Origin of the sequence: Serratia sp. L9 (assembly GCF_050632285.1) — a bacterium.
Classification (GTDB): domain Bacteria; phylum Pseudomonadota; class Gammaproteobacteria; order Enterobacterales; family Enterobacteriaceae; genus Chania.
This window is the reverse complement of sequence record NZ_CP192591.1, coordinates 2,648,544-2,705,733: the sequence shown is the minus strand read 5'-3', so window position 1 is coordinate 2,705,733 and position 57,190 is coordinate 2,648,544. Positions and strand designations below refer to the sequence as shown.

Sequence of the window (57,190 nt, the reverse complement as noted above, 5' to 3'; positions counted from 1 at the left end):
ACCGCGCTGACCCTGCAACTTGCAGGGTGAAAAGGGTATACTTGCCGCCCTGTCCACTTACCCGTTGCGAATGATCCGTATGAGTTCACCCACCCTAGCTGCCGTAAAATCCTTCCTGCTGGAATTGCAGGATCACATCTGTCAGCAGTTGGCACTGGCCGACGGCGGAGCCGGTTTTAATGAAGACCGCTGGACGCGTGAGGAAGGAGGCGGTGGCCGCAGCCGGGTACTGACCAACGGGGCGGTATTCGAGCAGGCCGGGGTTAACTTCTCCCATGTTTCTGGCGCGACATTACCGGCCTCTGCCACGGCGCACCGCCCCGAACTGGCCGGGCGCAGTTTCCAGGCAATGGGTGTTTCGCTGGTGATCCACCCACTCAACCCTTACGTTCCCACCAGCCATGCCAATGTGCGCTTCTTTATCGCAGAAAAACCGGGTGAAGAGCCGGTCTGGTGGTTTGGTGGCGGGTTCGACCTGACCCCTTTTTATGGGTTTGAAGAAGATGCCGTCCACTGGCATCGCACCGCTCAACAGCTCTGCTCTCCGTTCGGCGACGACGTTTATCCGAAATATAAAAAGTGGTGCGACGACTATTTCTTTATCAAACACCGTAACGAGGCACGCGGCATCGGGGGCCTGTTCTTCGACGATCTCAATACCCCAGATTTCGACAGTTGCTTTGCCTTTACCCGTGCAGTGGGCGAAGGGTTCCTGGCCGCCTATCTGCCGATAGTGGCAAGGCGGCGGGCATTGCCCTGGGGGGACAACGAACGCCAGTTCCAGTTATACCGCCGTGGCCGTTACGTAGAGTTTAATCTGGTGTGGGATCGCGGGACATTATTTGGCCTGCAAACCGGTGGCCGTACCGAGTCGATCCTCATGTCGATGCCGCCATTGGTACGTTGGGAGTACAACTACCAACCGGACGCCAATAGCCAGGAGGCCGCGCTATACCGTGATTTCCTGCCGGTGCGCGACTGGTTACAGGAGCAGAAATAATGCAGATTTGGGTTGATGCAGATGCCTGTCCGAACGTGATTAAAGACGTGTTATTCCGTGCCGCCGAGCGCACGGCGATGCCGGTAACCCTGGTGGCCAATCAGCCCCTGCGCACACCGCCGTCTAAATTTATCCGCACTTTACAGGTCGCCGCAGGTTTTGATGTCGCAGACAATGAGATCGTGCGCCGCTGTGAACCGGGGGATCTGGTGATCACCGCCGATATTCCGCTGGCTGCCGAAGTGATAGAAAAAGGGGCCATTGCCCTGAACCCACGCGGTGAGCGTTATACGCCAGACACCATTCGCGAACGCCTGAATATGCGGGATTTTATGGATACCTTGCGCTCCAGCGGTATTCAGACCGGGGGCCGAACACCCTCAACCAGCGCGATCGTCAACAGTTCGCTAATGAGCTGGACAAGTGGCTACAGCAGGTCAGGCGAAGCAACTGAGACCCTCTCCCGAAGGAGAGGGAACCCAGCAGGCTCACCAGGTTACAGAGGCTGAGTCTGCGCTTCTACTACGGCCAGGGCCACCATATTGACGATACGGCGTACCGAAGCGATCGGCGTCAGGATGTGTACCGGTTTGGACACGCCCATCAATACCGGCCCCACCGTCACCCCTTCCGAAGACGAAACACGCAGCAGGTTGTAACTGATACGTGCCGATTCCATGTTTGGCATGATCAGGATGTTCGCAGAACCTTTCAGCGGGCTATCCGGCATCAGATCCTGACGGATGCTTTCCACCAGCGCGGCGTCGCCGTGCATCTCCCCGTCGATCTCCAGTTCGGGAGCCATCTGATTCACCAGTTCCAGCGTTTTGCGCATTTTGCGCGCCGCCGGGCTTTCGGAAGAACCAAAACTGGAATGGGATAACAACGCCACTTTAGGCTCAATGCCGAAACGACGTACCGTGTCTGCCGCCATCAGGGTGATTTCCGCCAGCTGTTCCGCCGTCGGGTCGTCGTTAACGTAGGTATCGGCGATAAAGGTGTTACCACTCGGCAGCAACAAGGCGTTCATCGCCCCAGCCACATGGACACCTTCGCGGAAACCAAACACTTTTTCTACCACGTCATAATGCTCATGATAGCTGCCGATGGTGCCACAAATCATGGCGTCGGCTTCCCCACGGTGCAGCATGATGGCCGCGATCAGCGTCGGGTTGCCGATCACCGCGCGGCGTGCCTGCTCCTGCGAAACGCCACGGCGCTTCATGATCTGGTAATACTCACCCCAGTATTCATTGAAACGAGGATCGGATTCGTTATTCACTACCTCAAAATCTTTGCCCGGCGTCAATTGCAGGCCCAGTTTCTGCAGGCGCATTTCGATCACGCTTGGGCGGCCAACCAGGATCGGGTGAGCCAACCCTTGTGAAACCATTTCCTGGGTAGCGTGCAGTACGCGCTCCTCTTCCCCTTCCGCCAGCACCACGCGTTTCATTTCTTTCTTCGCCTGGGAGAAGATTGGCTTCATAAACAGGTTGGTTTTGTAGACGAACTCGGTCAACTTCTCGACGTAAGCATCAAAGTCTTCGATTGGGCGCATCGCCACGCCGGAGTCCATAGCAGCCTTGGCTACCGCTGGCGCAATTTTGACAATCAAACGTGGATCGAACGGTTTCGGAATGATGTATTCCGGGCCGAAGGAGAGATCCTGATCGCCATAGGCGGAAGCCACTACGTCGCTCTGTTCCGCCAGCGCCAGATCGGCAATGGCATGCACACAGGCCAGCTTCATCTCTTCGTTGATGGTGGTTGCACCTACATCCAATGCGCCACGGAAAATGAACGGGAAGCACAGAACGTTGTTCACCTGGTTCGGATAGTCGGAACGCCCTGTACAGATGATGGCATCTGGCCGCACAGCTTTGGCCAACGGCGGCAGAATTTCTGGTTCAGGGTTGGCCAAGGCCATGATCAGCGGATCTCGGGCCATGGTTTTCACCATGTCTTGCGTCAATACGCCAGGACCGGAGCAGCCCAGGAAAATATCGGCATCCGGAATGGCATCCCCCAGCGTACGCTGGCCGTTATCTTCAATGGCATACGCCGCCTTGGTTTCTTCCATTTTGGCGTCGCGGCCTTTATAGATCACCCCTTTGGAATCACAAACGGTAATGTTACGTTTGCTCAACCCAAGCGCAACCAGCAGGTTCAGGCAGGCAATAGAGGCAGCCCCCGCTCCTGATACCACCAGACGCACATCGGAAATATTCTTCTTCACGACCCGCAGGCCGTTCAGCACGGCGGCGGTGGTAATGATGGCGGTACCATGCTGATCGTCATGAAACACGGGGATCTTCATGCGCTCGCGCAGTTTTTTCTCGATATAGAAGCATTCTGGCGCTTTAATGTCTTCCAGGTTGATACCACCGAAGGTCGGCTCCAGCGCAGCAATGACGTCAATCAGCTTATCAGGATCGAGTTCATCGACTTCGATATCGAACACGTCAATACCGGAAAACTTCTTAAACAGAACGCCTTTCCCTTCCATTACCGGCTTACCGGCCAGCGCACCGATATTACCTAGCCCCAACACCGCCGTACCGTTGGAGATCACCGCCACCAGGTTACCCTTGGCGGTGTATTTATAGGCTGCCAGCGGATCGGCAGCAATTTCCAGGCAAGGCGCAGCTACGCCCGGCGAATAAGCCAGAGCCAGATCGCGCTGCGTTGCCAGCGGTTTGGTCGGGGATACCTGTATCTTCCCTGGGACAGGAAACTGATGGAAATCAAGGGCACTTTGTTTGAGCTGTTCGTCCATTATGGGTTCCTTTGCTTTCTACTTTTATGTGAGGTAAGGCTTTCAAAACATTTAGACTCGACCAGTATAGTGAGAGAAACGTCACAAACTTTGAAGCGTGCCATAACCTTGGTCGAAACTTGCAAATTTAAGTTAAAAAGAAGTTACAAAGGACGAAAAACAACCCACTTTCATAACGGTAACAAACCTGCACGCCAGGCATTGAGCGTGGCAACCTGCCCGGCGCAAAGCTGTAATGCATTTTGCAGCGCCAACGTATAACTTACCGCATCCCCCCAGGTCTTGCCCTGCAGCTGTGGCCGTTCGCAAGGGGTAAACACCGTTTCAGGGGGCAACAGGATTAGCGATGGAGGAACCGGTTGTGTTGGCTGGCTGCAGGAGCTCAAACACAGCATCAGGCAAAGGCTGCCCAGCACAGGTATCATTTTTAATCGCATCACGGTATTTCCTCTGATAATCACTGTATTGCTGGCGTAATTGCTGCTCCTGTTGCCATTGAGCGGTCATCAGCACGCGGTTTTGAGCGTCCTGGGTTTGCAACGTGGCGATTAATCCTGCCTGTTGCGCCAGAGATCTTCGTTGCTCATGCAATTGCCGTTGCGCCGCCTCCAGCCTCTGCGCCAGCAGCGAGCTGTATCCCCCCAGGCAGATCGCCACCACTAACAGCAGCAGCAATCCTCCCTGTGTCAGTTTCTGCAGCCAGGCGCTCATGCCGGGTAGTCCTTGAACGTCAATTGGAAGTGCGGACCGTCCTTCAGCGTTTTCCATTCCCCTCCCCATTCGACGTTAATACCGCACTCCCGCGCCGCACGCCTTACCGCCACCGCGATCTGGGCATAGTAATCCCATTCCCATGAAACGACTCCGGCAGGCATGGCCACCACATCCAGCGCATGGCCGGTAAGATGGCGGCTTCTCAGCGTTTGGCTTTTACCCTCACGCAGCAGCTCCCGCTGGCGGGTCATGGAGCGCAGCCCTTCGGTAATAGAAAACGGCACCAGCGAATAGTGCAGCGCCAGGCGTATTACCTTTACCAGATCGGGGTGTACCCCAAGCAGATTTTTTCGCTGCGTGCGGTGAATTGAACTTCCGGTATTTCACTTATCATTTTTAAACCCCGTTTTTTTACCAATAAACATTTTAATTAAACCGCTAAGGTAATCCGCACCGAGAAAACCAATTAATATGCTGGCGATATTAGCCCACCGTAATTCCCACCCCATCAGAAACAATAAATCACGCACGGTTAATGCCAATAATGCGCAGATACCCGCGTTTAATAAACGCCGTCGTAACCCTATATTTCTGTATGCGCCATTCAATAACGCCATGGTGCCCGCCAAAATGGCATTCATCATCGGTTGAAGATATTCACACACTCGCTGGATGATTACGCCAACAGCGTCTGGCTCTAAGCTGGACATAGCTCCTCTCCTGTTTTTTGTTTTATTAGCCGCCTGCATTCGCTCGATCTCAATGGGCGACAAGTAGAATCTAGTGAAATACCTCATCATTAGGCAAACGAATTTAATTTTGGTATATCGTCAAAAGAATTCACATTACTTAAATAACTAAAGGAACCATTATTTTATATACCTCATGAATTTTGAGTTGGCCGCTTAAGCGCCTCCGTGCGTCTGCGGCATTTATACCTCCCTGCACAGCCCAGTCGCTCGTCCCCGGTTACTGACTTAAATAAATGACCGGGGTGAAAAAACCGCCGGGCCCCATCGGCCAGGTCCACGGAGGGATCGGGTAAGTGAGTACCGGTAACGGCGCTGCTGCCTGAAAGGCGACGCTATTTTCCATACAACTGATTATACCAATCCCCATAATCCCTTCTTTTTATTGCTGATGTTCAATCCCCCACAGGACAATATCTTAATCGGGCAAAATAAAAACCCCGTGGCTCTCGCTACGGGGTTCTATGGAGTTAGACGTTTAATTTTCGCATTCCTTCGCTTAAGTTATTGGTCAACGGTTACACCAAGGGTAGCCTCCTTCGCGTACCACTTCACGGCCCATCAGGTTGAACACGTCACTTTTACGGGTCAGGCGTTCATGCCACCAGTTGAAGCCATTTCCTTTGCTGGCGGGGTGCCAGGCCAGCCAGATCATTTCATCTCCCTTTTGCGTGTCCACCGGCACCGTGACCAATTCCCCACGGCTCAACTCTTGCTTAATCAGTGCCGGGGGCAGGAAACCGTGGCCAATACCCCGTTTGAGCAACGCCAACTCGCTTTCCACGTCACAAACCACCAGTTGGCGCTGTAACGGCAAAATGCCAGTGCAACGCTTGGGCAATTCATGGCTGCTGTCAGCGATCGCCACCACAATGTCGTTGATCCTTTGATTCTTACTGACTGCCTGTTTCTGTGCGGCGAAAGGATGCGAAGGCGATACGCAGAGTACAAACTCCAGCTTGCCAAGCATCAGCGTCTTTGCCTGCACGCTATCGGGGATCTGACCAATGGCAATAACCAAATCCGCCCGGTTGTTCTTCAATGCATCCCAGGTCCCATTCAGCGCCTCCCGCTGTACTGAAATGTTGGCGTTGGGGTTGTGACCAATATAGTCACGAATGTCCTGAGTCAGCGTCTCCAGGGGGAAAAACTTATCCACCACAATACGGATATTATTATCGAGCTTGGGAATATTGCGTACCCGGCTTTCCAGATCCTCCACGGCATTTAATATCCAGGCCCCCTCCTGCAACAGAAACTCCCCTTCATCCGTTAAAGTGATCATAGGACCATTCCGATGAAATAATTTCACACAAAGTTTGTTTTCGATATTTGAGACACGATAGGAAATCGCAGAAGGGGTTTTATGCAGCGCCTCTGCCGCCATAGAAAAAGAACCGGTGCTTTTAATCGTGCTGATAACTCTAATCGCATCTAGGGACAATCTAGACATACAAATTCCTCTTTAATGAAAAGTAAGAAAATTGACACTAAATTCCCCAGCATATTGGCGTACAAAAATCGTTCAAATGGGACAAAATAAACCAAGTCACAGCAATATACTCCAATAGCATGAGTATCATTTTAAAGATACTTCACAATAGCTTTACATCATTTTCATCATAAGCGTCTCTGGCCATTTTAAAACCTGACAGGCATTCAGCTTACCAGGCAAATAAAATCATTATAACAATTTTAGTTAATAGCAGATAAAACATTGCGCAGTACGCAACTTTGAAAATGATAAAAATATAACAAGCCGATCCGTTAATCATTTTATTCGCAGAAGGCTGGTCGGTGAAAAACAAATCGTAACCTATCATTTCCAAACAGGAGTTATTATGAACAAAACTTTCAACACGCTGCTGTCATTAAGCCTGTTAAGCGCAGCCATATTCAGCGTTTCACAACAAGCCAGTGCTCATGGCTACGTCGAATCTCCGGCCAGCCGTTCCTATCAGTGCAAATTACAGCTCAACACCCAATGCGGCAGCGTGCAATATGAACCTCAAAGCGTTGAAGGGCCAAAAGGTTTCCCAGAGAGCGGCCCACCGGATGGCCATATTGCCAGCGCCAATAAATCCACCTTCTTTGAGCTGGACCAGCAGTCACCAACTCGCTGGAATAAACTCAGCCTGAAAACAGGGGCTAACGCCTTTACCTGGAACCTGACCGCCCGCCACAGCACCACCAGCTGGCGTTATTTCATCACCAAGCAGGGCTGGGACGCTTCACAACCATTGAGCCGCGCCTCCTTCGACCTGACACCGTTCTGCCAATATAACGATGGTGGCGCTATCCCGGCAGCCAAGGTCACTCACCAATGCAATATACCTGCGGATCGTAGCGGTTCGCACGTCATCCTTGCCGTGTGGGATGTGGCAGACACCGGTAACGCCTTCTATCAGGCCATTGACGTGAATCTGAGTAATTAATACGAAGGGAGTGATCCTAAAAGGGTTCAACTACAGATGGTTGAACCCTTTTATTTTATTGCGACATATTAAGGATGGTGCGGATATTGAGGGCGCTGGTGGCGATAATGTCAATCGCTCCGGTACGCAGTGCGCCAAGGATGGCCAGCGCTTTGGTGTTCTCAGAGGCAATGGCGATAACACAGGGGATTTTGCGCAGTTCCTCAATGCTCAGGCCGATGACACGATCGTTCATCACCGTATCCACATGCATACCCTGCGCATTGAAAAAGTCGTAACCGGCAATATCACCGATCACCCCCTGGTTGAGGCTGGCATCGATAATCTCGTGGGGAGTGAACCAACCCAACTTCACCATATAGCTGTTTTCATTCATATCGCCGATACCCACCAACGCCACGTCGGCTTTGCGCGCCCGATCCAGGGTTTCCTTGATAGTACCGTTTTGCATAAAAGCGTCTTTCAGCGCCCGGTTTTCGACATAGGCCGGGGCATACAGCGTTTCACTGCTGCCGCCAAATCTCTTCGCCAGGCGACGGCTGATATGGTCAGCATTGATGGCGTCGCCGGGTCGATGTGTACCGCCGATGCCACAGATAAATTTACAGCTTTTTTGTGCCACGCTGCCAACATGATCGGCTATCGCGGCGACATTACGCCCTTGCCCAACCGCCAGCACCATATCATCTTTCAGCGACATGGCCAGATAGCCGGAAACCAGTGCCGCCACCTGGCGCCGCTGCTCTTCTTCATCCTGGTGATCCAGCGCGATTAACGCACGGCTGATGGGGAAGCGCTCCAACATCTGTTGCTCCAACCGGGTGCTGAATACCGGGTGATAGCGAACGGTGATCTCGACAATGCCTTCCTCTTTGGCGCGCTTGAGTAAACGCCCAACCTTGATGCGCGAGATACCGAACTTTTTTGCGATCTCTTCCTGTGTGATTTCGTCCTGATAATAAGCTACGGCAATCTCGGTCAGCAGTTCGTTATCCTGGGATCCTGTTTTTTTCCATCCGTTACACGTTTCCCCACGGCAGATTGGTCTTTATCAATAGCAGATGGGTTCAGCATGCCGGACCCATCTTATTTATATCAGAGTGACACCCTTCTTACTTGGAGTTGCAGCGTTGCTGGCTGCAACTCCAATGACGTTGGATATATACCCTTCTTACTTCAAGTTGCCGGTAACAGCGCTACAGCTTGAAAGACGACGGGGACAGTATAACCTGTTCACGCAGCAACAGTATTCAAGCGTTGTTCTACTGCATCCGCCAGTTGGCACAATAATAAACAACAGGAAACTGCACCGGCATCCAGCACGCCGCGCGAACGTTCCCCCAGCCGACTGGCGCGCCCAATCTTCGCGACCAGATCGACAGTGGAATCACGGCCAGCAACGGCGGCCTGTTTCAACTGCGCCAGCGCATCACTGAAGCTATCATCCCGCTGCACAGCCTGTTCAAAACGGGCGATTGCCGGGAGCAGCGTATCCATCAGGCACTTATCCCCTACCCCTGCACTGCTGATATCCTGCAACTCATTGAGGCCATTTTGCAGCATGGCCAGAAATGCCTGTTTATTCAGCACCGCTCTGTCTCGCACGCTGTCAGCCATCCCCATAAACAGGCTGCCATACAGCGGCCCCATTGAGCCGCCGATCCCTTCCATCAGCGCATCTGATACCGCGTCGAACGCCTGTGCCAGAGTCAGGTTTTTACCCTTGATGGCTTCACCACACAGCGTGAAACCTTTCGCCATATTAATCCCGTGGTCTCCGTCACCAATCGCACCATCAATTTCGCTGAGGTACTCGCGGTTGCCGACGATCACGGCGATCAGCGCCGCCACAATCTCATTGCCATACTCTGTTGAAATCTGTTCGGTCATGGTTCACTCCACCTGGGTCAAACCTAATGAATGAGCGGGCATATCAAGCAGCGTTTTAAGCTGTTCATCGAGCTTCATCAACGTCAGCGTCACCCCCATCATTTCGAGCGAAGTAAAATAGTTGCCAACATAGCGACGATGCACTTTGATACCCCGCTCAGTCAGGCGCTTTTCGATCTCGGCATAATAGATATAGAGCTCCATCACCGGCGTGGCACCCAAACCGGAAATCAACAACGCCACCTCCTGGCCTGGTGCCAATGGCATATCATTGAGCACAAAATCGAGCATGGTGCTGGCCATTGCGCTGGCGGATTGAATCGGTGATACCTCAATGCCCGGCTCCCCATGGTGGCCGATACCAATCTCCATTTTGCCATCGGCAATATGGAAGTTGGGCTTACCTACAGCTGGAATGGTGCATGAGCTGAGCCCAACGCCAATCGAGCGGCAGTTGCCAATGGCCTTTTGCGCGGCGGCGATCACCGCGTCCAGATCGTAGCCAAGAGCAGCGGCAGCAGCCCCCACTTTCCACATCAGGATTTCACCGGCTACGCCACGGCGTTTTTCGATCTCACTGGCAGGCGCAGAGGCGACGTCGTCATTCGCCACCACGGTTTTGACCGCAATACCCGCAGCGGTAGCCTTTTTCATCGCCATTTTGACGTTCATATTGTCGCCAGCATAGTTGCCATACAGGCAAGCGACACCTGCCCCGCTGTCGGCTGCCTTGAAAGCATCCAAAAATGCCCCTGCCGTTGGCGACGAGAAAATCTCACCAATGGCCACCGCATCAAGCATATTCTTGCCGATATACCCCAGGAAGGCGGGTTCATGCCCAGAGCCACCACCGGTGACAATCCCTACCTTGCCTTTGATCGGCGCTGGCGGGTATTTCAGCACCCGCGCATTATCGGTAGCGCTGAAATATTCCGGGTGTGCCTGCAAATAGCCCTGTATGGCATCTTCCACGACGTGATCGGGATCGTTAATGATTCGGTTCATTATTGTCTCTCTTGCGTCTGAATGTAGGATTATTGAATAGTGTAACCGCCATCAACCACCAGGTTGGTGCCGGTAATCATGCTTGCTGCATCGCTCGCCAGGAATAGCGCACTGGCGGCAATATCCTGCGGTTCAGCAAAGCGCCGCAGCGGGATTTTCTGTTTCATCTGTTCCGCAACCTCACCCGACCAGGCTTTACGCCCCAATTCGGTCAGCACCACCGTGGGGGAAATGGCGTTAATACGCACGTTGTGCTGCCCCCATTCCAGCGCCAGTACCTGGGTCAAACCAATCACACCTGCTTTGCTGGCGCAATAGGCCAGGTGATTAGGTAAGGCGACCACACCGGCTTGAGAAGCCAGATTGATAATGCTGCCACTGCCCTGGCGGATAAAATGTTGCCCCACGGCCTGACTGGTGAGGAATACCCCTTTCAGGTTGACCGCGATAGTTTTGTCCCAGGCGTCTTCGGGCAATTCTTGTGCGGGGTATAGCGCAACAATACCAGCGCTATTGACCAGCACGTCCAACCGCCCGAAATGAAGCTTTGCATGAGCGACCGCCTGCTCCACCGAGGCTTTGTCGGTAACGTCCACAACAATGCCCAGCGCCCGCTGCTCGTCCAACTGCCCGGCAATCTGCACCACCTGCGCAGAGCGGTCCAACAGCACCACCCGGGCCCCGTGTTGCAGATAACACTCGGCAATCGCCAAGCCAATCCCGGCAGCCCCGCCGGTGATCAACGCCACCTTGCCTTGTAAGGCACCTTCGTTTTTACCCGTAAACATAATGAACGCCTCTCTATATTGATTACGCCAGGCTGTGTTGGTTATCTTCCGCTACTGCAACGGCGGCTTTAGGCAAGGTCACAAACTTCATCAATACGCCGCTGAACAGATACAGGCCTGTGAAAATCCAGATCACACCGCTGCTGCCCAGGCTACCGATAAACAGCCCAACGACTGCCGGGCCAACGAACGTGCTCAGGCCAGCACCGAGATTCAGGATCGACATGGCGGCCCCTTTATTCTCCGGGGCCAGCGTTGGCATAATCGCCGAAAGCGGGACGAAGGCAGCCAGACAAGCTCCGAATAATCCGGCCGCCGTCACAGTCAGCAGATAGTTAGGGCCAAAGAAGTAGGGAGCGTAATAGAACATCAGGGTAGTGGCTGCACAGCCGACACAGCCAAACCACATGACGACGTTACGCCAGCCCAGCCCATCGCTGATCACACCAAAGATCAGGTTGAAGATGATATTGACCGTCCACAGCGCTGCGTACATCTGCAACCAGTCGGTGCGGGAAAACCCCATATCCATCATGTACATCGGCATAAACACCACGAAGCCATACGCCGCCGAGGTATTGATGGTGCGGACAATGCCACCCAGGCCGATTTTCGGGTTTTCAAACGCGATGGTGATGCCTTTCAGAACATAGCTGAGTGAGGCTTTGTCTTTATTCCCCACCTCGGCATGACCTGGCGTGCGGTTAAGCATCAGCGCGATCATTGCCCCCAGCACCACAAAGATTAACGCGCTCCATAACGTGTGGATCTCCCCCAGATACGGCAGCATGATGCTGGAATAGAGCACACCCAATACACTCAGGCCACCGCTGTAGACAAACCAGAAAATCCCCACCGCCGATCCCAGTCTTTCAGGCGGTGCTTCATACGCCACCCAGACCAGAAAACCATAGGCGAACAGGGGATACCCCAGCCCGCGCAGGGCGTAGGTCGGTATCATTATCGTCAGGTTATTACTCGGCAACCCCCAGATCAGAAAACAAACCGAGCCCAGTAAGAACAGTAACAACCCGGCCAACATCACCCGGCGTGCGGTAAAGATTTCCGCCAGCACGCCAGAAAACCAGGCGGCAATTGCCGCAGCAAAGCCATAAACGCTGAACAGCAGCGCGGACTCCTGAATGGTCAGGCCCTTGCCGATCAGATAGGGTGAGAGCCAGCCTTGCTCCAGCCCCTCCCCCATCATAAAGACCAGTACCCCGGCATAACCGAGCATTAATTTTGGCGAAAGACCAATGCGATGAATCAGTCCATGAAACATAGAACACCCCAGCACATTTGATTATGGAGGTGCAGGTTCACCCGCACCCGAAGAAGGATGCAGGCATTACAGATTTGGGTTGAGTACCACTTTGATCGAACCGACGCCGCGCTTCATCATTTCGAAACCTTCGGCAAACTGCTCAAGCGGCAACGTTTGGGTGACCACACCTTCGGTGGGCAGATCGCCATTACGGATGCCTTCGATGACCAGCGGGTAACAATAAGGCCCGAGGTGTGAGCCCAGCACATCCAGCTCTTTACGATCGCTGATAATGCTCCAGTCAACGGTCACCGGGTCTTTAAATACCGAGAACTCAACAAAGGTGCCCAATTTGCGGATCAGCATCAGACCCTGCTCGACAGATTTCTGCGCGCCGGTCGCTTCAATATAGATATCGCAGCCGTAGCCTTCGGTCATGTCTTTGACGATCGCCATCACGTCATCGCGCAGCGGATTGAGCACGATGTCTGCCCCAAACTTTTTCGCCAACGCCAGGCGCTCGTCAGAGAGATCGAGCACCACCAGCTTTGACGGGCCAGATTTTTTGATCGCGCCAATCATGCCCAGGCCCAGCGTACCCGCCCCGGCCAGAACCACCACGTCGCCCAGTTTGATGTTGGCGCGCTGCACCGCATGGAACGAACAGGCGTAAGGTTCGATCAGAATGGCATCTTCGATCGGCATATCTGCCGGTACGTGATAATTGATAGCCTCTTTGGTGAACTTCATGTATTCCGCCATGCCGCCATTGACGTTTTTCTGGAAACCATACAGATCGTGTTTCTCACACATCCAATATTGGCCCCGGTTACAGAAACGGCATTCCCAGCACGGGACAATCTGTTCGGAAATAACCCGGTCACCCAGATTGAAGCCTTCAACTCCTTCGCCATAGCCCACCACATGGCCAATAAATTCGTGTCCAGGTATCATCGGTGCCTTGATGTAAGCCGGTTGTTTCTCATCACCCCAGAAGCTGGCTGCCCCTTCAAATGCTTTAACATCCCCAGCGCAGATCCCACAGGCTTCAACCTTCACCAGGATCTCTTTCGGGCCGATTTGCGGTACTGCCACTTGTTCCAAGCGGTAATCATGTGGGGCGTAAGCCACCACCGCTTTCATGGTTTCAGGGATTCCGGACGCCATTTTTGCCGGTGTTACGCAGTTCTGACACATAGCTCTATCCTCTCGTAGGTTTCATTTTTATGATCATAAACACACAACAAGAACAAATGAACACTACATATTCTCGCCATGATTTCCCACTACCAACTTTTAAAAGTGTGAAGTTGCTCAATAAGCCCTCAAGAAGTGCTATAAAGACCGCAAAATGGAACAAAGCGTGATGACAGTCACCTTTAATGAGTCTATAGCTTAATTTAAAACAAAAACAAAAGAACAGTGATTGAACATTTGATGGTTCGTGGTTATGGTAATACACATGACGCGCCGCCGGGGATCGTCAGCCTTACCCTTATCAGCCAGGAGATCTTTATGCTGCCTATTGCTATTGGCGCCGATGATGCCGCCATTGAACTCAAGAATCTGATCGTTGCTTTTCTGCAACAGCGTGAGATACCGGTTACCGATTACGCATCGGGAGATGATCCGGCGCAAACCGGTTATCCGGATATTGCTTTTCAGGTAGCAAAAGCCATAAAAGAGGGGAAACACCAGCGCGGTATTTTGCTATGTGGTACCGGGATTGGGATGAGTATTGTGGCCAACAAGGTCCCAGGGATCCGGGCGGCACAATGCCATGATACCTATTCGGCACAGCGGGCCCGCAAGAGTAACGATGCGCAGATCATCACCCTTGGCGCACGCGTCATTGGTCCGGAGCTGGCAAAATCGATCGTCGAAACCTGGTTGCTCTCAGAATTTGAAGGGGGGATCGGCCCCCAAAGTGGCAAAGATTGGCTATTACGAGCAGGTGGCTGGCCAACGCTGAAGCCGCTATCTGCAGATGGCCGATGCCTGGAGAACTACGGCCGTCGGCGTTTGTTCGGGGCTCATCGTTCCTATCCATCATAGCAATCAGAAAAAGCGTATTTCATTCACTGTCTAAATGATGCAGTGTTCCTCCACGAGGAAAATAATTCTCATTTACCTATACCCTGAAAAACGACGGGTAAAGCACGGAGCTTATAAATGAACCAACTAGACGCACTCAAACAACTGACCGTGGTGGTCGCTGACAGCGGCGATATCGAGTCAATCCGCCAGTTTGAACCTCAGGATGCCACAACCAATCCTTCGCTAATCCTTAAAGCTGCAGTGCTGCCTCAATATAAGCCACTGATCACCGATGCACTGAACTACGCCCGTACTCAGGGCGGCAACAGAGAAACCCAGGTGATTAACGCCTGTGACAAACTGGCAGTGAATATCGGCGTAGAGATCCTGAAAAGCGTTCCTGGCCGCATTTCGACCGAAGTGGATGCCCGCCTTTCTTTTGATCGCGGTATGTGCGTGGCCAAAGCGCGCAAGCTGATTGGCATGTATCAGGAGCAGGGGATCGACAAATCCCGCATTCTGATCAAACTGGCCTCCACCTGGGAAGGCATCAAGGCAGCGGAAGAGCTGGAAAGAGAAGGGATCAATACCAACCTGACACTGTTATTCTCTTTTGCCCAGGCCCGCGCCTGCGCAGAGGCTGGAGTGTTTCTGATTTCACCGTTCGTTGGCCGTATCTATGACTGGTATCAGGCAAAACAGCCCCTGGCCGACTACGACGCCGACCAGGATCCCGGTGTGAAATCGGTACGTGCCATTTATGAATATTATAAACAGCATCGTTATCAGACCGTGATTATGGGGGCCAGCTTCCGCAAGGTTGAGCAGATCCTGGCGCTGGCAGGCTGCGACCGTTTGACTATTGCGCCAAACCTGTTGGAACAACTCAAGCAGAGCAGCCAACCGGTTGAACGTAAATTGGCACCATCGCATGAAGGCTTCCATCAGCCAGCGCCACTGGCCGAAGCCGAATTCCGTTGGTTACATAACCAGGATGCCATGGCGGTAGAAAAACTGGCCGAAGGTATCCGTCTGTTCGCCGTAGACCAGCAGAAGCTGGAAGATATGTTGGCCGCAGAGTTGTAACGCTTGATTAAACCTATGATTTAGAGCTGGCCGCTCAAACGCATCCGTGCGCCTGCGGCATTTGTACCTCCCTGCACGGCTCACTCATCCCCTGGCACTGACTAAAATCGAGTGGCTGGGGTGAATCAGTGCAGGGAGTGGCAGGGATAGGCCAGGTCCCCCTGGCCGGCGTTCATCGGGGTTATTCCATCACCCGATGGATCTGCAGATATTGCAGCAGCATAATGGTTTTACCATCCCGGAGACGGCCATCCGCGATCATCGCAATGGCCTCGCTGAAGGGTAGCTCCACCACTTCAATATCTTCATCCTCAATGCCGCCACCCGCAGTATGACGTTCGTTATCCTGATACTCGGCGATGAAGAAATGGATCAGCTCCGTGACGCCCCCCGGTGACATATAGGCCTCAAAGACCTTCTTAACTTCCGATACCTGAAAACCGGTTTCCTCTATCGCTTCGCGGCGGGCACACTGCTCGGGCAAATCATCATCCAGCAGCCCGGCGCAGGCTTCCAGCAACATACCGCTGCTATTGCCGTTAACGTAGGTTGGCATACGAAACTGGTTGGTCAGCACTACGCTGCCCTTGGTGCGGTTGTAGAGCAAAATGGTCGCCCCATTACCCCGGTCATAGACCTCGCGGACCTGCTCAACGCAGCCGCCATTCTTGCGTTTTAAATCAAAGGTGTATTTATTCAGAACATACCAGTTGTCCGATAACAGCTCTTTTCTGATATTTCCAACTCTTGATGACATGAACCACTCTCCCGTTAGCCAACGTGCCTCAATCATAAGCCGATAGCAAAGCTCAGCAGTGGATGATTTGCAACAAAAAACCCCGCAGGCTTCGCAGCGCTACGGGGTTTTTATCGGCCTGAATTTAGAAGGCGCTAGGTACTGCGTGCATATCTGGCAATTTATGCGCAATCCCTTTATGGCAATCAATACAGGTTTTGCCTTCGGTGATCGCCTTGTCATGCATTTTAGCCGCCACGGTTTTCTGTGCGGTGAAATCCATATACTCGAAGTTGTGGCAGTTACGGCATTCCTGCGAGTTGTTGGCCTTCATACGCGCCCATTCGCTGGTGGCCATCGTCAGACGGTGATCTTCAAACTTCTGCGGCGTGTCGATCAGACCAATCGCTTTGGCATACAGCTCCTTACTCGCCTTGATCTTACGCAGCATCTTCGGCCCCCACTCGTGCGGTACGTGGCAATCCGGGCAGGTTGCTCGCACACCGCTACGGTTGTTGTAGTGCACCGTCTCCATATATTCTTCGTAAACGTTTTCGCGCATTTCGTGGCAACTGATACAGAACTGTTCGGTGTTGGCCGCTTCCATACCGGTGTTAAAACCGCCCCAGAAGATGATCCCACTGACAAAACCGATCAGCAGCAGCGTTCCCAAAGCCAGGCGACTTGGCTTACGCCACCAACGCCATAGACGAAGGATCGGCCCGGCCTTTTTCTCGGATGTTTCATTGTTACGTTCGGCCATAACTCCCCCGCTTAGTGCCCAAAGCCCTGCATAGGCTGGAAATCATTACCGATGATTGGTGCTGCATCGGTTTGTGGTACGTGACATTGCAGACAGAAATAACGGCGTGGGGCAACTTCTCCCAGAACCTTGCCGTCGCTGTCCATAAAGTGTGTCGGGCTGATGCGCGGCGCGCCCGTGGTTCGGTAGCTCCCCACGCCATGACACTGCAAGCAACGGTTGGTGTTTTTGGTCACCTGATAACCGTCGATGCTATGCGGGATCATCGGCGGTTGGTTCACATAGTTTAGCGCCATCTTTTCCTGCTGTTTTGGCATTTTTATCTGCCCTTCGACAGTGGCGGAAACCTCTGGCGATTGCTGGAGATCCACGTCACTGGCAGCAAACGCTATGCTGGCAACGCTCAATGATAACAGCGCGCCCCACAGGGAAAGCTGCTTTTTCAGGACATTGCTTTTCATTTTTTGGCTCCCGAATAATGAAATTTGGTCTTAATCTCGAATACGTTCTCGGCACAGACGTCGATGCAACGTCCACAGGCAATACAAGCATCGCTGGCAATCCGTGGCGTGCCTTTTTGTTGTAATAACGGCTCCCGCAGGATCTGCGGTTCCGGGCAAACATGAAAACAATCCATGCAACGGGTACAGTTTTCGCGCTGCTCTGCGCTAATCTGCACCACGCCCTGGCTACCAATGACACCGTAGAGGGCTCCCATTGGGCAAAGGTGGCCACACCAGCCATGTTCAACCACCAGCAGATCGAACAGGAACAGCGCCACAATCAGCCAGATACCCGCGCCAAACGCGGCCCCCAGCCCTTTCAACCAGACTGAGACTCCTTCCTCGCTCCCGTGGATCAAACCGCGCCCCATCAAGGCGACCGGGTTGATCCACTCCCAGAGCAAGGTGCCACTGATGGCACTGCCGACCAGGATGACCAGCAAAATACCGTAGCGCAGGCTGCGGGGAATCGAAGCCGATTGCCGCAGACCCAGCTTGCGCCGCAGCCAGGCAGCCAGATCGGTTACCGGGTTCAGCGGACAAACCCAGCCACAGAACACTCGGTTGCCAATCAGGCCGTAGATCAACACCACTATCGCCCCGACCCACACCAACCAGGCAGGCCAATGTCCGGCCAACAGGCTTTCCAGCATCATCAACGGATCCGTCAACGGAACCGTCTCCAACAGCAGACTGGCACTATAGTTGCCACGCAGGATCCAGGTCCCCCACAACGGCCCTGATAAAAACATCAACAAGATCAGCAGTTGGCTGCAACGGCGCAGGATCAGGAAACGATGACTGCGCCACCAGCCATGACGCAGACGAGCATCACGCCCAGCCTGTGCGACAGGATTGGCCATTATTCACCTCCCTTTGCGCCACGAACCGGCAGTGTGAGACCTTCCGGCACCAATGAATGCCCGGCTTGCTCTTTTTCCTTCCAGCCCCAGCGATAGTGCTCACCCAACTGGCCACGAGCCAGTTCCATTGGCAACACCTTGATCGCCGCCTGTTCCAGTACACAAGCCTGCTCACATTTACCGCAACCGGTGCAGTGATCGCTGTGTACCGTTGGCAGGAACATCGCATGCTTGCCGGTACGTTCGTTATGCTGCAGATCCAAGGTTATGGCCTTGTCGAGCTGCGGGCAGACGCGGTAACAAACATCACAGCGCAAACCCTGCCAGTTCAGGCAATTTTCATGATCCAGCAACACCGCCAACCCCATACGTGCCTGATCGATATCAGTCAGTTTGGGATCTAGCGCTCCACTCGGGCAGGCGACCACACAGGGGATGTCCTCACACATTTCGCAAGGGATATCCCGTGCCACAAAGTAGGGCGAACCTGCAGCTTCTGGCGAAAGCAACGTTGCCAGCTTCAGCGTTTTATAGGGGCATGCCTGGACACACTGACCACAGCGAATACAGGCGCTATCAAACGCCGCCCCTGCCAATGCTCCCGGTGGTCGCAGAGCCAGGCCATCGCGCGCCTGAGATTGCCTTTGCTGCAACCCCAGTAGCACCCCAATTCCTGCCAAGCCGGCTACACTGCGGACTGCGTCTCGCAGGAAACGCCGCCTTGCCGGTGTTTTATCTCGTTGCTGGCTCATTCCTTCAACCTTAAACCCGTCGCCTTGCAAACCACAGCGTTGTTGCCTGCAACCCATTACCCGATCCCTCCGTGGACCTGGGTCCGATAAGGGCCGCTGCAATCAGCGTTCAAATCTGTGAGAAATCCGTCCTGATGATTTCCGCTACGGGCTGCCGCTGGCGGCATTCAAATCGCTTCCTGACCGATTTGTCCCGACAGATTCGTTTCCCCTGTCACTGATTTAAGCCAGTGACTGGGGATGAGTCAGTCGCCTCACTGTAGCCTGAAAACCATAGGGTTATACTTTCTCCAGTTTCACCGCGCACTTCTTGTAGTCGGTCTCTTTCGACAGTGGATCTGTTGCGTCCAAAGTCAGGTTATTAACCAACTGTGCCGCATCAAAGAACGGCATATACACTAGGCCTCGCGGCGGGCGGTTACGGCCACGGGTTTCCACCAGGCTTATCACTTCGCCACGGCGTGATACCACTTTCACTTTGTCACCACGGCGTAGGTTGCGTTCCTTGGCATCCAGCGGGTGAATAAACGTCACCCCTTCAGGGAAGGCACGGTGCAGTTCCGGCACCCGGCGTGTCATGGAACCGGTGTGCCAATGTTCCAGCACACGACCAGTGGACAGCCACAGGTCATAGTCCTGATCCGGGCTTTCCGCCGCTGGTTCGTACGGCAACGCAAAGATCACCGCCTTGCCATCCGGCTTACCGTAGAAGCGCACGCTTTCGCCGGCTTTCACATAGGGATCGGTCCCTTCACGGTAACGCCACAGCGTTTCCTTGCCATCAACAACCGGCCAACGCAGGCCACGAGCCTGATGATACATATCGAATGCCGCCAGATCGTGACCATGGCCACGCCCGAAACCGGCGTATTCTTCAAACAATCCTTTCTGCAGGTAGTAGCCGAACTCACGTGATTCGTCGTTCAACTGATCTGCTGGCATCTCGTCGAGCTTGTACTTGTCCACTTCGCCGTTGGCGAACAGCACGTCATACAAGGTTTTGCCACGATATTCCGGCTTCTGGTTCAGCAATTCGGCTGGCCAGACTTCTTCTACCTTGAAGCGTTTGGAAAACGCCACCAATTGCCACAGGTCAGATTTGGCTTCACCCGGTGCCTTCACCTGCTGGCGCCAGAACTGGGTACGACGTTCAGCGTTACCGTAAGCGCCCTCTTTCTCTACCCACATGGCCGTTGGCAAGATCAGGTCTGCCGCCAGCGCGCTCACCGTTGGGTAAGGATCGGAAACCACGATAAAGTTGCGCGGGTCGCGCCAACCAGGCATACGCTCTTGGTTGATATTCGGCCCTGCCTGCATGTTGTTGTTACACATCACCCAGTAGGCGTTCAGTTTGCCGTCTTTCAATGCGCGATCTTGTGCAACCGCATGCAGCCCGACTTTTTCCGGGATTGTCCCGGCCGGTAACTGCCATTTCTGCTCGGTAATCTGGCGGTGTTTTTCGTTGGTAACCACCATGTCCGCAGGCAAGCGGTGAGCAAAAGTCCCCACTTCACGCGCAGTACCACAGGCGGAAGGCTGGCCAGTCAGCGAGAACGGCCCACAGCCTGGCTTGGAGATCTTGCCGGTCAGCAAGTGCAGGTTGTAGCACAGGTTATTAGCCCAAACGCCACGGGTATGCTGGTTGAAGCCCATGGTCCAGTAAGAAACCACTTTCACATTCGGATCGGCATACAGCTTCGCCAGAGCTTCCAACTGATCTTTCGACACGCCGCTCATTTCGGAGGTTTTGTCTAGCGTGTATTCCGCCACAAAGGCTTTGTAATCTTCGAAGCTCATCGGCTCCGAGGCATCGCTGCCCGGATTCTTCGCGGCTTTTTCCAACGGATGTGTCGGGCGCAGGCCGTAACCGATATCAGTCGCGCCCTTGCGGATATTGACGTGCTGGTTGAGGAAGTCCTGATCGACTGCGTTGTTCTGAATAATATAGTTGGCGATATAGTTCATGATCGCCAAATCGGTCTGCGGCGTAAACACCATGCCATTATCTGCCAGCTCAAAGCTGCGGTGTTCAAATGTAGACAGAACCGAGACGTTAACCTTGTCGTTGCCCAGACGGCGGTTGGTAATGCGCGACCACAGGATCGGGTGCATCTCCGCCATATTCGAGCCCCAAAGCACAAAGGCATCGGCCTGCTCAATATCGTCGTAGCAACCCATAGGTTCATCCATACCAAAGGTACGCATGAAACCCACTACCGCAGAGGCCATACAGTGGCGAGCATTTGGATCGAGGTTGTTGGAACGCAGGCCCGCCTTGAACAGTTTGGCGGCTGCGTAGCCTTCCCAAATCGTCCACTGGCCAGAGCCAAACATCCCGACGGCCTCAGGGCCTTTTTCTTTCAGTGCCCCTTTAAACTTCTCTTCCATGACGTCAAAGGCCTTCTCCCAAGTGATCGGAGTGAACTCGCCTTCTTTGTCATACTGGCCGTTTCTCATGCGCAGCATCGGCTGCGTCAGGCGGTCTTTGCCGTACATGATTTTTGGCAGGAAGTAGCCTTTGATACAGTTAAGACCACGGTTTACCGGCGCATCCGGATCGCCTTGTGAAGCGACAATGCGGCCATTTTGTGTACCGACCAGAACGCCACAGCCCGTACCGCAGAAACGGCAAGGCGCTTTGTCCCATTTAATTTCGTCACCGCTGCCGACCACGGCTTGTGCCACCGTTGGGATCGTCAACCCGGCAGCTGCAGCGGCTGCGGCTGCTGCGTTAGCTTTCATGAAGTCTCGACGACTGAGTTTCATGGCATTACCTCACCTTGCTCATCCTGCTGGTGATAAACCAGCGACACTGCCAGAACGCCTTCCAGATTGCGCGCCGACTCAATTTTTTCCAGCAACGCCTGAGAGCGTGCCGCCTGCATAACTACCACCAATTTGCCCTGCTGTTGGTCTTGTACCGGAATTTCCGTATCTTGGATTGCCAGCAACGCTGGGATCAGCGCCGGGAAATTTTCCGGCCGGGCCTGAACCATCAACCCACTTACATGCCATTCATTATTCATTATTTTCACTCCGGGTTATTACGATCGCCGAGGCGGGGCAACCGGCAACACAGGCACCACAACCGTTGCATGCCGCCGCATCAAGTGCTGGCCTGGCGATACCTCCCAACCGTGGTCGAAAACGGATAGCCTGCGTTTCACAACTGTCCTGGCAACTGCGGCATTCAACCCCCTGCAACGCCAGACAATGGGCGGCAAATACTGCCACTTGCTGCCAGGGTTGATGTTGCTGCGGGTAAAACAGCGGTGCTTCACAAGCATCTGCACATTTGCGACAGAAGGTACATTCAGCACGCTGGAAATCGATTTCAGGAAAACCGCCACTACCCTTTATCAGTACGCCGGTTTCGCAGGCGTTGATGCAGGCCTCGCATCTTGTACAACCAGCAAGAAAGAGAGGAGCTTCACGCGACCACGGGGGACGGATCGCATCAGAATTATGACGCCATTGTCCGCTGAGCAATCTGCGTCGCGACAATTCGGCCATGCGGGTTATCCTTAGTGTTGTAAACACGTTACACGTGTGAAAATTATAGTGAGTTTTTATTATTTTTTGTCACAAATTACCCTTTTGGGTAAGGACAAAATAAGCTGAACCCTAGGGGGTATATAATCACCCTTAAGGGGTAAATCGCATAGTTGCTTGCGCCAGATCAATCTCTGACAAACCATATGGTGGTTTTAACTGCACTATTTATTCAAACCGATATTTACTTGATTATATAACGAAGATTGATTCCTGCGCGCCCAGGCAGTTTGGTCAAAAACGCGGTGCATTTTAATTGCAAAAGTTATAATTTTATTTCCGAATTAAATTCGGCTGCACCAATTACCCATATACCCTATGGATGCCAAGTTGTAATCAGTGCAGATAATAGCGCTGCTGCCTGCAAGGCAACGGGTATTTGATCTGCTCATAATAAAGAAGGATGCTTACTTGCTGGTAAAACGCTCAGTGACCCGCAGCCTTGCCAAGGCACTGATTGGTATTGTGATACTCTCGGTATTGTCCACGGGATTGGCATTGACCACCGTGGCCTGGAGCCTGCGCGACGCTGAAGCGGTGAATATCGCCGGATCGCTACGCATGCAAAGCTATCGCCTGGCCTATGAGCTTGCCAATAACTCCAATCTGTTGCGTGGGCATCTGGTTCAGTATCAACAATCCCTGACGGCCCCCGCGCTGAGTAACCTTGACAGGTTTTATGTGCCTGAGGATGTGAAACAGAAATACCTGGCATTGCGCCGTTCCTGGCAAGCGCTGGAAAAGCAGATCCTGGCCGGACACCCTGAAAACTATCAGGCCAACGTGGCCAGCTATGTCAATCAGATCGACCAGTTTGTGCTGGCATTACAGCGCTATTCTGAACAGAAGTTGACCATCGTGGCGGCGATCAGCGTCATGGGTTACATCGCCATCATCGGGCTGGTACTGTTCTGCATCCGTTTTATGCGACGCAAAGTGGTGACCCCCCTGAAACGCCTGGTGGATGCCAGCCTGCGCATGCAGCAACGGGATTTTAATCACCCGCCGCTCGATGTTTCATTGCCCAATGAGCTCGGGGTGTTATCACAGACCTTCACCGTTATGTCGGGCGAATTAGCTAAGTTTTATCAATCGTTGGAACAAAAAGTTCAGGAGAAAACCGAGCGCCTGCAACAGGCCAACCGCACTCTGGAGGTCCTTTATAGTTGCTCCCAGGCGCTGGGGACCGGGCAGCTCGAGCAAAGGGCATTCGAGAAAGTGCTGCGGATTGTACGGCTGAGCGAGCAATTGCAATGCATCCGGCTGAATGTGCAAGACAGCCTCAGCCAATGGCAACTGGGCAGTGGCGAACCGATAACGGAGCTCCCCTGGCATTCGCTGATGATTTTGCAGGACAACAAACCGCTGGGCAGCCTGAGTTGGCAGCATGACAAGCAGCCGCCAAACCCGCACCTGATGCAAAGCGTGACCAATATGCTTAGCCGTGGCGTCTATTTCAACCGGGCGCAGAAACAACATATGCAATTTCTGCTGATGGAAGAGCGCTCCACCATCGCCCGCGAGTTACACGATTCATTGGCGCAAGCGCTGACGTTTCTGCGCATCCAGCTAACCTTGCTGAAACGCACGCTAGCGGGGAATTCATCGCAATCAGACGAAATTATTGATGATTTTGATCGAGCGTTGGCCGATGCTTACCGCCAACTGCGCGAATTGCTCACCACTTTCCGTTTGAGTATTCAGGATCCCGATCTGAACGCCGCACTACAGCAGGTATTGGAACCATTAAAACTTCTGACCAGCGCGCGGATTCAGTTACACTGTCGGCTTGCCTCACAGGCTTTAAATGCCCAACAGCAGGTTCATGCATTACAGATCGTGCGTGAGGCGGTGTTAAATGCCATTAAACACGCCGATGCCGAGGAAATTATTATCCACTGCGAAGTCTCATCGACAGGGGATAACGAAATCACCATTTGTGATGACGGCTCAGGCATCGATAGCCTGGATGAGCCGGAAGGCCATTATGGATTAACCATTATGAGCGAACGCGCTACACACCTGGGCGGTACACTGCAGATCAGGCGCGGTAAAGCGGGAGGCACTGAAATCTGCCTGACCTTCCCGCCATAATGGAACCAACAACCTTATTTAATGGCTGGTTTGCGTTTATTGCCGGTGCGGTGGTCTGTAAAACAGGCCTGCGGTGTTAATTACAACTATATTTTACGAATCAGTACCCCTGCCTGGGGCCTATCCGCTTCCAGGCAGAGGCTTTACTCGCTACAGGGAGCACGACCATAGTGATGAAAAATTACAGAGTAATGATCGTTGACGATCACCCACTGATGCGGCGCGGCATAAAACAGCTGCTTGGCCTGGATCCTACTTTCAACGTGGTAGCCGAAGCCAGCAGCGGTGGTGAAGCAATAGCCCTGGCCGGGCAACTGACACCAGACGTGATCCTGCTGGATCTGAACATGAAAGGCCTGTCCGGGCTGGATACGCTGAAAGCCCTGCGTGACGAAGGTGTGGATGCCCGCATCATCGTACTGACCGTTTCCGATGCTCGCAGCGATGTTTATGCTCTGATCGATGCCGGTGCCGATGGTTACCTGCTGAAAGACAGTGAACCCGAACTGCTGCTGGAGAATATCCGCGAAGCTGCCGAAGGCAAGAATGTGATTAGCGAAGCGGTGGCGGATTATCTCTTATCACGCAGCGAGCAGCACGATCCCTTTGCCGACCTGACCGAACGTGAACTGGACGTCTTGCAGGAAGTGGCACGCGGTATGTCCAACAAGCAGGTCGCGGCACAGCTGCATATTTCTGAAGAAACGGTGAAAGTGCATATCCGTAACATGTTGCGCAAGCTCAACGTGCGTTCACGCGTCGCGGCAACGGTGATGTATCTGGAATCCAAAAGTCAGTAATCTTTCCCCGGCACGCCGGGGAAGATTTACTCAATGGCCGCCAGCAACTGTTGATGGTGCTGGGTAACCCAGCTTTTGTTCAGTGGCCCCCAGTTTTCCAACTGGTAGAAACCATCATTATTACGCATGCCTTGCTGAACAAACTGTAACTCCACGCCCAGCCCAGGTAACGCTTTTAAAACGTCTTGCAATGTACGGCGCGGCCAGCCGGTAAGCGCCATCAAGCGCGGAACATTGGGCCTTTCGCTGTGGCTGATCAGCCAGCAAAGATAAAGACGACGAGCAAATACCGGGTTAATTTCCATGCAAACTCCTGCTCTGGAATAATTTCTGATTATTTCACCGCAGAGTAATAACACCGCCATTCTTGCGCTGTCATCTGCAAGTACGCATTTATACTACTGTTATTTACATTATCTCCTTTTTTCTCCACGCTTTCCCTCGGCATCACGAGTAAAGTGCAATAGCACCGGGATCGTGCCGGGCAGTAGATAAATAAGCATAACCGATGCTGTCAAAGATAGAGCAAGTCATAACGAGGTTCATGCCGCATGGCCAATTTTTTTATTGATCGCCCGATTTTTGCCTGGGTTCTGGCAATTATTCTTTGCCTTACGGGGACGTTGGCGATTTTTTCTCTCCCAGTGGAACAATACCCGAACCTGGCGCCGCCGAACGTGCGTATCAGCGCCAACTATCCAGGAGCCTCCGCGCAAACGCTGGAAAACACCGTCACCCAGATTATCGAGCAGAACATGACCGGCCTCGACAACATGATGTATATGTCGTCGCAGAGCACCAACACCGGCCAGGCTTCGGTCACGCTGACCTTTGAGGCTGGCACCGACCCTAACGAGGCCATGCAGCAGGTTCAGAACAAGTTACAAGCCGCGATAAAACGCCTGCCGCAGGCGGTCCAGCAGCAGGGGGTAACCGTATCCAAATCTGGCGATACCACGCTGATGATGGTGGCTTTCGTCTCTACCGACGGTAGCATGGATAAGCAGGACATTGCAGATTACATCGTTTCCAACCTGCAAGACCCCCTTAGCCGCATCAACGGCGTAGGGAGTATGGACGTTTACGGTTCGCAATACGCAATGCGTATCTGGCTCGACCCCAATAAACTCACCAGTTTTCAGCTCACCACTCAGGATGTTGTTGGCGCAATCACCGCGCAAAACGCCCAGGTGGCGGTGGGCCAGCTAGGGGGTTCACCTTCGGTGGATCAGCAGGCGTTAAACGCCACGATCAATGCCCAGTCCCAGTTGCAAACGCCGGAGCAGTTCAGCCAAATCACGCTGCGCGTCAATCAGGATGGCTCGCTGGTCACGCTGGGGGATGTCGCCACCATAGAGCTGGGTGGCGAGAACTACAATTTCCTCAGCCGCTATAACGGCATGCAAGCCGCCGGGATGAATATCAAGCTGGCATCCGGTGCCAACGAATTGCAAACCGATGAGCTGGTTAAAGCCAAAATCGAAGAGCTTTCGCAATACTTCCCGCACGGGCTGGAAGCGAAGGTCGCCTATGAGACAACGCCGTTCGTGAAGGCTTCGATCAAAGACGTGGTCAAAACCCTGATGGAAGCCATTCTGCTGGTGTTTTTGGTCATGTACCTGTTCTTGCAGAATTTCCGCGCCACCCTGATCCCGACCATCGCCGTGCCCGTGGTGCTGTTAGGCACCTTCGCTATTCTTTCGGCCTTCGGCTACAGCATTAATACCCTGACAATGTTCGCTATGGTGCTGGCTATCGGCCTATTGGTGGATGATGCCATCGTGGTGGTAGAGAACGTCGAACGTGTGATGAGCGAAGAAGGCCTCTCTCCACGCGACGCCACACGCAAATCCATGGCGCAGATCCAGGGCGCGCTGGTGGGGATTGCCTTGGTGCTTTCTGCGGTGTTTATCCCGATGGCCTTCTTCGGCGGCACTACCGGCGCTATTTACCGCCAATTCTCGATCACCATAGTTTCTGCCATGGTGCTTTCGGTGCTGGTGGCGATGATCCTTACCCCGGCACTTTGCGCCACCATCCTAAAACCGATAGCCAAAGGACATCATCATGGCAAACGCGGTTTCTTTGGTTGGTTCAACCGCATGTTCAACCGTAATACCGAGCGCTATGAGCGTGGCGTGGCCCGGGTGTTGCACCACAGCGTGCGCTACATGATTATTTATCTGTTGTTGCTTGCGGGTTTGGCGCTGCTGTTCATCAAACTGCCAACCTCTTTTCTGCCACAGGAAGACCGCGGCGTGTTCACCGTTCAGGTGCAGCTACCCGCAGGTTCTACCCTGCAGCAAACCACCAAGGTGGTAGAAAAAGTCGAAAGCTACTTTATGACCAAAGAGAAAGAAGATGTGCTCTCGGTATTCTCTACTATCGGCTCAGGGCCTGGCGGCAACGGCCAAAACGTCGCTCGTATGTTTATCCGCCTTAAAGATTGGGATCTGCGAACCTCAGGAGCTAACAGTTCGTTCGATATCATCGATCGTGCCACCAAAGCGTTTAGCAGTATCAATGAAGCACGGGTGATCGCCAGCAGCCCCCGCCATTACCGGATTGGGTAATTCCTCTGGCTTTGATATGCAACTGGAAGATCACGCCGGTCTGGGCCACAGCAAACTGATGGCAGCACGCGATCAATTGCTGCAACTGGCGGGACAAAACCCACAGTTGACGCGTGTGCGCCACAATGGCCTGGATGACAGCCCACAACTACAGATCGATATCGATCAACGTAAAGCCCAGGCATTGGGTGTGTCGATCAGTGATATCAACAACACCCTGTCCACCGCCTGGGGCTCCACTTACGTGAACGACTTTGTTGACCGTGGCCGGGTGAAGAAAGTGTATGTTCAGGCAGCAGCGCCTTTCCGCATGCTGCCGGAAGATATCAACAAATGGTATGTGCGTAATGGCAGCGGTGGTATGGTGCCCTTCTCCGCCTTTGCCAGTTCTCATTGGGATTATGGCTCGCCGCGACTGGAGCGCTATAACGGCAGCTCTGCGGTAGAAATTGTGGGTGAAGCCTCTTCCGGCGTCAGTACCGGTACCGCAATGAACGAGATGGAAAAGCTGGTCAGCCAGTTGCCAACCGGTTTTGGTCTGGAATGGACGGCGATGTCCTATCAGGAACGTCTGTCCGGTTCCCAGGCTCCGGCGCTCTACGCCATCTCGTTATTGGTGGTATTCCTGTGTCTGGCGGCTCTGTACGAAAGCTGGTCGATACCCTTCTCGGTAATGCTGGTCGTGCCTTTGGGCGTTATCGGCGCGGTAGCCGCAACCTGGCTACGAGGGCTGGAAAACGACGTTTACTTCCAGGTTGGGCTATTGACGATTATCGGTTTGTCGGCCAAGAACGCCATTTTGATCGTGGAGTTCGCAAACGAGCTCAATAATAAAGGCAAGGATCTGATGGCGGCGACGCTGGAAGCCTCACGCCTGCGTCTGCGCCCCATCCTGATGACCTCACTGGCCTTTATCTTCGGTGTTCTGCCAATGGCAATCAGCTCTGGAGCCGGTTCTGGCAGCCAGCATGCGGTAGGCACCGGGGTAATGGGCGGCATGATCTCTGCCACCATTTTGGCGATTTTCTTTGTACCGCTGTTCTTTGTGTTAGTGCGCCGTCGCTTCCCTGGCAAACAGGCAAGCGCGTTACCGGCGGATAAACACGACGAATAATGGGCGCAAAAAAAGCAGCCTCGGGAAACCGATGCTGCTTTGCTATAAACTAAACTTTTTTACCCAAGGTGCTTTAAATACAAACAAACTGATCGGCCTTGTGTTAAACCCAACGCGGTGTTAGTTACCTAACATCTCATCGATGAATTTTTTCCAGTTTTGTAGCTCCATATCAACCATAATACTTCCATTCCTCATTAATTGGACACTTGCATTCTACGCCCATTTTTTGACCAAGTGAAGCATTTTGGGAACGATGCCAGCCGCAGAAACAGGGGATGGCGCACATTTTCTGATATATCAGAAAGCTACCAGATTTTTAACTTCCCTTGTGCAATTCCTTCCTAAGTAGTAGCGTGCAACAGGATTGGAAAAGCGCATTGAAAGGGAAAATTATGTCGCTGGTGTTGCAGATCGAACAATTAAAAAAGCAGGGCCGCTACCCGGAGGCCACTGAAATTGCCCAGCAAATGCTGGAACAGGCTCCGCTTGATGCCAGGCTACATTACCAACTGGCCTGCCTGTACGATGTGCAGGGTTTTGAACAACAGGCTATCCCCTGCTACCTTGCCGCTTTACAGCATGACCTGCCGCCACCGCTTCGCCAGGAAGCCTGGCTCGGGCTAGGAAGCACATACCGAGCGTTGGGGGAATATCAGAAATCGCTGGACGCCTTCGATAGCGGCCTAAACGAATTCCCTCAAGCAAAAGAGATCACTTTGTTTCGCGCCATGACGCTCTATAACCTAGGGGAAACCAAGCAGGCGGTGGCAGACTTGCTGATTCTGTTGGCTGAAACCTCGGCCCATACGGAGATCAGCACCTATCAACGCGCTATTCGCCAATATGCGGCGGATTTGGATCGGATTGGCTGATTGGGCATATCGGCGGGTATTCCTGGCTAACCTCAGTGCAAACTTTTTCACTCCCGCAGTTATTTGTTCTTTTTGAAAAAAGAATACTTATTTAATGTAAATCCTTATCGGCGTTAATTAGAAAACCCTATCATTTCTGATGCTGTAACGACTCGATTTTGCAATGTGCCATTGCAATAAATCCTATTTACTTCAATCTTTTACCTCTGGTGGCGATGTAAGTATCCCGGCAAAACGAACCATTCACTTTTAGAGATCTTCCGACATACTGATTATGTCCCATTGAGGAGATCGCTATGCGCAAAGCTCGATTCACCGAACACCAGATCATCGCCGTTTTGAAGTCCGTTGAAGCCGGACGATGTCTGCCGTGAAGCAGGGATATCTGAGGCCTCGTACTACAATTGGAAAGCGAAATTTGGTGGTATGGAAGCGTCTGATATCAAAAAGATGAAAGATCTTGAAGACGAAAGCCGACGGCTGAAACAGATGTTTGCCGAGCTGAGTCTAGAGTGCCGGGCACTCAAAGATGTTATCGAAAAAAGCTTTAAAACCAGCGATAAAGCGTGAGCTCGTCAGCTATCTGACGGCACAGTTTACGATGAGCATACGCCAGGCTGTAGTGGATCACAAAATTAGGACACCGGGATAACCTGTCTCCACTGTTCTTCATACGCACAAGGGGGTATACCCCCGTTATGCGTATGAGGACGAAAAACGTTGTAATAACCGTTTATCCAATTGCTGATATCACGTATCGCATTGCCAAAATCAACATAGCCTCCCTTTGGCAACCACTCACTTTTTAGACTACGAAATACCCTTTCCATTGGTGAATTATCCAGGCAATTCCCTCTGCGACTCATGCTTTGCATTACCCCATATAGCCAGAGTAACCTTCTATATTTATTGCTTTTATATTGACTGCCTTGATCTGAATGAAAAAGCAGACGACCATTGCGAGGGCGAGTTTCCAATGCATTACGTAAAGCCCTACACACCAGGTCAGCGTCAGCTGTTAATGACAGAGCTGACCCCACAATCCGGCGTGCATATAAATCCACAACCAAAGCGAGATAACACCATTTATCCTGTAAACGAACAAAACTGATATCGCCACACCACACGCGATTAGGGGCTGAAGGGGTAAATCTGCGACCCAATATGTTGGGTAATGCAGGACTGTTATTATCGTTTATTCGGTAATGGTGTTTACGCGGTTGACAGCTTGTCAGGCCGCACTCTGTCATCAAGCGTCGCGCCAACCATCGACCTACATCACATCCACTCTGGCGCAACATTTGGCTAAGTGTACGGCTGCCTGCCGCACCACGACTGAGTGCATGAAATGCTCTCAGTCGGCTACGTAACTCCACTCTACGAGCATCAAGGGGACGTCTTACATAAGCATAATAAACGCTGCGATGAACCCCCAGCAAACGGCAGAGTGTCACTATCGGCCATTTCACCTTTAGCCGTGTGATTAGCGGACAGATTTTCCGGGGATTTCGCTCATCAACACGGCAGCCTGCTTTAGTATTTCTTTTTCCATCTCAAGGCGCTTTATCTGCACTTTAAGCTGCTGAATTTCCCGCTGTTCGGGGGTAATAGCGTTCCCCATCGGCTCAATGCCGCGGAGTTCTTGTTGATAAAGCCGTATCCATTTACGCAGATGGTCAGGATTGAGTTCAAGTGATTGAGCAACCTCTCGAACATCGCGCTGATATTTAACGACTTGCTCGATAGCTTCAAGTTTAAACTCTGGGGAGAATGTGCGTTTGGTTCGCCGAGTTTTGAGCATGTATCACCTCATATTCACTGTTTTAACATTAACAGGTTTTAGAGATGTCCTGAATGACCGAACCACTACAGTTGGCGATGAGCCGCTTTATTATCGAGTTTGGTGACCGTCTAAACGAGCACCTTTAATACGCTGGCAGTTACACAGAATTATGGACAGGCTCGGGCTTTATCTTCCCCTCTATCAAGCGAGTAAAAAACTTGCCTAAACCAGAGGTGTTTTCCATTTGCTGGCCTTTAAACGCAGGCTCCCCCGGTCAACGATGAACTCATAGTTGTCTGGATCTAAGCCTAGTTTTACCGCATTATCTTTCACATAATCCAGTAGCATAGCCTCCTGACGGTCTAAGCCATCACCACTAGCTTGCTTTTCCGTACTGATTCGAAGATATAGGTAGCACTTTCTTATGGTAAATATGGACTCAAAAAGTTTGTTTAAGCTCTATGGCATCAAAAATTGTGACACCATCAAAAAAGCACGCCGCTGGCTGGAAGAGCAAGGGGTAGCTTATCAATTCCACGACTATCGTGCAGACGGGCTGAACGAACAGCAACTGCGTGATTTTGTTGAACGCCTGGGTTGGCAGCCGCTGCTAAATACCCGTGGCACCACCTGGCGCAAGCTGGATGAAGCGCAGCGCAATGCCTGTGATAACGCCGATGCCGCCATTGCCTTGATGCTGGAGCAACCGGCCATCATCAAACGCCCACTGCTCGATGACGGTAAGGGCCATGCTCTGCTGGGGTTCAGCACCGAAAGCTATCAGCAATTTATCTCCGAGGTTAAATCATGATTTGCCCTGTTATTGAACTGGCGCAACAGTTAATCAAGCGCCCTTCCCTCAGCCCGCATGACGAAGGCTGCCAGGAGATCATGATTGCCCGCCTGAAAGCGATTGGCTTTACCATCGAACCGATGAATTTTGGCGATACACAAAATTTCTGGGCCTGGCGGGGCCAAGGCCCGACGCTGGCATTTGCAGGCCACACCGATGTAGTGCCTACCGGTGATGAAAAAATTGGGATAACCCTCCGTTTGAGCCCGCTATCCGCGATGGCATGCTCTACGGGCGTGGCGCAGCCGATATGAAAGGTTCACTGGCCGCGATGGTGGTCGCCGCCGAGCGCTTTGTCGCGGCTAACCCCAACCATCAGGGCCGACTGGCTTTTTTGATCACCTCTGATGAAGAGGCCAGCGCCACCCATGGCACAGTAAAAGTGGTGGAAGCATTAATGGCGCGCAACGAGCGCCTTGATTATTGCCTGGTGGGTGAGCCTTCCAGCACCGAACGCGTTGGGGATGTGGTGAAAAATGGCCGCCGTGGCTCTATTACCGCCAACCTGCGCATCCACGGTATTCAAGGGCACGTCGCTTATCCGCATCTGGCAGATAACCCGGTTCATCGCGCGCTGCCTGCGCTAAATGAACTGATCGCGATTGAATGGGATCGGGGCAACGAATTCTTCCCGCCAACCAGCATGCAAATAGCGAATGTGCAAGCCGGTACCGGCAGCAATAACGTGATCCCTGGTGAAATGTTTGTGCAGTTCAACTTCCGTTTCAGCACCGAACTCACTGATACGCTAATCAGGCAGCGTGTGCAGGAACTGCTGGATCGCCACCAACTGAACTACAGCCTCGACTGGTGGTTATCGGGCCAGCCATTCCTGACCGCCCGTGGTGCGCTGGTCGATGCCGTGGTTAATGCAGTTGAACACTACACAGAAGTGACACCGCAATTGCTCACCACGGGCGGCACCTCTGATGGCCGTTTCATCGCCCAGATGGGAGCGCAAGTGGTTGAACTGGGCCCGGTTAATGCCACCATCCACAAAGTGAATGAGTGTGTGCATGCGGCCGATCTGCAATTACTGAGCCGCATGTATCAACGTATCATGGAGCAATTGGTCGCATGATCAGCGCAGAAATGCTCACCGGGCGCTCAACGGAGCATCTGGCGGTGCTCAGCGGCAATCATCGGTTGCAACCCGCCGCTGTAGCCGCTTTCCAAGCCATGCAGCAGGCAGCAAAAGCCGCTGGCTTTGATCTGCAACCGGCCAGTACCTTTCGTGATTTCGATCGGCAACTGGCGATCTGGAATGGCAAGTTTTGCGGTGAGAGGCCAGTATTAGACCAAGACAGTCAGCCGATAGACGTGCTCGAACTGTCTGCCGCCGAACGTTGCGAAGCCATTTTGCGTTGGTCAGCGCTGCCTGGTGCCAGCCGCCATCACTGGGGCAGCGATCTGGATGTGTACGATCCCTCACTGCTGCCGGAAGGGCAGAAGCTGCAGTTGGAACCTTGGGAATATGAGGAAGGCGGCTATTTCTACCCATTGAATCAGTGGATGACTGCACATATGGCAGAGTTCGGCTTTTATCGCCCGTTTACCGAAGATCAAGGCGGTGTTGCTGTCGAACCCTGGCATCTGAGCTATCGTCCTCTGGCCCTGGAAGCCGAACATTTATTAACGCCCGCGCTGCTGCTGGCAGCCTGGCGTGATAAGGACGTTGCTGGTGCTCAATGGCTGGAAAGCCATTTGCCATCAATATTCACGCGTTTTATACGCCCAGAAGGAAAGGTGTAAACATGCAATGGTTAGCTGACTACTGGTGGATTATCCTGGTGATACTGGTCGGCATTGTCCTCAATGGCATCAAAGAGTTACGCCGTCTGGATCACAAAAAATTCCTGGCTAATAAACCGGAATTGCCGCCGCACCGCGACAATAACGCCAAGTGGGACGACGAAGACGACTGGCCAAAGAAAAAGTAACCTCAGGGCGCATTGGCGCCCTGTCTTTTAGGTTAAAGCGATCACATCGTCTCTTCCCAATAGCGCTGCGGCACGTAGTAATGCAAGCGTTCCAGAGCATTGTGCATCATGCCTGCATTAATGGCATGCCCTACGCCTTCCTCAACGTCTATCGTCACGTCGCCGCCAATGGCTTGTAAACGCTCTGCAGCCGCTTGGGCATGTTCAAGCGCAATCACGGCGTCCGTCTCTCCATGAATAAAGTGAATCACGCTTTCACCAAAATGGGTCTCCGGTAATTGGGCAAAGCGGCCGCTAAAAGCCACGACCCGCCCAGCCAGTTTGGGTTCTGCCTTGAGGCCTTCCAACGACATGATCGAACCCTGCGAAAAACCGACCAATGCAGTCGCCGCATAGCCTACGCCACTCTGCTGCTGCCAATAACGCACGGTTTCAACAAATTTTGGCATCACCTCGGCAATGCGTTGCACGCGATTATCTTCCGTGATCCCCTGCACCGAGAACCACTGGCGGCCATTGCCATTTCCGAAAGCGAATGGGCCGCCGATGCTCACTACCAAGGCCTGAGGGAATTCTTTGGCGAAGTAACTGCCGATCTCCCCCATCGCCACCGGGTTATCTCCTACGCCATGAAATAACAAGATCAGTTGCTCTGCCGGTGTTGCAGGGCTTTGGACAACAAAATGCTCATGTTTCATGGTGGCTCCTCAGGTTAAAACACTCCGGGGCTTTGCCGGCGTCTGTCGTTTACTATACGCCGCGGAGAAATCAGGAAAATCGGGTTTTATTGAACAACTCTTTCCATTTATTGCAACGACTGAGACCACTGATGCCAGTAGCGGCAATGCTGCTGATCAAGATGCTCCAGAGCCTGCGCAGCCTCTTGCCGCCAACGGCGCAGCAACGCCTTCTGGCCACTCAAGCCATACCGAGTAACGCTTTGCGCTATCGTCTGCTGGTGCTGCAGATGGCCACGTAGCGCTTCACAAGGTAATTCGGTGGCTAGCAGCAGGCGCTGCAACGCCCCCAGGCTGGCCTCCAATGGACGGTGGGCAAAAGCAAAACCGGCCAGTTCACGCCAGTCTTCCTCATTGAATACGGGATCGCCGTCATCATCCGCGATCTCCAGGGGCAGATCGCTACGCTGTCGTAACCAGCGCCAATCACGTGCCAGATGTTTATGCGCCGCATGGCACAGTGCCGCCCCTTGCTCGCTGAACGGTAACAGCGCCATCGCGGTATAGCAGCCACTGCTGGCCTCGGGTTTATTACCGACTCGCACCAGCGTGAAGCCGCAAGACTGCCAGAAACGCCACAATGGCTCGGTATAGCCAAAACTGACGGACAGGAAATCCAGCCCCTGCGAGCACTGCTTTTGCTGCTCAATTAACCGGCTGGCTATCCCTTGCTGGCGCAGTTCCGGTAAGACCGCGATCCGGGTAATGCGGCGTGAATACAGCGTGGGTGCCCACCATTGCCCGCTATGCGCCGCCAGGGATTGTGCCACCAGATTGCCGCGTGGCCTTCTTCGCCCCGCCCAGACTTCATGGGCAAGTTCAGCCGCCAAGCCGCCTTCATCGACCAGCCATAGCGCCCCAACCACATCGTCCCCCAAAGATGCGGCACTAAAATGCATGCCCGGGGCATCCATCAGGCGGCGTAAATCCAGTGGGGAGGTGCGGTAATGTGCGCTACAGAGCAAAGCGTAGAAACGCCGTAACCGCTGCGGTTCAACACAGAGTTCCGCCTGTTTGGCCGGGGTAATAGTTAAGCTTTGATTGGCCGCTGACCATACTGGCTCTTCGTTGAACAACAAGGCATTATCGATAACCCGCTCCAGCGCGTCCCCTGCTGCCCAGCGCATGGGCTGTTGCAGACTTAGCGGCTGCCATTGTGGCAAGGAGGCGCAGAATTTCAGCAAAAAACCTCGGCCGGTCCCTTCATATCCTTGCACCGTGGTAGTAAGCAACACACGAGGGAAATAGCCAATCAGTTGTTGCAATAGCGGGCCAGGGATGGCTGCGGCTTCATCCACCAGCAACCAGCCAACCTCACCAATGCCCTGTTCGGCACAATATTGCAGCAAGGCATCAGGGGCCCAGAATTGTGCCCGCCCTTGTGCCCATTCGCTGGCCACATCGGTCGTGGCTCGGCTCGGGCCGGTGATCCAGCAGGTTAACGGGCTCTGTGCCATCAGCATGCCTGCCAGGCTGGATTTCCCCGCCCACGCGCTGCCGTTAATACCCAGATACCCGATTCAGCCTGAAGCAACCGGGTCAAAATAACCTGCTGTTCAGCACTTGGGTTGCCTTGGGGCGCAGACCAATCTGAGCGCACGGGTAAAGGCGCCAGGCTCAGTGGCTCACCCTGCCGCCAAACGGATACTTCACTGTCCGCCAGCAATTGTTGTTGCAGATGATGGATAAAATGGGGTGTAGCGATCGGCTCAGGGCAATCACTCCAACGCAGGCTGTCGTTATCTGGTCGCTGTGCCCAATGTTGCCAGGGCGGTACCAGCAGTAATAGCCAACTTCCCGCTCGTAAAGTGCCGCACAGTTGCGCCAAGGCTTCCACATCCAACCCTTCTGCCGCATCAAAAACCGCATGCAGCCGCTCCTGCCCCAGCAAGGTTTTGACCCCGCTGCTCGCCAATGCCTGATGCCCCGCAGGAGCGCAGCCTCCCACCCAAGGAGAATCCCCTGGCAAACAGGTTAGCAATTGCTGCGCCTGATCCCGGCACCATTGAGCCTCACCGCTAATCACCAACAGCCGCCGGATACCCTGCTGCTGCATGCGTAGTTGCATTGCTTGTAACATTGGAGTTCAGACCTGAAAGAAGAGTGCCGGGCTTAAGCTCCGGCACCAGGATAAATTAGCGGGAAGCAAAGGTGTTGCAGGTATTCGGATCGCCGCTGTCAAACCCTTGTTTGAACCAGGTATAACGCTGCTGTGAGGTGCCGTGCGTAAAGCTGTCTGGCACTACCCGCCCCTGGCTTTGTTGCTGTAAGCGGTCGTCGCCAATCGCTTGTGCGGCATTCAGCGCCGCCTGCAGATCGCCAGCTTCCAACATTTGCTGTTTCTCGGCATAGTGACCCCAAACGCCAGCAAAACAGTCGGCTTGCAGCTCCATTTTGACCGAGAGGCGGTTTACATCCACTTGGCTTGCTCCTTGCTGCATCTGACGAACCTTGCGCTCAATGCCCAGCAGGTTCTGAACATGGTGCCCCACTTCGTGTGCCACCACATAGGCCTGGGCGAAATCACCGCCAGCCCCCATTTTGGTTTTCATATCCTGATAGAAAGAGAGATCGATATAGACCGTGCCATCCGCCGGGCAATAAAATGGCCCCATCACCGATTGGCCGGTGCCACAACCGGTACGCGTTGCACCTCGGTACATCACCAACTTGGGATCCTGATAGTTTTTGCCCATCTGCTGGAAGATCCCCTGCCAGTTATCTTCGGTCGAAGCCAACACCACCGAGGTAAATTTGGCCAGTTCGTCATCTTTCGGGCTGATACTGGCGCTTTGCTGCTGAGTTTGCGGTGCCACATCGCCACCGTTGAGCAACGGGGTGAGATCGACACCGTAGTAACCGGCAACCAAAACCACCACCAGAATAATCAGGCCGCCCTTGCCGCCGATCGGTGGGCGGAACCCACCGCCACCGCCGCCAAGACCGGAAGACTGCCCGCGACGATCCTCAACATTGTCACTTTCCCGACGCCCTTGCCAACGCATAGATAAACTCCAGAGTAGATTTTTAATAATCGTAGGAAACTCGCCCACTAATTACCATTATAAGAGGTTGGCGGCAGAGAAAATGCAGTAATTTTCTGGAAAGCGTGGAGAATAACAGGTGAGGGTTGTGGTTTGATGCTTTTCCCTCTCCAGCCTGGAGAGGGAATTGCTTAAACGGCGTTACGGTTAAGTCAGTCCAGCTTCACGCCGATACGGCGGGCAACTTCTTCGTAAGCTTCGATCAGGCCGCCCAGGCTTTGGCGGAAACGATCCTTATCCATTTTATCCAGGGTGTTTTTATCCCACAGGCGGCTACCGTCCGGGGAGAACTCATCACCCAGCACCACTTCACCCTTGAACAGACCGAACTCCAACTTGAAGTCCACCAGGATCAGACCAGCATCGTCAAACAGTTTGCTCAGCACTTCGTTGGCCTTGTAACTCAGTTCACGCATGCGCGCCAGATGAGTTTTGTTCACCCAACCAAATGTCTCACAGTAGGATTCGTTGACCATTGGGTCGTGCATTGCATCGTTTTTCAGGAACAGATCAAACAGCGGAGGATTGAGCGGCAGGCCTTCTTCGATACCCAGGCGCTTTACCAGCGAACCGGCGGCGCGGTTACGGATCACACACTCAACTGGCACCATATCCAGTTTTTTCACCAGCACTTCGGTGTCTGACAGCAGGCGTTCCATCTGCGTCGGGATACCCGCCTCTTCCAGCTTGCTCATAATGAAATGGTTGAACTTGTTGTTCACCATCCCTTTGCGATCAAACTGCTCAATGCGCTGACCATCCAGTGCTGACGTATCGTTGCGGAATTCCAGCACCAGCAGATCCGGGTTTTCGGTGGTGTAGACGGTTTTGGCTTTTCCACGATACAACTCAGCTAGCTTTTGCATCTTACTTACTCCAATAAGGTTATACCTTCCGGCCTGCAGGCGGCAGCGTGATGCGCTTCGGCCTGCACCCTACCGGGTATAGAATTGACCTGATAAATTCTTTGGCGTGCGGGTGGCTATTGTGCCAAATTCGCGACGCAAACGATACCGTATCAATAAAACAAAAAGGGGCCGTAGCCCCTTTGATGTTGATTATTTAACGCTGGTTTTACTGAAAGCCGTCTGGAATACCGCCACCAGCGCATCGTTTTGCGACTGGGTCAACGGTTTGCCTTTGGAGTCGATGAATTGCAAACTGGTACGGTTATTCAAATCACCGACCTGCAGTTTGTAATCCCCTTCTTTCAGTTCAGGGTCTTTCGCACCCAGTGCATCCCAATCGCTGCTGCTCAGGGATTTATAGGTAACAGCTACGGTGCCCTGCGGACGGCTGCGGTCACCCACTTTCATCCCCAGTTTTTCCAGTGCCGGTGGCAAGCGATCCCACACTACCGTGTAAGGAGCACGCACGATCAGCATCGGCAAGCCAGTGTCATCCGCGCCACTTTGAACATCCAGTGCGCCAATACGGTTGGCGGATTGGCTGTTGGCCAGGTTGTCCTGCTTATCCAGCCCTTCAACGATGGAGTTCATCATCATACCGTTGTAACGCTGAATATCAGACGGATCGGTCACCTTCTCGGTTTGTCCTTGCTGACGCAATTCGAGGGTTTTCACCACCAGCGCCTGCTGGTAACCCTGCTGCTGTACGCTTATCTGGTAGCGGCCTTCGTACTGGTTGTCTTCGTCCAGACGGTTCCACTTCACCCAGTCGGTAGTCAGAGTCTGCTTAGCTTCATCGCGCGAGGCGATCGTCATGTTTTTCGCCTGCAGTTGGCTGACTACGCGTGACCACAGGTTCTGGTTCTGTGGGCTGTTTTCCAACAGCAGCGTGCCGCTGTCACCGGCGTATTGGCCGCGAGAACCGCTCAGCAGAGCCAACGGCTGTACCGGAGGCCGGATATCCAGTTGCTTGCCAACAGCGCCTTTCTGCGCACTTGCCGGAACTTCATAATTACCAGTTTGTACCGGCAGGATCAGGCCGGACGGCGCGCTCATCGGTTTTAGCGGTGCGGCATCAAGATATGCCTCATCGCCGCTGACCTGGCGTTTGTAGCGCTGATCGGTGGAACAGGCCGCCAGCGTCATCACCAACGCTAATCCCACGACTGTAGCTACCGTCGACTTTTGCAATGAATAAGCCATTAAATTTCCCTAAGAGTTACAGCAAACCGGCGCTTTTCAGCGCACGCTCCACGACAGGACGGGCAGCGTCGGTCAACGGCGTCATAGGCAGACGCATTGTATCAGTTGCCATCAATCCCAATGCCTTACAGGCCCATTTCACCGGAATTGGGTTTGCTTCTACAAACAAATCTTGATGCAAAGGCATCAAGCGCTGATTCAGACGGCGGGCTTCAGCAAAGTTGCCCTGCGCCGCCAGGCGACAAAGCTCGGCCATTTCACGTGCTGCCACGTTGGCCGTCACGGAAATCACCCCTTTGCCACCCAGTTGCATAAAGTCCAGACCACTGGCGTCATCGCCGCTCAGAAGAATGAAGTCTTCATCATCAACCAGCACTTGGATCTGGCTAACACGACTTAAGTTCCCTGTCGCCTCTTTAACGGCAACAATATTCTTGATTTTGGCCAAACGCGCGATGGTAGGCGGCAGCATGTCACAGCCGGTACGCGAAGGCACGTTATAGAGGATCTGCGGCAAATCGGTGCTTTCAGCAATAGCTTTGAAATGCTGATACAGGCCATCCTGAGTCGGCCTGTTGTAGTAAGGCGTTACCGTCAGGCAACCCACTACCCCCGTATTGCTGAAGCGCTGAGTCAGCGAAATCGCTTCGCTGGTGGCATTGGCACCGGTTCCGGCGATCACCGGAATGCGCCCAGCAGCCAGTTCCAGCGTCTGTAGCACCACATCAATATGCTCGTCGTGGGCTAGTGTAGCGGACTCTCCGGTAGTCCCTACGGAGACAATAGCCGCAGTCCCACTGGCTACATGATAATCAATCAGTTTTTTTAGGCTCGCACGATCGACAGCACCTTTGTCGTCCATCGGCGTAACCAGTGCAACAATACTTCCCGTAAACATTGGCCGTCCCCTCTACAAACAAGTCATTCATGGTACTTTCGTCGCCTATCCAAAAGCAAGCAAACAACGTGTTGTAAGCGCTTGGCAGGCGGTTTTTTTGTGTTTACCATGGTAACCCCATTGAGCACGACAGGAAGCTGCATTTTGCCTAAGCCTGATGAACACTATCTTGTGATTACCGCACTGGGCGCCGATCGCCCCGGTATCGTCAACACCATCACCCGCCACGTCAGTAGCTGCGGGTGCAATATCGAAGATAGCCGTCTGGCCATGCTGGGTGAAGAGTTCACCTTCATCATGCTGCTTTCAGGCAGCTGGAACGCGATTACCCTGATTGAATCCACTTTGCCGCAAAAAGGCGCCGAGCTGGACTTATTGATTGTGATGAAACGCACAAACTCGCAAGAAAGGCCGCCAATGCCAGCTACAGTTTGGGTGCAGGTCGAAGTAAAAGACTCCCCGCACATCATTGAGCGCTTTACCGGCCTGTTTGACTCCAGCCAGATGAACATTGCTGAATTGGTATCACGCACACAACCGGCGGAAGGGGACCTCCCTCCCCAGTTATTTATTCAGATCACCGCACACAGCTCAGGCGATCGGGATGCATCAAATATTGAACAAGCTTTTTATCGCCTATGTACAGAATTGAATGCACAAGGCAGTATTAGCGTTGTGAACTATCCGTAGCATGATGAGAAAGTATGGAGAGTAGTTATGAGCCCATTGAAAGCCGGTGATACAGCGCCGAAATTTAGTTTGCTTGACCAGGATGGCGAGGAAATTAATTTGGCCGACTTCCAGGGACAGCGAGTACTTGTTTACTTTTATCCCAAAGCCATGACCCCAGGTTGTACCGTACAAGCCTGTGGGTTACGGGATAACATGGATGAATTGAAAAAAGCGGGTGTCGAAGTGTTAGGCATCAGCACCGATAAACCAGAGAAACTGTCGCGTTTTGCTGAGAAAGAGTTGCTCAACTTCACGCTGTTATCTGATGAGGATCATCAGGTAGCGCAGGCATTTGGCGTTTGGGGTGAGAAAACCTTCATGGGTAAAACCTATGATGGCATCCACCGCATCAGCTTCCTGATTGATGCTAACGGCAAGGTTGAGAAAGTGTTTGATGATTTCAAAACCACCAATCATCACGACATTGTTTTGGCTTACCTCAAGCAGTAAGTATCTATACCCTATGAATTTCAAATTGCAGCCAGGCACCAGCCCGCTTATCCCCTGGCGCTTACTTTGGTAAGTGGCTGGGGTAAGCGGGTGCAGGTAACAATGCTGCAGCTTGAAAGGTGAAGAGTATAAAGCGCAGCAGCCTGGGTTGCTGCGCTTCCTTCTCAGGCTTATTTCATTTCTTCATCCACATCGACGAGCATTTCATCTGGCCAGGCATGGATCACCGCTTTCACCAACGTGGCTAGTGGGATAGCAAAGAACACGCCCCAGAATCCCCACAGCCCACCGAAAATAATCACCGAAAGGATAATCACCAACGGATGAAGGTTGACCGCCTCCGAGAACAGGATTGGCACCAGCAGGTTACCGTCCAATCCTTGCACCACCAGGTAAGCGATAATCAGCGTCCAGAAATCGGTGCCGATCCCCCACTGGAACATCGCCACCACCACCACCGGGATCGTCACCAGCACTGCACCGATGTAAGGGATCAATACCGAGAAACCGACCAGCACCGCCAGTAACAGGGAATAGCGCATATCCAGGATGAAGAACACCAGGTAGGTTGCCACCCCGACGATCACCATCTCCAATACCTTGCCGCGAATATAATTGGTGATCTGCTGGTTCATCTCGATCCAAACCTGCCCTGCCAATCCCCGGTTACGCGGCAACACGCGGCGCACCGCATTGAGCATCTGCTCTTTATCCTTCAGCAGGAAGAACGCCATCAGGGGCACCAGGATCAGATAAATGGCCAACGTCAGCAACCCGACCAGAGAGGCCAGCGAGAACTTCACCACCGATTCCCCCATGCCAGACAGCCGACCACGCAGGTTCTCCGCCATCATATCTATGATGCCGGCATCCACCAGCGCCGGGTAGCGATTGGGTAATGTGGCGGCATAGTTGTAGAACTGATTGAGCATGCCCGGTAAATCCGTCATCAGATTGATGCCCTGCTGCCAGGCGGTTGGTGCGACCACAAACACCAGCAGCAGCGTAATGCCACCAAACAGGATCAGCACAACGCTCGCCGCCCAGGTGCGTGAACATCCCAAGCGCTGCAGGCGCGCGGTAGGCCACTCCAGCAGATAGGCAAGTACCATCGCCACCAACAGCGGGGTGAGGATGCCGTGCAGAAAATAGAGAATGCAGAACCCGGCAACCAGGATCACCAGAAGCGCAATAGCCTGCGGATCGGTGAAGCGACGTCGGTACCACTGTAATAACATCTCCAACATCAGAGATTGCTCCTTATTCCATCAATGAGAGTGAGGTTCGCCTGTCCCTGTGCGGCCCAGCAGGTATGACATGGTTCTTGGTTTTGACACAATTTCGCGCCGTATAAACGTTTTATTGCGGGTTGCGGCTGGCTATGATGTGATGGCGTCAAGCCAATCAGATGCACAGCCCCTGAAAGGGCATTTTTGTGAGCCAACGCACTTTCGCGCTGATTGTACTGGAGAGTCTGGCACGGAAGAAGAACTCTTATCTGATGCTGACGTCTTATACGCTATAGATTTCAAGTTGCCGCTTGAAAGACGACGGGTAAAGTTGATGACTTACTTTGAGGGAATGACCTAACTATGACCACCCGGTTGACTAAAACAGCGTTAGCAGTACTGTTGCTCGGTTCGCTTGGCGCCTCATCGCTGGTACAGGTAAATGCACAAACGCAGGACCAGTTGCCGGACATGGGCACCACCGCAGGTGGCACTCTGAGCATCGGCCAGGAACTGACGATGGGTGATTTTTATGTGCGCCAATTGCGTGCCAGCGCCCCATTAATCAACGACCCCCTTTTAACCCAGTATATCAACCAGTTGGGGAACCGGCTGGTAGCAAGTGCCTACTCCGTGCGCACCCCGTTCCATTTCTTTCTGGTACGCAACGACGAGATAAACGCCTTTGCCTTCTTTGGCGGTAACGTGGTGCTGCATTCGGCACTGTTTCGTGAAACCAGCAACGAAAGCCAACTGGCCTCGGTGCTGGCACACGAAATCTCTCACGTAACCCAGCGCCACCTGGCCCGGGCGATGGAAGACCAGCAGCGCAATGCTCCACTGACCTGGGTTGGTGCACTGGGGTCTATTTTGCTGGCGATGGCCAACCCGACTATGGGTATGGCGGCGCTAAGCGGTACGCTGGCAGGAACACAGCAAGGGATTATCAGTTTCACCCAAGCCAATGAACAGGAAGCCGACCGTATCGGTATTCAAGTGCTGAAGCGAGCCGGGTTCGATCCCGAAGCCATGCCTGATTTCCTGCAGAAGTTGGCCGATCAATCCCGCTACGCCTCTAAACCGCCGGAAATGCTGTTAACTCATCCCCTGCCTGATAGCCGTCTTGCGGATGCGCGTAACCGTGCCAACCAGATGCCGCGTCAAATTGTGCAATCCAGCCAGGACTACCTGCTGGCCAGGGTGCGTACGCTTGGTATGTACAGCTCGGAGGGCTACGGCCTGACCGAAGACGTGCTTGATGCGTACAGCAAGGGTAACGTGCGCGAACAGCTGGCCGCGAAATATGGCCGGGCGATCCTGTACTACGAAGCGAAGAAGTACGATGAAGCCCGCAACATCATCCAGCCGCTGCTGGCACAGGACCCGCAAAATGTCTGGCTGCTGGATCTGTTGACCGATATCGATCTTGGCCAGAATAAAGCCACGCAGGCCATTGCCCGCCTACAGGCCGTCAACGCAGCGCAAAGTAATAATCCGGTGCTGCTGCTCAACCTGGCAAACGCCTATGTTGAGGGCAACCAACCGGCGCAAGCTTCAAAAATTCTTAACCGCTATACGTTCGCCCATCCAAACGATCCGAACGGTTGGGATTTGCTGGCTCAGGCCAGTGCCGCGCAAGGGTTGCGTGATGAGGAGCTTTCCGCCCGAGCAGAAAGCCTGGCTTTGGCTGGCCGCCTGGACCAGGCGATTGGCTTACTCAGTAACGCCAGTTCATTGCAAAAACTCGGCAGTCTGCAGCAGGCCCGTTACGATGCGCGTATCGACCAATTGCGTCAGTTGCAAAAAACCTTCAGCAAGTTCCAACGCACCTGATTTGAACAAGGAAAGATTGAAATGAAAAACGTCACTATTTACCACAACCCGCGCTGTTCAAAAAGCCGAGAAACGCTGGCTTTGCTGGAACAACACGGCGTTCAACCGCAGATTATTTTGTATCTGGAAACGCCGCCTTCGGTGGACCAACTGAAAAAGCTGCTGAAAGCGCTCGGCTTCAGTTCTGCCCGCGAGCTGATGCGCCAAAAAGAAGACCTATATAAAGAGCTGAAACTGGCGGATGAAACGCTAAGCGAAGATCAACTGTTAAAAGCGCTGGTAGAAAACCCGAAGTTGATCGAACGCCCGATCGTCGTGCAAGGCAACAAGGCCCGTATCGGGCGGCCACCGGAGCAGGTTCTGGAAATTATTTGATTTCATCAGATGACATGGCCTGAATGAAACATCTGAGGTGAGAGTCCCCGGTTGGCATCAACCAGGGAACGAGATGTGCTGATACCCACCGGGCTCTGGGAGCAGAGCCCTTATAACCCGAGAATTTCCTTCACAAACGGGATGGTCAGTTTGCGCTGTGCGGTGATTGAAGCGCGATCAAGCTGATCCAAGGTCATAAATAGCGTACGCATTTCCCGATCCAGGCGTTTTAGCAGAAACCGGCCCACGTCCTCTGGCAGCTCAAAACCGCGCAATTTGGCGCGCAATTGCAGCGCCTGCAGTTTTTCTTCATCAGACAATGGCTGCAGCTTGTAGATTTGCCCCCAATCGAGCCGGGAGGCCAGATCGGGTAGACGCAGGTTCAGTTGGCGCGGTGGGCGATCGCCAGTGATAAACAGGCGCGTTCGGCCCGTTTCCAGAATGCGGTTATAGAGATTGAAAATCGCCATTTCCCACTCTTCATCGCCAGCGATGCACTCTATATTATCGATGCACACCAGGGCTAACTGTTCCATGCCGTCCAGCACTTCGGGCACGAAGTAGGCCCGTTTATCCAGCGGGACATAGCCCACCGCTTCACCACACTGGGAAAGCTCGGCACAGGCAGCGTGCAGCAAATGGCTGCGTCCCCCGCCTTCGCGTGACCAGAAATAGATATAGCTACCGTGTTGCTGGCGCACCGCAGACTGGATCGCGGCTAAAAGGGATGGGTTCTCGCCCGGATAAAAACTGGCAAAAGTTTCATCATCGGGAAGATAAAGTGGCAGTGAAAGCTGTGCCGGCGTATTCAGAAAGTACCTCAACCAAAACTGGCAGGAAAACGTGGGCAGTTTACCACAGATTACCGGCCCTGTTGAACCAGCAGTGAGAACAATGCCATAACTGCATATTTTTTCATCAACTGGCGTTACAAAAACCAATATAACTCCTCTTGCCGGTCGGGTTTTTCGGTATTTTTTATTAGGAATTTATCTATATATTAAATACCAGATATCTCCTTATGCCATTTAATATTTATCCTGACATTAGAACTATTAATGATTACATTACATAAATGAGATCCAGAGCCAACTTTTATCTCAATAAGTACCTATAATCGCGAAAAGATAAACATCAAAAAGGAAATATTAATGTTGGTAATAAAGAAAGTCATGGGTTTAATAATTGGTTTTTTAGCGGCTGCAACCTGTTCTTCAGTTTATGCGACAGAATTAACCTCTTGGCCAGAGCCACAAGCCAAAGAGCTGAACGAACTTATTGCCTCTCGTGCCAATAAAGGGGATTTTGCGGTTTTCGACATGGATAACACCACCTATAAAAATGATCTGGAAGAATCGCTTATTCCCTACATGGAAAATAACGGCATATTAAAGAGAGAGAAAATTGATGCTTCATTAGTCTTGATCCCATTCAATGACAGCCTCGGAGAGAAAGAAAGCCTATACAGTTATTATCACCGTCTGTGTGAAATGGACGACTTGATTTGTTACCCTTGGGCAGCGCAGATATTTGCCGGTTTCACCTTGCGTGAATTAACCCGGCAGGTTGATGGCCTGATGGCGTTAAAAGAAAAAATCCCGGCTAAATACATCAAGGACAATCAATTACATCACCGCGACGTTGAGCCTCCTCGCCCCTTGCGCGGCATGCAGCAGTTGTTTGCCAAACTGCAGGAAAATGGTATTGAGGTCTATATCATGAGTGCTGCTCACGAAGAGTTGGTGCGTATGATCGCCAGCAATCCTAAATATGGCTATAACGTTAAACCACAAAATGTCATTGGCATTAATACGCTGCTGATCAACCCTAAAACCGGTGAGCTAACAACAGCACGCAAGCAGATAAAAGCCGGAAATTACCTGCCAGAAAAAACCAGGATCTGGCAATCACCCCCTATATCGTCAACCCAATGACCTGGTTTGAAGGCAAGGCTGGCAGTATTCTTGGGTATATCGACCAGTGGAGAAAACCTGTTTTAGTGGGGGTGATACCCTTTATTCCGATACCTTTATGCTGTTAAACAGCACCGATGCGCAAATCGGTAAACGTTTATGGATCAGCAGAAATCCAGAAACCTTAAAACAGCTTTCGCAGTTGCAACAGGATGCGGTAAAACAACAGAAAGCCTCTGGATTGCAGGCCACCGCGGATAAAAACTGGGTAATAGTTAACCAGCAGGATATCGAATAAACCATAAAGGGCGAGTTATCGCCCTTTATATTTTAACGCTGTATCAGGGGTTATTTATGATCAAGCCGCTCTTCAGGCACGTCGATAACTTCTTCTTCCTTGCGATACAGGCTGATCAGTTTAAACAGCAGGCTCAGGCCGATACCGACAATGGTCGCCAACGCCATGCCTTTCAATTCTGCCGCACCAATATGCACTTTCGCGCCGCTGACGCCGATAATCAGGATCACTGAAGTCAGGATCAGGTTCTGCGCCTTGTTGTAATCCACTTTGGATTCGATCAATACGCGAATACCCGAAGCGCCAATGACCCCATACAGCAGCAGTGAAACGCCGCCCATTACCGGCACCGGTACCGCCTGGATGGCTGCCGCCAGTTTGCCTATGCAAGAGAGCAGGATCGCCAGAATAGCCGCACCACCGATCACCCAGGTACTGTAAACCTTGGTGATGGCCATAACACCGATGTTCTCGCCGTAAGTAGTATTTGGCGTTGAGCCGAAGAAACCAGAGATCACGGTCGAGATACCGTTGGCGAACATCGAACGGTGCAGGCCCGGATCGCGCAGCAAATCTTTCTTGACGATGTTAGCCGTTACCACCAGGTGGCCGACGTGTTCGGCAATGACCACCAACGCAGCAGGCAGGATGGTAAAGATGGCAAACCACTCAAAGCGAGGCGTATAGAAGGTCGGCAAGGCAAACCAAGGTGCATCAAAGATTGGTTGCAGATTCACCACGCCCATAAAGAACGACAGCGCATAACCCACCAGCACACCAATCAGGATCGGGATAATCGCCAGGAAACCACGGAACAGCACCGACCCCAAAACGGTTACGCCCAGCGTCACCAAAGAAATGGTGATGGTGGTGCTGTCTGCAGCGGTGCCTTCCGCTGGCAGCAACCCAGCCATACTGGCGGCTACGCCCGCCAGTTCCAGACCGATGACGGCAACGATTGCGCCCATTGCCGCAGGTGGGAACATCACATCCAGCCACCCCGTCCCCGCCTTCTTCACAATCAGCGCCACCAGGCAAAACAGCACGCCACACATGATAAAACCGCCTAACGCCACTTCATACCCCAGCGGCAACAGCAGCAGGACCGGTGAAATAAAAGCAAAGCTGGAGCCCAGATAAGCCGGGATTTTTCCCTTACAGATAAACAGATACAGCAGCGTACCAATACCATTAAACAACAGCACCGTTGCAGGGTTGATCTTGAACAGGATCGGCACCAGCACGGTTGCCCCGAACATGGCGAACAGGTGCTGGAAGCTGAGTGGAATGGTCTGGAACAACGGTGGGCGTTCATTAACGCCGATGGCGCGACGGGTCATGTGGTGTTTTTCCTTAAGTTGTTAGTCGTGTGGGCCTTGTTATAAATGCTCGCTGGATTTCAAGTTACCGCCGTAGCTTGAGAAACAAAGAACATAAAAAAGCCGACTCTCTGGTCGGCTATACTTTTATTTGGTACCAAATATCTTATCGCCCGCATCACCCAGGCCAGGCACAATGTAGCCCTTCTCATTCAGGCACTGATCGATAGACGCGGTATACAGCTCCACGTCCGGGTGTGCTTTCTCCAGCGCAGCAATCCCTTCAGGCGCGGCGACCAGTACCAGCACCTTGATGCTATGGCAGCCAGCTTTCTTCAGCAGGTCGATGGTAGCGATCATAGAACCGCCGGTAGCCAGCATTGGGTCAACAACCAGCGCCAAACGTTCTTCAATGTTGGAAACCAGCTTCTGGAAATACGGCACCGGCTCCAGGGTTTCTTCATTACGATAAACCCCAACTACGCTGATACGCGCGCTGGGTACGTGCTCCAGAACCCCTTCCATCATGCCAAGACCCGCACGCAGGATTGGCACAACGGTAATTTTTTCCCTTTAATCTGCTCAATTTCAACTGGCCCGCACCAACCTTCGATGGTAACTTTTTCCGTTACCAGATCGGCTGTCGCTTCATAGGTCAGCAAACTACCCACTTCAGAAGCCAGTTCACGAAAACGTTTGGTGCTAATATCATGCTCACGCATCAGACCAAGCTTGTGTTTAACCAGCGGGTGTTTCACCTCAACGATCTTCATCATTTTTCTCCTATTAAGGTGGTTGACGGCCAAAAAATCGCGGGATTATACCGCCTTTTGCCGGTCACGCCACTACCAATAGCCGGATCGAGATCAACAAAAGATTGATAATCAGTATAGAAGACGAAAAGTTGGAGCGAGCTCACAAGGCCCTCGCAAACGTTTGCTTGCGCTGTTAGAATTGCCGCGCCTGGTTTCGGCATCAACGCCGCAAGCACAGTATTCAAACCGCAAATCGTCGTGGGGATCGCGCAGTGACCGACAAAACCTCTCTCAGCTATAAAGACGCAGGTGTCGATATCGATGCTGGCAACGCATTGGTAGATCGCATCAAAGGTGTAGTGAAACAGACTCGCCGCCCGGAAGTAATGGGTGGGCTGGGTGGTTTTGGTGCCCTGTGTGCGTTGCCGCAGAAATACCGCGAACCGATACTGGTTTCCGGCACCGACGGCGTAGGCACCAAGCTGCGTCTGGCGATGGATCTGAAACGCCATGACACCATCGGCATCGATCTGGTGGCAATGTGCGTCAACGATCTGGTGGTTCAGGGTGCAGAACCGTTGTTCTTCCTGGATTACTTTGCCACCGGCAAGCTGGACGTGGATACCGCTGCCAGTGTAATCACCGGAATTGCCGAAGGTTGTAAGCAATCTGGTTGTGCGTTGGTCGGTGGCGAAACCGCCGAAATGCCTGGGATGTACCACGGCGAAGATTACGACGTTGCCGGTTTTTGCGTTGGCGTGGTCGAGAAATCCGAAATTATCGACGGCAGCAAAGTGCAGTCTGGCGATGCACTGATTGCCCTCGGCGCTTCAGGCCCACACTCCAACGGCTACTCGCTGGTACGTAAAATTCTGGAAGTAAGCAACACCGATCCCACCGCGACCGAACTGGAAGGCAAACCGCTGGCGGACCATCTGCTCGCCCCAACCAGGATTTACGTCAAATCCGTGCTGGAGCTGATCGACCAGATAGAAGTCCACGCCATCGCCCACCTGACCGGCGGCGGCTTCTGGGAAAACATTCCACGCGTATTGCCAGAAGGCATGCAGGCGGTGATCGACGAATCAAGCTGGCAGTGGCCAGCAGTGTTTGGTTGGTTGCAACAGGCAGGTAACGTCAGCCGCCACGAAATGTACCGCACCTTTAACTGTGGTGTGGGCATGGTGATTGCGCTACCGCAAGAATCTGTGGAAAAAGCCATCGCATTGTTGACCGCTGCGGGTGAAAAAGCCTGGAAGATCGGTAAACTGACCGCGGCTTCTGACGAACAACAAGTGATTATTCAGTGATGAAAAAGATTGTGGTGTTGGTCTCCGGCCAGGGGAGTAATCTCCAGGCGCTGATTGATGCCTGCCAACAGGGCCGGATTGCCGCCAATATCGTGGCGGTATTCAGCAATAAAGCTCAGGCCTATGGCCTGCAGCGTGCGCAGGAGGCGGGGATTGCCGCTCATGCGCTGGATGCCAAAGATTTTACCGACCGGGAAGCGTTTGACGCGGAACTGGCGCAGGCTATCGACCAATACCAGCCCGATCTGGTGGTGTTGGCCGGTTATATGCGCATTCTCAGCAACCCGTTTGTGCAGCATTTTGCCGGGCGCATGCTGAATATCCACCCTTCCCTGCTGCCAAAATACCCGGGGCTGCATACCCATCGCCAGGCTATCGACAACGGTGACAGCGAGCACGGCACTTCGGTGCACTTCGTTACCGAACAGCTGGATGGTGGCCCGGTGATCCTGCAAGCCAAGGTGCCTATCTTCCCAGGAGACGAAGAAGATGAGGTCATTGAGCGGGTTCAAAGCCAGGAACACACTCTCTATCCGCTGGTGGTGAGCTGGTTTATCGAAGGGCGTCTGGTGATGCGTGACAACGCAGCCTGGCTGGATGGCGAACCTTTAGCTGTCCAAGGATATGCTGCGGACTGACAGTGGCAACCTGGATACTCTCTAAACGGTGCCCTTCGCGGCGCCGTTTTTTCGCCTCGGCGCAGCGCCTGGGTTTATACTTGGCGCATATTTATAGCCCCGAGGAGGAAGTATGCCTAGCACCACCAACGTCAGACTACGCCCGCTGGAACGGGACGATTTGGCGTTTGTTCACCAAATGGATAACAACGCCAGCGTGATGCGTTACTGGTTCGAAGAGCCTTATGAAGCCTTTGTTGAACTTTCCGATCTGTACGATAAACACATTCACGATCAGAGCGAACGGCGTTTTATTATCGCGCACGAAGGTGCAAAAGTTGGGCTGGTGGAACTGGTGGAGATCGATCATATTCACCGCCGTGCCGAGTTTCAGATCATCATCGATCCGGCTCACCAGGGTAAAGGCTATGCCAGCACCGCCGCCAAGCTGGCGATGGATTACGGCTTCTCGGTGCTCAATCTCTACAAACTGTATCTGATTGTCGACAAAGAGAACCCAAAGGCGATCCATATCTACAGCAAGCTGGGCTTTGAAGTGGAAGGTGAGCTGATCGACGAATTCTTCGTCAATGGCGAATACCGCACCGTGCTGCGTATGTGCATTTTCCAGCCGCAATATCTGGCCAAGTTCAAAATTGCGCAACCGGCTGATAAACCGTTGGTGAAATAGCTCAAACCGGGAAGCGAGCTTTCCTTCCCGGGAGTACCAAAGTAATAGCAATCTCAGAGAGTCCATTTTCAGGGCTTTCACACCCTGGCACAAGATTAATCCTAGGGTGCCTATAAGTTCTGATTAGTAAACTCCGTAATGAATTAATGCGCATTTTTGGGTATCATCCCCTGCATTACGGAAAGCCCTACGGAAACGGCAACGCTGGCTGCGGGCAGGCGGTATCAGGCCCTCTGCACTTCGTTGTAAAATGGACTTCAACAGCCTGAAAAAACATGCGCAATTACAACTTATTATGGTGTGTATGGGTATTATGGGCGCTGTTTATAATACTCTGGCTGACAGGGATCAGCTTCACCGGCATCGACTTAAAACGCGCGTTACTAACCGCTTTGGCTTTAGCGTTGTTGGCAACCCTCGTGTTTATTTACAAAATAACAAGGACGAATCAAATGCTGTCATTCAACAAACAGAAAAAATCTAACGAGCCCAAATCGCCGGTAACGATTGAACAACCGGAACCTCAAATCCCACCAGAAACCGTGATGCCGGCAGACGTTGCCGATGCCATCAAACCCATCCGCGCCAAAAAGGACACTTTTATCTCCAATGGCGCCCTGTTCACCGGTGTAATCGAAGGTGACGGTAATATCATTGTGGAAGGTAGAGTTGAGGGGAATATTGTTTGTACGCATATGGTTCGCGTTGAAAACAGCGGCTACGTCAAAGGTGAAATCCGCGCCCAGCAAATCATGATCAACGGCGCCGTTGAAGGCCGCTGCTTCGCAGATTCACTGTCTATACAACCCAAAGGCAGCATGCATGGCGATATCTATGCCGACGAAATCTCTATCGAGAAAGGCGGTATCTTCGTTGGTCAGTCGCAACTGATGCAAAAGACGCCACCCCAGAGCCTGCCAGCTCCGGCAAAACTCACCTCACTGAAAACGGCGACTAGCCCCGCAGAACAGGAAGAGCAGGCCAACCTGCCGTTGCCGGGCAAGCAAGCCAAGTAACTGCCACCCTCAACCATATCGGCCAGTGATGTAATCTTCGGTACGGCGTTGACGCGGCGAGGTGAAAATGCCGTCGGTGTCATTATATTCCACCAGCGTCCCCTGGTGGATAAACGCCGTATAATCTGAAACCCGCGCTGCCTGCTGCATGTTGTGCGTCACTAACACCACGCTGTAGCGCTGTTTCAGAGCCGAGATCAGTTCCTCAATGGTCAGGGTAGAAATCGGATCCAGCGCAGAGGTCGGCTCATCCAGCAGCAGCACCTCAGGTTCAATGGCGATTGCCCGAGCAATCACCAGCCGCTGTTGCTGTCCGCTGGAAAGACGGAAAGCATTTTCCCTTAACCGGTCTTTCACCTCATGCCACAGCGCTGCGGCGCGTAAAGATCTCTCTACCGCTTCATCCAGAATGCGACGATCGCGGATCCCTTGCAGCCGCAGGCCATAAACCACGTTTTCATAGATCGACTTCGGGAACGGGTTTGGCCGCTGGAATACCATGCCAACGCGCCGCCGCAAAGCGGCAACGTCAATCTGCGGGCCGGAAATGGTTTCGCCATTAAGCTGTAACTCGCCTTCAAGGCGGCAGTGATCTACCAGATCGTTCATGCGGTTAAAGCAGCGCAAAAGGGTAGATTTCCCACAGCCGGAAGGGCCGATAAATGCCGTAACCCGGTGTTTGGGAATGCGCAGGGAGATATCATGCAGCACCTGCTTTTCGCCGTAAAACAGGTTAAGACCCTTTACCGCCAAAGCGGTCTGTTCGTCAGTAAGATGCTGAACGTCCAGCCGGGGCAAGCTGCCTGGCTTTATCAAGCTCATTACGCACTCCCCAAAAGATTCAATAACTTTACTGTGACCATGCTTTATATCGCTCCCTCAGCGAGTGACGAATGCCCATTGCCGCCAGATTCAAACCCACCACAATCAGCACCAGAAGCAATGCAGTGGCAAACACCAAAGGACGTGCAGCTTCTACGCTGGGGCTCTGGAATGCCATATCGTAAATCTGGAAACTCAGGTGCATAAACTTCCGCTCCAGATGCAGATAAGGGAAAATATCATCCACCGGCAATACCGGTACCGATTTCACTACACCAACCAACATCAGCGGTGCCGTTTCCCCCGCCGCTCGTGCCACGGCCAGGATCAGGCCGGTCATCATTGCCGGTGCGGCCATCGGCAGCACAATCCGCCAGAGCGTTTCAGCACGGGTAGCCCCCAACGCCAGCGAACCTTGGCGTAACGAGACCGGGATCCGTGAAAGCCCCTCTTCGGTGGCCACAATCACCACCGGCAGGGTCAGCAATGCCAGCGTCAGCGCGGCCCATAACACGCCAGGGGTGCCGAAAGTCGGGTTTGGCAAGGATTCGGCATAAAACAGCTGATCGAGCGTGCCGCCAATCATATAGACAAAGAACCCGAGGCCAAACACGCCATAGACGATTGAAGGCACCCCAGCCAGGTTCACCACCGAGATGCGGATCAGGCGCGTAAGCAGATTATTACCCGCATATTCATGCAGATAAAGCGCGGCAATCACGCCAAAGGGCATCACCACGATCGACATCAGGATCACCATCAGCACGGTCCCAAAAATTGCCGGGAAAACGCCCCCTTCCGTATTGGCCTCGCGTGGGCTGTCGGTGAGGAATTTCTGTATTTGATGAAGCCAATGCCGCAGTTTCTGCCCGGTGCTCATCGCGTTGGGATACCAGGCATCACGCACCTGACTCAGCGCAATGGTGTGAATTTGCCCATGCATATCGCGCAACAGCAAAGCATCCCGCTGGCGATCGCGTTCCAGCCCTTGCAATTTGTCGGCCAGTTGCCGGTATTGACGCTGCAATTCCAGCCGTTCAGCGCGGATCGATGCTTGCCAACGGGCATCCAGCTTATTCTCACGCAGCAGGCTTTTCTCATGCAGGCGCAAATCTTCAAATTGTTCATTGACCCTTGCCATATCGCGGAACTGAATATCGTGCGTCTGGCGTGAAAGTGCGGCAATCTGTGGCAACCGCTGTTGCAATGCCTGGCCAAGATCCCGGCCGGTCAAGGGTTGCCCATCCTCCAGCAAACCGGCAAGGTAGCCGTAAGCCATGCCGTTGGTATTTCGTTCCAGCACCAGTAAATCTGGTGGCGCTGTTCGCTTGCTAACGTCGGTGGCCAGCAGGGTGCGGAAATCTTGCCCTTCACTTTCGCGGTTACCCACCTTGATCAGATAACGGGTAAAGCTTTGCGCATCCCCCGCAGGCAGTGCCACACCCGCGTCCTGCAGTTGCTGGCGTGAGATCGTCTGGCTCTGATAGAGTTCACCAATCACCGTTACCTGGCCTGCTGCCGTCTGGTTAAGCTCAAACTGATATACCGGGCTGGGCCAGAAATAGCGCATTCCCTGCCCGGCCAACAGCAGCAAAATGCCGATCAGAGCCAGCAGGCTGACAGCGACCGAGGCAGCAGTCAGCCAAATCCACGGGGAACCGCTTTTTACCCAGGTTCTCATGGCGTCTCCTGGTTGAACGTATAGCGCTTACGCAGGCGCAAGCGGACAGCCTCTGCCAACGTGTTAAACATAAAGGTAAAGATAAACAGCACCAACGCGGTGAGGAACAGCACGCGATAATGGCTGCTGCCCGCCACGGCTTCCGGCATTTCGATAGCAATGTTGGCAGCCATTGCCCGCAACCCCTGGAACACGCTGCCGTCCATCAGCGGTGTATTGCCGGTAGCCATCAGAACAATCATGGTTTCCCCCACCGCCCGACCAAAGCCAATCATCAGGGCAGAAAAATTCCCGCGCTGGCCGAAGGCACCACCACGCGCAATACGGTTTGCCACTGGGTAGCGCCCAGTGCCAGAGACCCTTGGCTGAGCGCGGTTGGCACGCTGAACAGTGCATCCTCCGCCAACGAGAAAA

At 53.1% G+C, this 57,190-nt stretch carries 54 protein-coding genes and 8 pseudogenes (2 of these 62 only partly in view); 26 read left to right on the top strand and 36 right to left on the bottom strand.

Annotated elements, in window-relative coordinates; all coding sequences use genetic code 11:
* The 3 genes and pseudogenes from amiA to ACQ86O_RS12770 all read left to right on the top strand — a co-directional run.
* Positions 1-10, top strand: the final stretch of a protein-coding gene (gene amiA, locus ACQ86O_RS12780) for an N-acetylmuramoyl-L-alanine amidase AmiA (RefSeq protein WP_431225509.1). 881 nt of this gene lie to the left of the window's left edge; 10 of the gene's 891 nt are visible here — the last part of the coding sequence; its start codon lies off the left edge, out of view; it ends in the stop codon at positions 8-10.
* A 69-nt stretch (positions 11-79) separates the two neighbouring features.
* Positions 80-1,000, top strand: coding sequence for an oxygen-dependent coproporphyrinogen oxidase (gene hemF / locus ACQ86O_RS12775; RefSeq protein ID WP_431225508.1), 921 nt, complete (start codon positions 80-82; stop codon positions 998-1,000).
* Positions 1,000-1,454: pseudogene (locus ACQ86O_RS12770) on the top strand (YaiI/YqxD family protein). Before hemF ends, ACQ86O_RS12770 begins: the two are co-directional and overlap by 1 nt.
* A 42-nt stretch (positions 1,455-1,496) precedes the next feature.
* Here the strand turns inward: ACQ86O_RS12770 and maeB are convergent.
* The 6 genes from maeB to ACQ86O_RS12740 all read right to left on the bottom strand — a co-directional run bounded on the left by maeB (position 1,497) and on the right by ACQ86O_RS12740 (position 6,692).
* Positions 1,497-3,776 (bottom strand): NADP-dependent oxaloacetate-decarboxylating malate dehydrogenase, encoded by a 2,280-nt coding sequence (maeB, locus tag ACQ86O_RS12765; RefSeq protein WP_431225507.1) that lies wholly within the window; start codon positions 3,774-3,776, stop codon positions 1,497-1,499.
* A gap of 170 nt (positions 3,777-3,946) precedes the next feature.
* A complete protein-coding gene (gene lysC, locus ACQ86O_RS12760) occupies positions 3,947-4,171 on the bottom strand; it encodes an Rz1-like lysis system protein LysC (protein ID WP_431225506.1) in 225 nt (74 codons plus the stop codon).
* Positions 4,101-4,487, bottom strand: a complete 387-nt coding sequence (locus ACQ86O_RS12755; protein WP_431225505.1) for a hypothetical protein — start codon at positions 4,485-4,487, stop codon at positions 4,101-4,103. Before ACQ86O_RS12755 ends, lysC begins: the two co-directional genes overlap by 71 nt.
* Positions 4,484-4,858, bottom strand: a complete 375-nt coding sequence (locus tag ACQ86O_RS12750) for a M15 family metallopeptidase (protein WP_431225721.1) — start codon at positions 4,856-4,858, stop codon at positions 4,484-4,486. The genes ACQ86O_RS12755 and ACQ86O_RS12750 overlap by 4 nt, the downstream gene beginning before the upstream one ends.
* Positions 4,859-4,873: 15 nt before the next feature.
* Positions 4,874-5,200, bottom strand: coding sequence for a phage holin, lambda family (locus ACQ86O_RS12745; protein WP_431225504.1), 327 nt, complete (start codon positions 5,198-5,200; stop codon positions 4,874-4,876).
* Between the two features lie 550 nt (positions 5,201-5,750).
* Complete coding sequence (locus tag ACQ86O_RS12740; protein WP_431225503.1) at positions 5,751-6,692, bottom strand: LysR family transcriptional regulator; 942 nt, start codon at positions 6,690-6,692, stop codon at positions 5,751-5,753.
* Positions 6,693-7,080: 388 nt separating this feature from the next.
* On the opposite strand from ACQ86O_RS12740, the gene ACQ86O_RS12735 reads away from it, so the two are divergent.
* Positions 7,081-7,674 carry a lytic polysaccharide monooxygenase gene (locus ACQ86O_RS12735; RefSeq protein WP_431225502.1) on the top strand — a complete coding sequence of 198 codons (594 nt, stop codon included), beginning with the start codon at positions 7,081-7,083 and terminating at the stop codon, positions 7,672-7,674.
* Positions 7,675-7,729: 55 nt separating this feature from the next.
* Here the strand turns inward: ACQ86O_RS12735 and ACQ86O_RS12730 are convergent, their stop codons facing one another.
* From ACQ86O_RS12730 to ACQ86O_RS12705, 6 genes are all read right to left on the bottom strand, one after another.
* Positions 7,730-8,716: a sugar-binding transcriptional regulator gene (locus ACQ86O_RS12730; protein ID WP_431225720.1), complete on the bottom strand. Its 987-nt coding sequence runs from the start codon at positions 8,714-8,716 to the stop codon at positions 7,730-7,732.
* Positions 8,717-8,907: 191 nt separating this feature from the next.
* Positions 8,908-9,564 (bottom strand): dihydroxyacetone kinase subunit DhaL, encoded by a 657-nt coding sequence (gene dhaL / locus ACQ86O_RS12725; RefSeq protein ID WP_431225501.1) that lies wholly within the window; start codon positions 9,562-9,564, stop codon positions 8,908-8,910.
* Positions 9,565-9,567: 3 nt separating this feature from the next.
* On the bottom strand, positions 9,568-10,569 hold the full coding sequence (locus tag ACQ86O_RS12720) for a dihydroxyacetone kinase subunit DhaK (protein WP_431225500.1): 1,002 nt from the start codon (positions 10,567-10,569) through the stop codon (positions 9,568-9,570).
* Positions 10,570-10,598: 29 nt separating this feature from the next.
* Positions 10,599-11,357, bottom strand: a complete 759-nt coding sequence (locus ACQ86O_RS12715) for an SDR family oxidoreductase (protein ID WP_431225499.1) — start codon at positions 11,355-11,357, stop codon at positions 10,599-10,601.
* A gap of 22 nt (positions 11,358-11,379) precedes the next feature.
* Positions 11,380-12,639 carry an MFS transporter gene (locus ACQ86O_RS12710; RefSeq protein WP_431225498.1) on the bottom strand — a complete coding sequence of 420 codons (1,260 nt, stop codon included), beginning with the start codon at positions 12,637-12,639 and terminating at the stop codon, positions 11,380-11,382.
* 66 nt (positions 12,640-12,705) lie between these two features.
* A complete protein-coding gene (locus ACQ86O_RS12705) occupies positions 12,706-13,818 on the bottom strand; it encodes an MDR/zinc-dependent alcohol dehydrogenase-like family protein (RefSeq protein ID WP_431225497.1) in 1,113 nt (370 codons plus the stop codon).
* A gap of 318 nt (positions 13,819-14,136) precedes the next feature.
* On the opposite strand from ACQ86O_RS12705, the pseudogene rpiB reads away from it, so the two are divergent.
* Positions 14,137-14,593 (top strand): annotated as a pseudogene (rpiB, locus tag ACQ86O_RS12700) (ribose 5-phosphate isomerase B).
* A 200-nt stretch (positions 14,594-14,793) separates the two neighbouring features.
* Positions 14,794-15,744 (top strand): transaldolase, encoded by a 951-nt coding sequence (tal, locus tag ACQ86O_RS12695; protein WP_431225496.1) that lies wholly within the window; start codon positions 14,794-14,796, stop codon positions 15,742-15,744.
* Between the two features lie 181 nt (positions 15,745-15,925).
* Here tal and nudK read toward each other — a convergent pair whose 3' ends face one another.
* The 8 genes from nudK to napF form a co-directional block, all read right to left on the bottom strand.
* A complete protein-coding gene (gene nudK, locus ACQ86O_RS12690; protein ID WP_431225495.1) occupies positions 15,926-16,501 on the bottom strand; it encodes a GDP-mannose pyrophosphatase NudK in 576 nt (191 codons plus the stop codon).
* Positions 16,502-16,625: 124 nt separating this feature from the next.
* On the bottom strand, positions 16,626-17,243 hold the full coding sequence (gene napC, locus ACQ86O_RS12685) for a cytochrome c-type protein NapC (RefSeq protein WP_431225494.1): 618 nt from the start codon (positions 17,241-17,243) through the stop codon (positions 16,626-16,628).
* Between the two features lie 11 nt (positions 17,244-17,254).
* Entirely contained in the window at positions 17,255-17,704 is a 450-nt protein-coding gene (gene napB, locus ACQ86O_RS12680) for a nitrate reductase cytochrome c-type subunit (RefSeq protein WP_431225493.1), read from the bottom strand.
* Complete coding sequence (gene napH / locus ACQ86O_RS12675) at positions 17,701-18,609, bottom strand: quinol dehydrogenase ferredoxin subunit NapH (RefSeq protein WP_431225492.1); 909 nt, start codon at positions 18,607-18,609, stop codon at positions 17,701-17,703. Before napH ends, napB begins: the two co-directional genes overlap by 4 nt.
* The gene (gene napG / locus ACQ86O_RS12670) at positions 18,609-19,361 is read right to left on the bottom strand and encodes a ferredoxin-type protein NapG (protein WP_431225491.1); all 753 of its coding nucleotides are present in this window, start codon (positions 19,359-19,361) and stop codon (positions 18,609-18,611) included. Before napG ends, napH begins: the two co-directional genes overlap by 1 nt.
* Before the next feature lie 279 nt (positions 19,362-19,640).
* A complete protein-coding gene (napA, locus tag ACQ86O_RS12665) occupies positions 19,641-22,127 on the bottom strand; it encodes a nitrate reductase catalytic subunit NapA (protein WP_431225490.1) in 2,487 nt (828 codons plus the stop codon).
* Entirely contained in the window at positions 22,124-22,390 is a 267-nt protein-coding gene (gene napD / locus ACQ86O_RS12660; RefSeq protein ID WP_431225719.1) for a chaperone NapD, read from the bottom strand. The genes napA and napD overlap by 4 nt, the downstream gene beginning before the upstream one ends.
* Positions 22,380-22,874, bottom strand: coding sequence for a ferredoxin-type protein NapF (napF, locus tag ACQ86O_RS12655; protein WP_431225489.1), 495 nt, complete (start codon positions 22,872-22,874; stop codon positions 22,380-22,382). Before napF ends, napD begins: the two co-directional genes overlap by 11 nt.
* Before the next feature lie 450 nt (positions 22,875-23,324).
* On the opposite strand from napF, the gene narQ reads away from it, so the two are divergent.
* Both narQ and narP read left to right on the top strand, forming a co-directional pair.
* Complete coding sequence (gene narQ / locus ACQ86O_RS12650; RefSeq protein WP_431225488.1) at positions 23,325-25,007, top strand: nitrate/nitrite two-component system sensor histidine kinase NarQ; 1,683 nt, start codon at positions 23,325-23,327, stop codon at positions 25,005-25,007.
* 167 nt (positions 25,008-25,174) lie between these two features.
* Positions 25,175-25,807, top strand: coding sequence for a nitrate/nitrite response regulator protein NarP (gene narP, locus ACQ86O_RS12645; RefSeq protein ID WP_431225718.1), 633 nt, complete (start codon positions 25,175-25,177; stop codon positions 25,805-25,807).
* Positions 25,808-25,833: 26 nt separating this feature from the next.
* On the opposite strand, the gene ACQ86O_RS12640 is transcribed toward narP, so the two are convergent.
* Positions 25,834-26,112: a winged helix-turn-helix domain-containing protein gene (locus ACQ86O_RS12640; RefSeq protein WP_431225487.1), complete on the bottom strand. Its 279-nt coding sequence runs from the start codon at positions 26,110-26,112 to the stop codon at positions 25,834-25,836.
* 246 nt (positions 26,113-26,358) lie between these two features.
* On the opposite strand from ACQ86O_RS12640, the pseudogene acrD reads away from it, so the two are divergent.
* The 3 genes and pseudogenes from acrD to ACQ86O_RS12625 form a co-directional block, all read left to right on the top strand.
* Positions 26,359-29,494 (top strand): annotated as a pseudogene (acrD, locus tag ACQ86O_RS12635) (multidrug efflux RND transporter permease AcrD).
* A gap of 395 nt (positions 29,495-29,889) precedes the next feature.
* A complete protein-coding gene (locus ACQ86O_RS12630; protein WP_431225486.1) occupies positions 29,890-30,369 on the top strand; it encodes a tetratricopeptide repeat protein in 480 nt (159 codons plus the stop codon).
* Positions 30,370-30,665: 296 nt separating this feature from the next.
* Positions 30,666-30,988 (top strand): annotated as a pseudogene (locus tag ACQ86O_RS12625) (transposase); the annotation flags it as partial.
* Between the two features lie 16 nt (positions 30,989-31,004).
* Here ACQ86O_RS12625 and ACQ86O_RS12620 read toward each other — a convergent pair.
* Both ACQ86O_RS12620 and ACQ86O_RS12615 read right to left on the bottom strand, forming a co-directional pair.
* Positions 31,005-32,170, bottom strand: a protein-coding gene (locus ACQ86O_RS12620; RefSeq protein ID WP_431223352.1) for an IS3 family transposase whose coding sequence is annotated in 2 segments (ribosomal slippage) — positions 31,005-31,906 and positions 31,906-32,170 — 1,167 coding nt in all. Because the reading frame shifts where the segments join, the coding sequence is not laid out codon by codon here.
* A 204-nt stretch (positions 32,171-32,374) separates the two neighbouring features.
* Positions 32,375-32,500 carry a hypothetical protein gene (locus ACQ86O_RS12615; protein WP_431225485.1) on the bottom strand — a complete coding sequence of 42 codons (126 nt, stop codon included), beginning with the start codon at positions 32,498-32,500 and terminating at the stop codon, positions 32,375-32,377.
* Between the two features lie 85 nt (positions 32,501-32,585).
* On the opposite strand from ACQ86O_RS12615, the gene ACQ86O_RS12610 reads away from it, so the two are divergent.
* The 4 genes and pseudogenes from ACQ86O_RS12610 (at position 32,586) to ACQ86O_RS12595 (ending at position 34,945) form a co-directional block, all read left to right on the top strand.
* Positions 32,586-32,963 carry an ArsC family reductase gene (locus ACQ86O_RS12610; RefSeq protein WP_431225484.1) on the top strand — a complete coding sequence of 126 codons (378 nt, stop codon included), beginning with the start codon at positions 32,586-32,588 and terminating at the stop codon, positions 32,961-32,963.
* Positions 32,960-34,086: pseudogene (dapE, locus tag ACQ86O_RS12605) on the top strand (succinyl-diaminopimelate desuccinylase). The gene ACQ86O_RS12610 and the pseudogene dapE overlap by 4 nt, the downstream one beginning before the upstream one ends.
* The gene (locus tag ACQ86O_RS12600; protein WP_431225483.1) at positions 34,083-34,757 is read left to right on the top strand and encodes a M15 family metallopeptidase; all 675 of its coding nucleotides are present in this window, start codon (positions 34,083-34,085) and stop codon (positions 34,755-34,757) included. Before dapE ends, ACQ86O_RS12600 begins: the two are co-directional and overlap by 4 nt.
* A gap of 2 nt (positions 34,758-34,759) precedes the next feature.
* Positions 34,760-34,945: a YpfN family protein gene (locus ACQ86O_RS12595; RefSeq protein ID WP_431225482.1), complete on the top strand. Its 186-nt coding sequence runs from the start codon at positions 34,760-34,762 to the stop codon at positions 34,943-34,945.
* Positions 34,946-34,986: 41 nt separating this feature from the next.
* On the opposite strand, the gene ypfH is transcribed toward ACQ86O_RS12595, so the two are convergent.
* The 6 genes and pseudogenes from ypfH to dapA form a co-directional block, all read right to left on the bottom strand.
* A complete protein-coding gene (ypfH, locus tag ACQ86O_RS12590; protein WP_431225481.1) occupies positions 34,987-35,643 on the bottom strand; it encodes an esterase in 657 nt (218 codons plus the stop codon).
* Positions 35,644-35,750: 107 nt separating this feature from the next.
* A pseudogene (locus ACQ86O_RS12585) lies at positions 35,751-37,762 on the bottom strand (tRNA(Met) cytidine acetyltransferase TmcA).
* Between the two features lie 55 nt (positions 37,763-37,817).
* Positions 37,818-38,687 carry a KPN_02809 family neutral zinc metallopeptidase gene (ypfJ, locus tag ACQ86O_RS12580; protein WP_431225480.1) on the bottom strand — a complete coding sequence of 290 codons (870 nt, stop codon included), beginning with the start codon at positions 38,685-38,687 and terminating at the stop codon, positions 37,818-37,820.
* A gap of 191 nt (positions 38,688-38,878) precedes the next feature.
* On the bottom strand, positions 38,879-39,592 hold the full coding sequence (gene purC / locus ACQ86O_RS12575) for a phosphoribosylaminoimidazolesuccinocarboxamide synthase (RefSeq protein WP_431225479.1): 714 nt from the start codon (positions 39,590-39,592) through the stop codon (positions 38,879-38,881).
* Positions 39,593-39,784: 192 nt separating this feature from the next.
* Complete coding sequence (gene bamC, locus ACQ86O_RS12570; RefSeq protein WP_431225478.1) at positions 39,785-40,837, bottom strand: outer membrane protein assembly factor BamC; 1,053 nt, start codon at positions 40,835-40,837, stop codon at positions 39,785-39,787.
* 16 nt (positions 40,838-40,853) lie between these two features.
* The gene (gene dapA / locus ACQ86O_RS12565; RefSeq protein WP_431225477.1) at positions 40,854-41,735 is read right to left on the bottom strand and encodes a 4-hydroxy-tetrahydrodipicolinate synthase; all 882 of its coding nucleotides are present in this window, start codon (positions 41,733-41,735) and stop codon (positions 40,854-40,856) included.
* A 108-nt stretch (positions 41,736-41,843) separates the two neighbouring features.
* Between dapA and ACQ86O_RS12560 the strand changes: the two genes are divergently transcribed.
* Positions 41,844-42,425, top strand: a complete 582-nt coding sequence (locus tag ACQ86O_RS12560) for a glycine cleavage system transcriptional repressor (RefSeq protein WP_431225717.1) — start codon at positions 41,844-41,846, stop codon at positions 42,423-42,425.
* Between the two features lie 27 nt (positions 42,426-42,452).
* Positions 42,453-42,917 carry a thioredoxin-dependent thiol peroxidase gene (bcp, locus tag ACQ86O_RS12555; protein ID WP_431225476.1) on the top strand — a complete coding sequence of 155 codons (465 nt, stop codon included), beginning with the start codon at positions 42,453-42,455 and terminating at the stop codon, positions 42,915-42,917.
* Positions 42,918-43,087: 170 nt separating this feature from the next.
* Here bcp and ACQ86O_RS12550 read toward each other — a convergent pair whose 3' ends face one another.
* A complete protein-coding gene (locus ACQ86O_RS12550; protein WP_431225475.1) occupies positions 43,088-44,164 on the bottom strand; it encodes an AI-2E family transporter in 1,077 nt (358 codons plus the stop codon).
* 345 nt (positions 44,165-44,509) lie between these two features.
* On the opposite strand from ACQ86O_RS12550, the gene ACQ86O_RS12545 reads away from it, so the two are divergent.
* Complete coding sequence (locus ACQ86O_RS12545; RefSeq protein WP_431225474.1) at positions 44,510-45,979, top strand: beta-barrel assembly-enhancing protease; 1,470 nt, start codon at positions 44,510-44,512, stop codon at positions 45,977-45,979.
* Between the two features lie 21 nt (positions 45,980-46,000).
* Positions 46,001-46,354, top strand: a complete 354-nt coding sequence (arsC, locus tag ACQ86O_RS12540; RefSeq protein WP_431225473.1) for an arsenate reductase (glutaredoxin) — start codon at positions 46,001-46,003, stop codon at positions 46,352-46,354.
* A 110-nt stretch (positions 46,355-46,464) separates the two neighbouring features.
* Here the strand turns inward: arsC and hda are convergent, their stop codons facing one another.
* Positions 46,465-47,166, bottom strand: a complete 702-nt coding sequence (gene hda, locus ACQ86O_RS12535) for a DnaA inactivator Hda (protein ID WP_431225716.1) — start codon at positions 47,164-47,166, stop codon at positions 46,465-46,467.
* 339 nt (positions 47,167-47,505) lie between these two features.
* Here hda and ACQ86O_RS12530 point away from each other — a divergent pair, with 339 nt between their 5' ends.
* Positions 47,506-48,288 (top strand): haloacid dehalogenase-like hydrolase, encoded by a 783-nt coding sequence (locus tag ACQ86O_RS12530; RefSeq protein WP_431225472.1) that lies wholly within the window; start codon positions 47,506-47,508, stop codon positions 48,286-48,288.
* 97 nt (positions 48,289-48,385) lie between these two features.
* Positions 48,386-48,565: a hypothetical protein gene (locus ACQ86O_RS12525; RefSeq protein ID WP_431225471.1), complete on the top strand. Its 180-nt coding sequence runs from the start codon at positions 48,386-48,388 to the stop codon at positions 48,563-48,565.
* A gap of 50 nt (positions 48,566-48,615) precedes the next feature.
* On the opposite strand, the gene uraA is transcribed toward ACQ86O_RS12525, so the two are convergent.
* Together uraA and upp are read right to left on the bottom strand one after the other, a co-directional pair.
* Complete coding sequence (uraA, locus tag ACQ86O_RS12520; protein ID WP_431225470.1) at positions 48,616-49,905, bottom strand: uracil permease; 1,290 nt, start codon at positions 49,903-49,905, stop codon at positions 48,616-48,618.
* A 126-nt stretch (positions 49,906-50,031) separates the two neighbouring features.
* Positions 50,032-50,657: pseudogene (gene upp, locus ACQ86O_RS12515) on the bottom strand (uracil phosphoribosyltransferase).
* A gap of 254 nt (positions 50,658-50,911) precedes the next feature.
* Between upp and purM the strand changes: the two are divergent.
* From purM to ACQ86O_RS12490, 5 genes are all read left to right on the top strand, one after another.
* Positions 50,912-51,949 carry a phosphoribosylformylglycinamidine cyclo-ligase gene (gene purM, locus ACQ86O_RS12510; protein ID WP_431225469.1) on the top strand — a complete coding sequence of 346 codons (1,038 nt, stop codon included), beginning with the start codon at positions 50,912-50,914 and terminating at the stop codon, positions 51,947-51,949.
* Entirely contained in the window at positions 51,949-52,587 is a 639-nt protein-coding gene (gene purN, locus ACQ86O_RS12505) for a phosphoribosylglycinamide formyltransferase (RefSeq protein WP_431225715.1), read from the top strand. The genes purM and purN overlap by 1 nt, the downstream gene beginning before the upstream one ends.
* A 112-nt stretch (positions 52,588-52,699) precedes the next feature.
* A complete protein-coding gene (speG, locus tag ACQ86O_RS12500) occupies positions 52,700-53,257 on the top strand; it encodes a spermidine N1-acetyltransferase (protein WP_431225468.1) in 558 nt (185 codons plus the stop codon).
* A 250-nt stretch (positions 53,258-53,507) separates the two neighbouring features.
* Positions 53,508-53,741 carry a hypothetical protein gene (locus ACQ86O_RS12495; RefSeq protein WP_431225467.1) on the top strand — a complete coding sequence of 78 codons (234 nt, stop codon included), beginning with the start codon at positions 53,508-53,510 and terminating at the stop codon, positions 53,739-53,741.
* Entirely contained in the window at positions 53,710-54,273 is a 564-nt protein-coding gene (locus ACQ86O_RS12490) for a bactofilin family protein (RefSeq protein ID WP_431225466.1), read from the top strand. The genes ACQ86O_RS12495 and ACQ86O_RS12490 overlap by 32 nt, the downstream gene beginning before the upstream one ends.
* A 9-nt stretch (positions 54,274-54,282) precedes the next feature.
* Here ACQ86O_RS12490 and pstB read toward each other — a convergent pair whose 3' ends face one another.
* The 3 genes and pseudogenes from pstB to ACQ86O_RS12475 all read right to left on the bottom strand — a co-directional run.
* Positions 54,283-55,095 (bottom strand): phosphate ABC transporter ATP-binding protein PstB, encoded by an 813-nt coding sequence (gene pstB / locus ACQ86O_RS12485; protein WP_431225465.1) that lies wholly within the window; start codon positions 55,093-55,095, stop codon positions 54,283-54,285.
* Positions 55,096-55,123: 28 nt separating this feature from the next.
* Positions 55,124-56,776: a phosphate ABC transporter permease PstA gene (gene pstA / locus ACQ86O_RS12480; RefSeq protein WP_431225464.1), complete on the bottom strand. Its 1,653-nt coding sequence runs from the start codon at positions 56,774-56,776 to the stop codon at positions 55,124-55,126.
* Positions 56,773-57,190, bottom strand: a pseudogene (locus ACQ86O_RS12475) (ABC transporter permease subunit) (it continues 1,756 nt past the right edge of the window). The gene pstA and the pseudogene ACQ86O_RS12475 overlap by 4 nt, the downstream one beginning before the upstream one ends.

Bases quoted from the DNA above. Each gene is read 5' to 3' on its own strand.
- ypfJ (WP_431225480.1), bottom strand. From the start codon at position 38,687: ATGCGTTGGCAAGGGCGTCGGGAAAGTGACAATGTTGAGGATCGTCGC.
- napC (WP_431225494.1), bottom strand. From the start codon at position 17,243: ATGGCCGAACGTAACAATGAAACATCCGAGAAAAAGGCCGGGCCGATC.
- arsC (WP_431225473.1), top strand. From the start codon at position 46,001: ATGAAAAACGTCACTATTTACCACAACCCGCGCTGTTCAAAAAGCCGA.
- purC (WP_431225479.1), bottom strand. From the start codon at position 39,592: ATGCAAAAGCTAGCTGAGTTGTATCGTGGAAAAGCCAAAACCGTCTAC.
- ACQ86O_RS12610 (WP_431225484.1), top strand. From the start codon at position 32,586: ATGGACTCAAAAAGTTTGTTTAAGCTCTATGGCATCAAAAATTGTGAC.
- ACQ86O_RS12560 (WP_431225717.1), top strand. From the start codon at position 41,844: ATGGTAACCCCATTGAGCACGACAGGAAGCTGCATTTTGCCTAAGCCT.
- ACQ86O_RS12755 (WP_431225505.1), bottom strand. From the start codon at position 4,487: ATGAGCGCCTGGCTGCAGAAACTGACACAGGGAGGATTGCTGCTGCTG.
- purN (WP_431225715.1), top strand. From the start codon at position 51,949: ATGAAAAAGATTGTGGTGTTGGTCTCCGGCCAGGGGAGTAATCTCCAG.
- ACQ86O_RS12735 (WP_431225502.1), top strand. From the start codon at position 7,081: ATGAACAAAACTTTCAACACGCTGCTGTCATTAAGCCTGTTAAGCGCA.
- pstA (WP_431225464.1), bottom strand. From the start codon at position 56,776: ATGAGAACCTGGGTAAAAAGCGGTTCCCCGTGGATTTGGCTGACTGCT.
- ACQ86O_RS12545 (WP_431225474.1), top strand. From the start codon at position 44,510: ATGACCACCCGGTTGACTAAAACAGCGTTAGCAGTACTGTTGCTCGGT.
- ACQ86O_RS12720 (WP_431225500.1), bottom strand. From the start codon at position 10,569: ATGAACCGAATCATTAACGATCCCGATCACGTCGTGGAAGATGCCATA.
- napF (WP_431225489.1), bottom strand. From the start codon at position 22,874: ATGGCCGAATTGTCGCGACGCAGATTGCTCAGCGGACAATGGCGTCAT.
- dapA (WP_431225477.1), bottom strand. From the start codon at position 41,735: ATGTTTACGGGAAGTATTGTTGCACTGGTTACGCCGATGGACGACAAA.
- ACQ86O_RS12595 (WP_431225482.1), top strand. From the start codon at position 34,760: ATGCAATGGTTAGCTGACTACTGGTGGATTATCCTGGTGATACTGGTC.
- ypfH (WP_431225481.1), bottom strand. From the start codon at position 35,643: ATGAAACATGAGCATTTTGTTGTCCAAAGCCCTGCAACACCGGCAGAG.
- pstB (WP_431225465.1), bottom strand. From the start codon at position 55,095: ATGAGCTTGATAAAGCCAGGCAGCTTGCCCCGGCTGGACGTTCAGCAT.
- ACQ86O_RS12615 (WP_431225485.1), bottom strand. From the start codon at position 32,500: ATGCTACTGGATTATGTGAAAGATAATGCGGTAAAACTAGGCTTAGAT.
- napH (WP_431225492.1), bottom strand. From the start codon at position 18,609: ATGGCCAATCCTGTCGCACAGGCTGGGCGTGATGCTCGTCTGCGTCAT.
- lysC (WP_431225506.1), bottom strand. From the start codon at position 4,171: ATGCTGTGTTTGAGCTCCTGCAGCCAGCCAACACAACCGGTTCCTCCA.
- dhaL (WP_431225501.1), bottom strand. From the start codon at position 9,564: ATGACCGAACAGATTTCAACAGAGTATGGCAATGAGATTGTGGCGGCG.
- napA (WP_431225490.1), bottom strand. From the start codon at position 22,127: ATGAAACTCAGTCGTCGAGACTTCATGAAAGCTAACGCAGCAGCCGCA.
- ACQ86O_RS12740 (WP_431225503.1), bottom strand. From the start codon at position 6,692: ATGTCTAGATTGTCCCTAGATGCGATTAGAGTTATCAGCACGATTAAA.
- ACQ86O_RS12710 (WP_431225498.1), bottom strand. From the start codon at position 12,639: ATGTTTCATGGACTGATTCATCGCATTGGTCTTTCGCCAAAATTAATG.
- napG (WP_431225491.1), bottom strand. From the start codon at position 19,361: ATGAGCCAGCAACGAGATAAAACACCGGCAAGGCGGCGTTTCCTGCGA.
- ACQ86O_RS12630 (WP_431225486.1), top strand. From the start codon at position 29,890: ATGTCGCTGGTGTTGCAGATCGAACAATTAAAAAAGCAGGGCCGCTAC.
- maeB (WP_431225507.1), bottom strand. From the start codon at position 3,776: ATGGACGAACAGCTCAAACAAAGTGCCCTTGATTTCCATCAGTTTCCT.
- ACQ86O_RS12550 (WP_431225475.1), bottom strand. From the start codon at position 44,164: ATGTTGGAGATGTTATTACAGTGGTACCGACGTCGCTTCACCGATCCG.
- napB (WP_431225493.1), bottom strand. From the start codon at position 17,704: ATGAAAAGCAATGTCCTGAAAAAGCAGCTTTCCCTGTGGGGCGCGCTG.
- bcp (WP_431225476.1), top strand. From the start codon at position 42,453: ATGAGCCCATTGAAAGCCGGTGATACAGCGCCGAAATTTAGTTTGCTT.
- ACQ86O_RS12745 (WP_431225504.1), bottom strand. From the start codon at position 5,200: ATGTCCAGCTTAGAGCCAGACGCTGTTGGCGTAATCATCCAGCGAGTG.
- nudK (WP_431225495.1), bottom strand. From the start codon at position 16,501: ATGTCATCAAGAGTTGGAAATATCAGAAAAGAGCTGTTATCGGACAAC.
- ACQ86O_RS12705 (WP_431225497.1), bottom strand. From the start codon at position 13,818: ATGTGTCAGAACTGCGTAACACCGGCAAAAATGGCGTCCGGAATCCCT.
- tal (WP_431225496.1), top strand. From the start codon at position 14,794: ATGAACCAACTAGACGCACTCAAACAACTGACCGTGGTGGTCGCTGAC.
- ACQ86O_RS12495 (WP_431225467.1), top strand. From the start codon at position 53,508: ATGGACTTCAACAGCCTGAAAAAACATGCGCAATTACAACTTATTATG.
- ACQ86O_RS12490 (WP_431225466.1), top strand. From the start codon at position 53,710: ATGCTGTCATTCAACAAACAGAAAAAATCTAACGAGCCCAAATCGCCG.
- ACQ86O_RS12640 (WP_431225487.1), bottom strand. From the start codon at position 26,112: ATGGAAATTAACCCGGTATTTGCTCGTCGTCTTTATCTTTGCTGGCTG.
- ACQ86O_RS12715 (WP_431225499.1), bottom strand. From the start codon at position 11,357: ATGTTTACGGGTAAAAACGAAGGTGCCTTACAAGGCAAGGTGGCGTTG.
- ACQ86O_RS12525 (WP_431225471.1), top strand. From the start codon at position 48,386: ATGCTGTTAAACAGCACCGATGCGCAAATCGGTAAACGTTTATGGATC.
- speG (WP_431225468.1), top strand. From the start codon at position 52,700: ATGCCTAGCACCACCAACGTCAGACTACGCCCGCTGGAACGGGACGAT.
- uraA (WP_431225470.1), bottom strand. From the start codon at position 49,905: ATGACCCGTCGCGCCATCGGCGTTAATGAACGCCCACCGTTGTTCCAG.
- hemF (WP_431225508.1), top strand. From the start codon at position 80: ATGAGTTCACCCACCCTAGCTGCCGTAAAATCCTTCCTGCTGGAATTG.
- ACQ86O_RS12530 (WP_431225472.1), top strand. From the start codon at position 47,506: ATGTTGGTAATAAAGAAAGTCATGGGTTTAATAATTGGTTTTTTAGCG.
- ACQ86O_RS12600 (WP_431225483.1), top strand. From the start codon at position 34,083: ATGATCAGCGCAGAAATGCTCACCGGGCGCTCAACGGAGCATCTGGCG.
- bamC (WP_431225478.1), bottom strand. From the start codon at position 40,837: ATGGCTTATTCATTGCAAAAGTCGACGGTAGCTACAGTCGTGGGATTA.